We start from the raw sequence: 53,812 nt of genomic DNA, 5'->3' as shown, positions 1-53,812 counted from the left end.
ACATCGGCAGGCCGCTGACGATGACGTCCGGGATGGCACTCGGCATCAGCTCGGAGAGGAGCTGGGCGTTGCTGGCACCGTCGCCGGCGAAGTTGTCGTCGCCGGTCTTGTAGGCGACGTAGTTGAAGACGTACCCGAAGGAGAGCGACAGCGCCAGCCAGGCGCCGACGATCACCCAGATCGCCGACCACTTGCGCAGTCGCAGCAGCTCTGCGCGGGTGCTGTTGATGAGAGCGTTCATGACACGACCTCCTTGCCGGTCATCTCGAAACTGGTCATTTCGAAGAAGGCTTCCTCCAGGGAACGCTCCGCGACAGTGACCTCGTGGACATCGATGGAGTGGGCGACCAGATGACGTACGACATCGGGGGCCGCGGTGACAGGAAGGTCGACCTCGAGCGTCTCGTTGCCGATGCGGTGTACGCCCTCGTCGCCGGCCATCCGCATCAGAGCCGCCAGGGCGGCGTCCTCGGGGGTGGCCCGAACCCGTAGGGTCGCGCCACCGCGCAGATCCGCGACGGTCGACTCGCGCAGCAGGCGACCGTTGTCGATCACACCGACGCGATCGCAGATCTCCTGCACCTCCGCGAGGATGTGGCTGGAGAGGATCACCGTCTGGCCGGCCTCGGCGAGCGAGACGACCAGGGCCCGCATGTCGGCCATGCCGGCCGGGTCGAGCCCGTTGGTGGGCTCGTCGAGCACGAGCAGGTCCGGCGAGCCGAGCATCGCGGCGGCGACACCGAGGCGCTGCTTCATCCCGAGGGAGTAGCCCTTGAAGGCGTCCTTCGCCCGGTCGGCGAGGTCGACCATCTCCAGCACCCGGTCGACCTCGGCGTTCGGCAGCCCCTGGTAGCGCGCCATCGTGCGCAGGTTGTCGCGGCCGTTCAGATAGGGGTAGAAGCCGGGGCCCTCGATCAGGGCGCCGATACGGGCAGTGACCTCGGGCCGTCCGGCGGGACGGCCCAGGACGCTGGCCGATCCGGCGGTGGGCCGGATCAGGCCGAGCATCATCCGCAAGGTGGTCGTCTTGCCGGCCCCGTTGGGGCCGAGGAAGCCGTACACCTCACCACGCATGACGGTCATGCTGACCCGGTCGACGGCGAGCCTGTCGCCGTACCGCTTGGTCAGCCCGTCGGTCTCAACCACTCGTTCGCAGGCCGCCATCTCCGTTGAGGAGAGCGGAGAATACGGAAATGGCGGCCTGTGGCCGATGGTCTCTCGCTTACGCTCGTTCATGCCTCTCACGCTCTCGTGACCGCCCCTGGGTCGCATCGGCGTCGGCGATGCTCCCGGTTACGCAGATCTGCGTAGGCGGCTGGCCGCATTTGTCGTACGCCTCGCGCGGCCGCGCGAACTAGGGTCAGGTCCATGTCCCGGATCCGTCGCCACTGGCTGCCGTGGCTGGTCGTCGTGGCGGAGCTGGTCGGCTCGCTGGGCAGCAACGCCCGCACCGACACCCGTGGGCCGGCCCTCCTCGCGGGGCTGCTCGCTCTCCTCGCCGTCCTCCCGGTGCTCCTGCAGCGGCCTCGCGGCTGGGTGCTCGCGCTCAGCGGGCTGTGTGCCGGGGCGTACTTCACGGCGGGCTATGCCGAGGGGCCGATCTTCCTGGCGGTGCCCGCGGTCACCTTCGCGGTGGCACTCTCGCTGCCGCCGCGACGCTGGATCTGGTGGGCGGTCGTGGCCGCGGCGCTGGTCGCCACCGGGATGGTGCTGAACCCCGAGAGCCCTCCGTTCGACGGCGCTCCCGGACGAGGGCCCTGGGGACAGGGTGGCGGCCCGGAGGGTGACCCCTCCCTGTGGCAGGCCTTCGGGCAGGTGGCGCTCATCGCCGCCTGCGGTGCGGTCGCGAGCGCGCTGCGCTCGCGCAACGAGGCCCGAGCCCAACGGCAGCGACGGGTGGTCAGCGACGAACGGGTGCGGATGGCCGCCGACCTGCACGACGGCGTCGGCCACGGGCTCGCGGTGATCGCGATGCAGGCCGGTGCCGCGCTGCACGTGCTCGACCGAGACCCCGAGGCGGCCCGCCGCAACCTGGAGGCGATCCGCGCCGAGAGCAAGGAGTCGCTCGACCTGCTGCGCCGGCAGCTGGCCCGGCTGACCGACACCGAGGCCGGCGCCGGTCCGGCGCCACGAGCACCGGAGCACGGGCTCGCCGACCTGCCTGCGCTCGTCGAACGGGTGCGCACCGGGGGACTGGAGGTCTCCCTCCGCCTCGAGGTGGACTCGGCGTCGGCGGAGGCCGAGCGGGCCGCGTACGCCGTGGTCCAGGAGGGGCTCACCAACGTGCTCCGACATGCCGGAGCGACGCGAGCCGAGGTCTCGATCGTCTCGACCTCCGCGGCCCAGATGGTCGTGACGGTCCACGACGACGGGCGGGGATCGGACATGTTGAGCGGGGAAAGGCGTCCCGGGATGGGAATTGTGGGAATGCGGTCGCGCGTGGAGGCACTTGGGGGCACCCTAGAGGCGGGGCCGGAGGTACGGGGCTTCCGGCTGCGGGCTTCCCTCCCGCTTTCTGGGTCCTCGGCGGGCGGCACGGAGGGGCTGGCATGAGCATGACTGGTCACACGCTGATCAGGGTTGCTCTGGTCGATGACCAGCCCCTCGTCCGCATGGGCCTGGCGACGATGATCGTCGCCGAACCCGATCTGGAGGTCGTCGGCGAAGCCTCCGACGGCAGTGCCGCGCTGCCGATGCTGCGCCGCACCCACCCCGACGTGGTCCTCTGCGACATCCGGATGCCGGTCCTCGACGGGCTCGGCATGCTGGAGCAGGTGACCCGTGACGCGTCGCTGAAGGACGTACGGGTGGTGATGCTGACGACCTTCGAGCTCGACGAGTACGTCTTCGAGGCCCTGCGGCTGGGAGCGAGCGGGTTCCTGCTCAAGGACGCCGAGCCGGTCGCGCTGCTCGACGCGATCCGGGTCGTCGCCGACGGTGGCTCGCTGCTCGCTCCGACGGTGACCAAGCGGGTCATCGAGGAGTTCGGCTCCTCACGCCGGGTGGCGAACCCGCACCCGCGGCTGGGTGATCTGACCGAGCGTGAGCGGGAGATGGTCGCCTGGGTGGCCACCGGCCGCTCCAACGCCGAGATCGCCGCCGAGCTCGTGGTCAGCCCCGACACGGTCCGCACGCACGTCTCGCGCGCGATGGTGAAGCTGCATGCCCGTGACCGCGCCCAGCTCGTCGTCTTCGCGATCGAGTCGGGCCTGAAGGTCTAGCCTGAAGTCGGATCCGGTCAGGCGGCCAGCGGGACGCTGCCGGGCATCACGACGGGGGCACAGCCGCAGGTGTCGCTGCAGGCGAGGTAGGTGTGCACCTCGTGGCCGCACCGCGGGCACGGCAGGAAGTGCGACATCGGGAAGCTGTGTACGTTGGTGCTCTCGGGGTTTTGAACTGTGTCCCACATGACTTTCTCCTATCCGCGTTTTGTGCCTTCACCTACTCCACGAGTGTGCGCGCCCGAATTCGACACTTTTACTTCGACACGCGGCAGATTCATCAAATGGGAGGATCGGAGGGTGACGACGAAACCCGATCAGGAGCAGCGACTACGCGACCTGAAGCTGCTTCGGAAGGTCAAGGACCGGATCGACCGGGAGTACGCGCAGCCGCTGGATGTAGAGGCTCTCGCTGCCGGCGTACACATGTCGGCCGGCCATCTGAGCAGGGAGTTCAAGAAGGCCTACGGCGAGCCGCCCTACTCCTATCTGATGACCCGCCGCGTCGAGCGAGCGATGACGCTGCTGCGGCGCGGTGACCTCAGCGTCACCGACATCTGCTTCGAGGTCGGGTTCTCCTCGCTGGGCACCTTCTCCACCCGGTTCAGCGAGCTCGTCGGAATGTCGCCGAGCGTCTACCGGGAGAGGGCCGTCGCCGGAGAGGCCGGGATCCCTCCGTGCGTGTCCAAGCAGGTCACCCGTCCGATCAGACGGAGTTCGATCAGGAATAGAGAAGCCCCCAGGCCCGATCCTTACCTAGCCTGAGCGCATGGACATCAACATCTGCCACAGCTACCTTCCGCACACCGACCCCGAGGCCTCGCTGAGGTTCTACCGCGATCTGCTGGGCTTCGAGGTGAGGAAGGACGTCGGGTACGAGGCGATGCGCTGGCTCACGATCGGACCGCCGGCGCAGCCCGCCGTGAGTGTCGTGCTCTACCCGCCGCTGGCCGACCCGAACATCAGCGAGGAGGAGGGCCGGGTGATCCAGGAGATGATGGCCAAGGGCACCTTCGCCAGCCTGATGCTCTCCTCCACCGACGTCGATGCCGCGTTCGAGAAGATCCAGGCCGGTATCGAGGCCGGCGGCGGCGAGATCATGTCGGAGCCGACCGACCAGGACTGGGGCATGCGGGACTGCTCATTCCGTGACCCGGCCGGCAACACCATCCGGCTGCAGCAGGTCAAGTGAGTCGGAAATGTGCAGGCCTGGATTCACGCCTCCGACTAGCCTGATCGCCATGACCGACCCCGGCTCGAACGAGCACAACAGCGAGCACAAGCCCGAGCACAGCGCAGACACTCACGACCTGATCCGAGTCCAAGGTGCCCGGCAGAACAACCTCAAGGACATCTCGGTCGAGATCCCCAAGCGCCGGCTCTCGGTGTTCACCGGGGTGTCGGGGTCAGGGAAGTCCTCGCTGGTCTTCGGCACCATCGCGGCGGAGTCGCGGCGGCTGATCGACGAGACGTACTCGACGTTCATCCAGGGGTTCATGCCCAGCCTGCCGCGACCCGAGGTCGACGCGATGGAGGGGCTGACCACCGCCATCCTGGTCGACCAGGAGCGGCTCGGCGCCAACCCGCGCTCGACGCTCGGCACGGTCACCGACGGCCACGCGATGCTTCGCCAGCTCTTCTCACGCCTCGGTGATCCCTACATCGGGGGAGCGACAGCATTCTCGTTCAACATCCCGACCACCAAGGTCGGTGGTGTCTCGGTCACGGAGTCGGGCAAGAAGAACGTGATCAAGCAGGAGATCTACCTCGGCGGCATGTGCCCGAAGTGTGAGGGCCGCGGAGTCGTCTCCGACCTGGATCTCGCTGCCATCGTCGACGAGTCCAAGTCGCTCAACGAGGGCGCGATCCTCGTGCCCGGCTACAAGGCCGACGGCTGGATGGTGAAGGGCTTCGCCGAGACAGGCCTGCTCGACGGGGACAAGCCGATCAAGGACTACACAGAGACCGAGCGCCACGACTTCCTCTACAAGGAGAAGGGCAAGATCAAGGCGCTCGGGATGAACATGACGTACCAGGGGCTCATCCCCAAGCTGCGCGAGTCTGTCTTCAGCAAGGACCCCGAGCAGCTGCAGCCGCACATCAAGGCGTTCGTGGAGCGTGCGGCCGTGTTCGCGTCGTGCCCCACCTGCGGAGGCACCCGTCTGAACGAGTCGGCCCGCTCCTCGAAGATCAGGGGGCTCGACATCGGCGAGGTCGCCGCCATGCAGATCACCGACCTCGCCGAATGGCTGCGTGGGATCGACGAGCCGGGCGTCGCACCGCTGATCCGGTCGCTGCTCCACCTGTGCGACTCGATGACCGAGATCGGGCTGGGCTATCTCTCCTTCGACCGGCCTTCAGGGACCCTGAGCGGCGGTGAGGCGCAGCGTACGAAGATGGTGCGGCACCTGGGGTCAGCCCTGACCGATGTGACCTACGTCTTCGACGAGCCCACCGTGGGCCTGCACCCGCACGACATCGAGCGGATGAACAAGCTGCTGCTGGACCTGCGCGACAAGGGCAACACCGTGCTCGTGGTCGAGCACAAGCCGGAGACGATCGCGATCGCCGACCGCGTGTTCGACCTCGGACCGGGGGCCGGCAGCGACGGCGGGACGATCTGCTTCGAGGGGACATTCGACGACCTGGCGAAGGCGGACACCCTCACCGGACGTCATCTGGGACATCGTGCCTCGCTGAAGGACAGCGTGCGCAAGCCGACCGGCCATCTGGAGATCCGTGGGGCGACCTCGCACAACCTGAAGAACGTAGACGTCGACATCCCGCTCGGAGTGTTGACCGTGGTCACCGGTGTCGCAGGCTCGGGCAAGTCCTCCCTCATCCACGACTCGATCCCGCGCGGAACCGATGTGGAGTTCGTCGACCAGAGTGCGATCAAGGGCTCACGACGGAGCAACCCGGCGACGTACACAGGTCTTCTGGAGCCCATCCGCAAGGCGTTCGCGAAGGCGAACGGTGTGAAGCCGGCGCTCTTCTCCGCCAACTCGGAGGGAGCGTGTCCGACCTGTAAGGGCAACGGGATGATCTTCACCGAGCTGGGGTTCATGGAGACCGTCTCGAGCCCGTGCGAGGACTGTGGCGGGAAGCGGTTCCAGCCGCTGGTGCTGGAGTATCGCCTCGGCGCGCTCAACATCGCCGAGGTGCTCGACCTCTCCGTCTCCAAGGCGCACGACTTCTTCTCCGAGGGCGAGTCGAAGGTGCCGCCGGCGGCGAACATCCTCGGACGGATGCAGGACGTCGGACTGGGCTACCTCAAGCTCGGCCAGCCACTCAACACCCTCTCCGGCGGCGAGCGGCAGCGGATCAAGCTGGCCATGCACCTGGGGGAGAAGGGCGGGACGTACGTCCTGGACGAGCCGACCACCGGCCTCCACCTCGCCGACGTCGACAACCTGCTGGCGCTGCTCGACAAGCTGGTCGACGCCGGCAAGTCGGTGATCGTGATCGAGCACCACCAAGCGGTCATGGCTCACGCCGACTGGATCATCGACCTCGGCCCGGGTGCCGGTCACGACGGCGGCCTGGTCGTCTTCGAAGGTACGCCCGCCGAGCTCGTCGCCAAGAAGTCGTCGCTCACCGGCGAGCACCTGGCGGCGTACGTCGGGGCCTGAGACCTAGTGACTGGAAGGGTTCGGGTGGCGGGAATCACGCCTGTTTGAGGGCATCTGGATGCGGTCGACCATGAGCAGCGCCCTTAGTGTGCGTTGGTTGCAGCATCGACGAAGGAGCAGCCGCGATGACCCTCTACGTTCCCGAGCACAGGCGTACGCCCGGGCAGTCCGAGCACACCGCTTGGACCCGTCCGGCCCAGCCGGCGGTGGAGATCACTCCGGTGCGGCAGCGCCCGGCGCCGGTGTGGCCGCGCGGTCTGGTGGCCACCGCCATCGCCGCGGTCGCCACCAGCCTGATGGCCGTGGCCGCCAAGGCGGCCGGCGTCGACTTCGGCAGCAGCGTGGGCGACGTACCGCTCGCGGCGTTCCCGATGCTCACCGTCTACTGCTCGCTGATCGGCATCATCCTCGCCGAGGTGATGATCCGGGTGGCCACGATGCCCCGCTCGACCTTCCAGATCACCATGATCGTGCTCACCGGGCTCTCGCTGGTCCCCGACGTGCTGCCGTTCTTCGAGTTCGACCTGGCCTTCGTCGGCGTCCTGTGCCTCACTCACCTCGTCGCCGCCGCGATCGTGGTCCCCATGATCGCCGGGCGGATGGAGGAGCGCCGCGGCCTCGGGCTGCCCGCTCCCGCTCATCGCCGATAGCGGACGCCGACCGTCCTGATTCGGTGTCATGGTGGAGCCATGGCACTCGAGACCCGCACCTTCCAGGTCACCTTCGACGCACACGACCCCCGCGCGCTCTCCACGTTCTGGCGGGACGTCCTCGGCTACGTCCATCCGGGTCCACCTGGGGTCGAGGTCGCCGAGGGCAGCGAGCCGCTGGATGCGTGGGACGAGTTCCTCGCTCGTGTCGGGGTGCCGGAGGACCAGCGCAACAACGCCTCCGCGATCGAGGACCCCGCCGGCACCGGTCCGCGCGTCTTCTTTCAGCACGTGCCGGAGTCGAAGACCGCCAAGAACCGCGTCCACCTGGACGTCCGGGCCGCTCCCGGACTGCAGGGTGAGGAGCGGATGGCCGCACTCGAGGCGGAGTGCGAGCGCGTCGTCGCGCTGGGAGCCACCCGCGTACGCCGCTTCGAGCCCGACCCACCGATGAGCCTCGGCTTCATCGTCATGCAGGACCCCGAGGGAAACGAGTGGTGCCTGGACTAACCTGCGCGGCGGGCGAGCAGGGTCGAATCGTCGATCTGGACCGGGACGCCGTCGCGGATGGTCAGGCGGGGGCGCTGCTCGACGACGAGCGGCTCGAACCCGGCGGGCAGGCCGGGGATCAGGTCTGAGGCGAGGAACATCGCGTTGTGGTGGCCGTGGCGCGCGAAGACCTCGGAGGGCGCGTGGCCGACGACGAGGAGGTGGCCACCGGGCGCGACCGCGGTGGCCAGGCGGCCGGCGACGTCGACCATGCTCCCATCGGGGGTGTGCAGGAAGTGGCAGGTGACCAGGTCGAACTGCCGGCCTTCGGCGTCGAAGGTGCGGGCGTCGACCTGCCACCAGGACGTACGGTCCGAAACCCCGACGTCCTCGGCATGCCGCCTCGCCCTGGCCAGCCCGTTGGCCGAGAAGTCGGCGCCGGTGACGGTCCAGCCCTGCTGCGCGAGCCAGATCACGTCGCCGCCCTCGCCGCAGCCGACATCGAGCGCCGTGCCGGGCGTCAGCTCGGAGACCTCGGCGACGAGCTGCGCGTTCGGGTTGCCGCTCCAGACCTTCTCCTCACCGGCGTAGCGCTCCTCCCACGACTCCGGCTCGAACATCTCGCGTCCTTCGTGCTCACTCATGGGACCAAACTACGCACATACTTCGCACCGAAGTGCGCAACTGAGAGGTAACCTCGGAGCGTGACCTTCGAGCGAATTACGGTGCATCCCGATCGGATGGGTGGAGTCCCGACGATCCGGGGCTTGCGCATTCCTGTGGCCACAGTCGTCGCGATGGTCGCGGACGGAATGACCGCCGATGAGATCATCGATGACCTCCCGGATCTCGTTGCCGAAGATGTGGCTGAGGCCTTCTAACTGGCGAAGTCGTTGTCTTCGGCGACGAGACCATGCGGATCAGGCGATTGCCCATCGGGTGAGCCCGCAGGGCTCCTCCAAAACCTGGTGCGTTCTGGGCACGCCGTGTGGTTGCCTGGCTGGCGATGATCACCCTGAGCGAACCGCCTCGCCTGGTCCGTCCGACGACGGCCGTACGCACCTCCTATCTCACCGGCGAACAGGCCGACTGTCTCCTGCGCGGCACCGATACCGACTGGCTAGGGCCGGCCAGCGAGGACTTCGACGCGTTCGTCGCTGCCCGGGACCACGACAAGGAGCGCTGGGACGTGATGTCGACGGTCTACTGGTACGTCTCCGAGGAGCACTATCTCGGCACCCTCGTCGTGCGGCACACGCTGACACCGGAGCTCGCAGTCGACGGCGGTCACATCGGCTACCACGTCGTCGCGCCATGGCGGCGCCAGGGCCACGCGACCCGGATGCTCGAGCTCGGCCTCGAGAGGGCTCGTGAGCACGGCGTCTCGCGTGCCCTGCTCACCTGTGTCCCCTCCAACGAGCCGTCCCGGCGGGTGATCGAGAAGAACGGTGGCGCGCTCGACGAACAGCTCGGCAACGAGCTCCGGTTCTGGATCGGGTAGGGATACTTCACCCATGCACGCTCTCGTACGCCGCCCCTCGCCCCGCCTCGCCGACGGGCTCGTCACCCACATCGAGCGGAGCCCGGTCGACGTAGATCTCGCCCGCGAGCAGTGGGAGGCGTACGTCGCCGCGATGCGTTCCGCCGGCTGGACCACCCACGAAGTCGATCCCGCCGACGAATGCCCGGACTCGGTCTTCGTCGAGGACACGATGGTCGTCTTCGCGGACCTGGCTGTGATCAGCCGGCCCGGCGCGCTGGAACGGCGCCCGGAGATCGACGCGGCCGAGGAAGCGGTCCGCGCGCGGGGCTACCGGATCGCCCACATCGAGGCGCCCGGAACTCTCGACGGCGGCGACGTTCTCAAGCACGGCGACACCGTGTGGGTGGGGGAGGGCGGGCGTACGAACGCCGAGGGGATCGCCCAGCTCCGGGCACTGCTCGGGCCGCTGGGCGCCGAGGTCGTCGCTGTCCCCCTCACGAAGGTGCTCCATCTGAAGTCGGCCGTCACCGCGCTGCCCGACGGCACCGTCATCGGCCATGAGCCGCTGGTCGACGACCCGAGCGTGTGGGGAGCCCGGTTCCTGCCGGTCCCCGAGGAACCGGGCTCCCACGTGGTCGTCCTCGACGACCGCACGCTGCTGATGGCTGCCTCGGCACCGCTGAGCAGAGCGATGTTCGAGGAGCGCGGCTACACGGTCGTGCCGGTCGACATCTCCGAGTTCGAGAAGCTCGAAGGCTGCGTCACCTGCCTGTCCGTGCGGCTACGCACAGCTCAGGGCTGAACAGGCATCGTCGCGCAGTTGGATCCGGCGGCGACGCCCTTGACCCGGTCGGTGACCCAGTTGATCGCGGCGGTCTGGTCGACGAGCAGCGGGGTGACATGGTTGGTGACCAGCCCGTCGCCGAGGTTGGGCAGGATGACCGCCTGGTAGGTCACCTTCGCTCCCCGACCACACCAGTCGACGGCCAGCTGCCGGGACTGCTCGTGCGGGACGATGTCGTCCTGGGTCCCGGTGGCCAGGCGTACCGGGATCCGCGGGGCCACGTGCCCGAGCTTCTGCTCGGAGATGATCGACCGCACCGCCGGCTCGCGCTCGATGATGTCGTCGAGGCTCTCGCCGGTCTTGGTCCAGCTGGTGCTCCGCTGGAACGGGTAGCCGAAGATGCCGTCCGCGACGCACGCCGTCGAGAGATCCTCCAGCGCCGCGAGACCGGCCGCGTTGAGGTTCTCGTCCAGGATCGGCCGCAGCTCCGGGTTGGACTGGGCGAGACCGTTGATCGTCCAGGCCAGCGCCGCCACCAGCGCCGATCCGTCGATGCCGACCGCGGTCGCCCGCAGGTCGGCGGGCGGAGCACCGACGTAGGCACCGACGAGGTTGATCTCGGGGGCGTACGTCGAGGCGAGCTCGGAGGCCGACCCGGTCGCGCCGCCACCCTGGCTGTAGCCATAGAGCGCGACCCGCGACCCGGCGCTCACCGATGCGTCCGGGACCTCGCGCGCTGCCCGCGCGGCGTCGAGAACGGCGTGACCGCCGTCGACGCGGTCGACATAGGTGTGGAGCCGGTCGGTGGCGCCCAGGCCGACGTAGTCGGTGACCATCACGGCCACGCCGCGCGCCAGGAGGCGGTAGATCCCGATGTCCTCGTAGCCCACCGAGACGGTCTTGCCGTTGAAGAGGATGGGGCGCTCCAGCCCGAGCGAGGCCGAGCACTGGTCGCCCTGGCCCATGGTGCCGGGCGCGACGACCACGAGCGGCCGGTCGCCGGCACCGGTCCAGGCTGCGAACGGCTCGATGTAGGCGCCGGTCACCGCGGCCGGGGCGCCGTTGTTGTCGGTCGTCTTGTACATGACCCGGGTCGCGGTGCCGGGCAGCGAGCCGATGCCCGGGATCGAGAGGCCGACGCCGAGGGGGAGTGGCTCGGTGCGTACGAGCTCACCGTCGCCGTCAGGAAGCGTTGCCGGTGGGTTGTAGAACTCCGGGATCTCGACGCCACGGGAGACGACCGCGGTGCTCTGGTCCGCGGCCCCGGCCGGGGCGGCCAGGGCGGCGGGCATGACGGCGGCGAAGGCCAGAGCCGTCACCAGGGTGCGTACGCCGTGCTTGCCGGGACGCTTCACGAACAGCCTCGATGCGTGCTGAGCCATGGGGGACTCTCCTCACGTAAGCGGGACCGCAGCGTCCCGAGTTACCGAAGAGTAATGTGAGCGCGGTCACGCTGGCAAGCGTTTCAGTCCACACTTGTACACCGAGATTCGCGGCCTAGGAGACGACCGGCTGGCGCAGGATCGTCCGAAGCTTCGCGGACTCCACCCGCCGCGGATCGCCGAGATAGATCTCATGGTGCTTCCCGGCCATCCGCAGCCCGTTCTCGGGGATGAACCGCTCGTGCAGCTCCTCGAGCACCGGGCCCTCGTCGTCGTAGGGACCGATGTGCAGCGTCTGCACGCAGGTGCCTTCCGCGAGCGTCTCCAGCCGCACCTTGTCCAGGCTCGCCGGGCGATCCTTGGCGCCGACCCTCGCGACCGCCTCGTCGAACATCTGTTCGGTGACCCAGTCGGGTGTCATGATCATCGCGGTCCAGTCCCACTGCGCCTTGTCCCGTGCCCGGGTGAACGCGTCCATGTCCTCGGCCCACCACAGCGCCTCCAACGGCGGCACCACATAGTCACGACCCGCTTTCTTACTGGCGAACTTCAGCCTGTACGCCACCGGATAGAGCGTCGCGAGCGCATCGGCGTACTCCTGGGCGGTGTTGGGGTCACCGTGTCCGTCGACCATCAGGTAGGGGAGTGGCGGCACCTCGAGCACCCGGAACTCACCCTGACGTGCCCGATAGCTGTCGAGCGCCTTCTTCAGATCCAACTTCGCCGCCATGGGGCCATGATGTCGCGCCACAGACTCCGACGGACCCGAATTCCCGGTGCCGTAGTCGACATCTGCGCCTACGCTCCGGATATGGCAACCGTGGCGGACGTCCGCTGGCTCGGCTCGAGCCTGGAGCGGTCCTACGAGGTCTTCGTACGCGGCCGACTGAAGTTCAGGGTCGGCGCGATCGTCTTTGTCGCTTTCTCCCTGGACGAGACCGAGATGGGGTTCGGCTTCCCGAAGGAGGAGCGTGCAGCGCTGGTCGCCAGCTCACCCGACAAGTTCCACCTGCCCCGCGAGTCGGAGATGCGGTTCAACTGGGTGGAGTCGTCCCTGGCCGCGCTCGACCCGGTCGAGGCGTGCGAGTTCGTCGTCGACGCCTGGCGCCTGTGCGTCCCGAAGAAGGTCTCCGCCGCCTACGACCTCACCCATCCCGACGGCCCCGGACCGGACCGTCCAGAGGCCGGGCCCGAGACCAGGGGAGAGCGATGATCCTGGCCAAGGAGCGTGACCCGCGCCTGATAACGGTCCGCCGCGGTGGCACCCTCACCGACGCCGACCACCAGCTGCTCGCGCTGTGGGCGGCGACCTGCGCAGAGCACGTCCTCCCGCTCTTCGAGGCGGAGTGCCCCGACGACCCGCGGCCACGGGAGGCCATCGAGGCCGCGCGGGCCTGGACCCGCGGTGAGCTGAAGATGATGGAGGCGCGTGCTCTCGGCGGTCACGCCATGGGTGCGGCCCGGCCGTTGCGCGGAGCCGCCCGCAACGCCGCCTACGCGGCCGGCCAGGCCGGCGTGGTCGCCCATGTCGCGGCCCACGACCTGGGCGCGGCTGCGTACGCCATCAAGGCCGTACGCGACGCCGCCCCTGCTGGCGACGCCGTCGAGGCCGGGCGCCGGGAGTGCCACTGGCAGCGCGAGCAGCTCCCGGACCCCGTCCGCGACCTCGTCCTCGACGACCAGCGGATCCGCAACGAGATCTGCTGGTCGGTCTTCGACTGCTGAGGGCCCGGTCATGCAGACAGAGGACCCTGGAGCAGCAGGCTCCAGGCGAGCTACCGTCGACCACATGGATCAGGCGCGCGAACGGCTCGAGGCGGAGCGCCGGCAGACGCTCGCGCGCCTGGCGGACCTCAGCGCCGACTTCGACTCTGTCGTCGCGGCCTCGCGCGACACCAACGCCGATGACGAGCACGATCCCGAGGGCGCGACGATCGCCTTCGAGCGGTCCCAGGTCCAAGCGCTCGTACGTCAGGCGCGCGAGCATCTCGCCGAGATCGATGCTGCCACGGAGCGCGTGGGCGCGGGGACGTACGGGACCTGTGAGGACTGTGGCCGGCCGATCGCCGAAGGCCGCCTCGAGGCGCGCCCGGTGGCGCGCACGTGCATCAGCTGTGCCGGGAAGCCGAGGGCACGGCTGCGCTAGCGGCGATGCCGCCCGGGCTGGTCACGCATCTCGACGAGATCGTCATGGATCCGGCGTGCGCGCCGTCTCTCCAGCCTCGCCAGCAGGAAGCCGGTCGCGGCCGCGAGCACCATCAGGACGACGAGCACCACAACCGTGGTGCCCACCATGTCCAGGACGTTGCTCCCCATTGCGAGCAGGTACCCGATCGCGGCAGCGCCCATGCGCGAGGATCGGTTACTGTCAGCCTCAGCCGGTGCTCGAGCACCCAACCCGGAAGAGGTCTGTGATGGTCGTTGCTGGATTGGTGCTCGCCGCGCTGGCCGCCCTGGTGCACGTCTACATCTTCGTCATGGAGTCGTTGACCTGGACGAGCCCGAAGACGCGTGCCGTGTTCGGGATCGGCGCCGAGGAGGCCGAGGCGACCAAGGAGCTGGCCTTCAACCAGGGCTTCTACAACCTGTTCCTCGCCATCGTCACGGCGGTCGGCATCGTCCTGTACCCGGTGTGCTCCGCAGCGGTCGGCGCCGCCCTGGTGTTCGCCGGAGCCGGCTCGATGGCAGCCGCCGCGGCGGTGCTGTTCATCTTCTCGCCCGACAAGCGCAGCGCGGCTCTCAAGCAGGGCGTGATCCCGCTGCTCGCCGTCGTGGCCCTGGCGATCAGCGTGGCGCTGAGCTAGCCAGGAACTCCAGCAGGAGCTGGTTGGTCTCCTCGGGGCGCTCCTGCTGGACCCAGTGTCCACACCGGGGGAGTACCACTGAGCGAGTGAGGCCCGGCAGGGTCTGGTCGAAGCGTTCGATCTGGCGGCGACCGGTGATCGCGGGCCCGTCGTACTCGCCGGCGACGAAGAGCGACGGCACCCTGATCGGCACGTCGCTGAAGGCCGCCAGATCCTCCCAGTCGCGGTCGATGTTGCGGTAGCGCGCGAGCGGTCCGAGGAAGTCGGAGTCGGCGAACTCGCGGGCGTAGAAGTCGACATCGGCCTCGGTCAGCCACTCGGGCATCTCGGTGGGGTAGACGAACTGGTCCGAGAGCCGGTCGCCGCGTGGCACCAGTCCGAGCGCCCCGCGCGGATCCCCACCGGCGGCGAGCACGCCGTCGCCCGAGATCGAGTAGTAGATGCCGAGCAGCCAGCGGCGTACGTCGAGCAGGATCTCGGCCTCGACGACACCCGGGGTCTGGAAGTAGGAGATGTAGAAGTCTTCGTCGTCACCACCGGCCTGCGCCATCGCCTCCGTGGGCCGACGGCGTCCGGAGGGGCTGAACGGCACCGACAGACCGGCTACGGCGGTGAAGACGTCCGGCCTCAGCTGAGCCGTTGTCCAAGCGATGGGAGCGCCCCAGTCGTGCCCGACGATGGTGGCCGTCTCCGCGCCCAGAGCGTGCACCAGGCCGAGGTTGTCGCCGACATGGCGCAGCATCCGGTAGTCCTCGATGGAACTCGGTTTCGAGGAGCCGCCATATCCGCGGACGTCGATCGCGACCGCCCGGTAGCCCGCGTCGGCGAGCGCGGCGATCTGGTGGCGCCATGAGTACCAGGACTCCGGGAACCCGTGCACCAGGATCACGAGCCTGCCGTCCGCCGGCCCTGACTCCACCCAGTGGAGGTCGATTCCGTTGACGTGTTCGGTGCGGTGAGTCACAGCGGTGTCGGCCACGGCTGGAGTCTGCCACCTCACCGGATTTCTGCGATAGTGCCCCCTATCGCAGAAATGTTCGAAAAGGCTGTAATATCGGGGGATGTGAGCGTACCTGACGATGGTGTGATGTTCGGCGATGTCGTCGAGGACTTCCTGACCGACCGGGCCACACTCACGCGCCGCGGGCTCAACGACAAGTCTCGCAACGCGTACCGGCAAGACATCGCCGCCTGGGCGCGGCAGCTGCATGTCGATGCGGGCGGCGAGCCTGATGCCGAGGTGCTGGCGCTGGTCCCGATCTCGGCGCTGACCGACCAGAACGTACGCATCGCCTACAGGTCGCTGCGCGAGAGCTCGGCCGCGGCCACCTGTCAGCGCCGCGTCGGCACGCTGCGGCTCTTCACCCACTGGCTGCAGCTCGAGGGACACCTGCTGGTCGACCCGACGCTGCGGATCGAGGCACCTGAACGGCCCAGTCGGCTGCCGGCCGGCTGGAGCGTCGACGAGCTCCGCCGCCTGGCGCGGGTCGCTTCGACCCCACGCGAAGGCACCGACCGGCGCCGCTGGCCGGCTCGCGACCGGGCGATCTTCGCGGTGCTGGTCACCACCGGCGTACGTGCCGCGGAGCTGTGCGGCCTCACCATCGGCTCCATCCGGCGCGAGCCCGACGGCGAGACCCTGGTGCGGGTCATCGGCAAGGGCGACAAGCAGCGCAACCTGCCACTGCCGCCCGAGGCCGTCGATGCGGTCGACCTCTACCTGGTCGAGCTGGAGGCCCGTTTCGGCGCTCGCGACGCGGCCGACAGCCTGTTCGTGCTGACATCGGGCAAACAGCTGCGTCCCGGCGCTCTGAACCACCTGGTCGAGACCTGGATCCGTCTGGCCGGCGTCCCGAAGCAGCCTGGCGAAGCCGCGCATGCGTTTCGGCACAGCGCCGCCAAGGGACTGATCCGTTCCGGCGTACCGGTGCCTGCCGTACAAGGACTGCTCGGTCACGAAGATCTCAAGACCACCGGGATCTACGTCAAGGCGACCGCCGCCGACACACGCGACGCCGTGCTGCTGTCGCCGGCGCGCGAAGTGCTGCGAGAGACGGCTGCGCCACCACCCGACTGAACGCGGAGGTTCACCTCTCTGGCTTGACCGCGCGGGTTGCGATGTAGGCGGACAGGTGCTGGGCCGTGACGTCTGCGTGGTGCGGCGCTTCGCTGAGGTGGGTCAGGACGAACCCGGCTGCCAGCTGTCCGCCGATCTGTTCGGTCAGCGAGTGGCTGTACTCGATCGGGCCGCTTCCGTAGGCGTGCATCCGGTCGGCCTCGGAGAGGTCGAGCGAGCTGAACGGGAGGCAGTGACGTACCACCAGCTCCTGCCGGTCGAGCGCCACCTCGTCGAAGATGTAGACGTCCGGGTTCATGAAACCGACCATGAGCGTCCCGCCGGGGCGCAGCACCCGAAACGCTTCCTGCCAGACCTGCGTCAGGTCGGGACAGAACACGTTCGACACCGGGTTGACGATGACGTCGAAGCTGGCGTCGTCGAAGACACCCAGGTCGCGCATGTCGCCGAGCACGGTGCGAAGCTCCAGCCCGTCACGAGCGGCGACCTCGTCATCGCGAGCCAGCTGCTTGGGCGAGTTGTCGAACACGGTCACCGAGGCGCCCGCCGCCGCGAGGACCGGACCTTGCTGGCCACCGCCGGAGGCAAGGCAGAGCACCCGGGCACCGGCCAGCTCGGACGGGAACCAATCACGCGGGATCGGCTCGTGGCCGATCAGAACCACCGACCAGTCGCCCTGACGTGCCTTCGCGATGATCTCGGGACCAACCGGCCGGGACCATTCGTTGTCGTTGTCGACCAGTTCGTCCCACGCCACGCGGTTGTGTGCGGTCGGGTCGAAGTCTTCAGTCACAGCAGCGAACCCTAGCCGCTCGACCCCCTGTTTCAGCCGTTGGATTAGTCGCCGATAATGCACATTATGTCAAGTAGCGTCACGTGAGTCCCCTCCTACGGCGGTCCCCCGCTGTACCGGAACTCGATGACGTGGCGTCGTAGGAATGGTTGCCGCGACCGCGCCGGATGACGCTGGCGTCATGACATCCATCAACGAACTCCGCAAACAAGTGACGCGGGTCGTCGCACCCGACGATCCCGACTACGAAACGGCTCGAGCCGTCTGGAACGGAATGATCGACCGTCGCCCGGCCGCTGTCGTCCCTGCCGCGAACGTCAACGACGTCATCGCCGCAGTGAACTTCGCACGCGACGCCGGCCTGCCGCTGGCCGTACGCGGCGGCGGGCACAGCTCGCCCGGTTACGGGACGATCGATGACGGCTTGGTCATCGACCTGTCCCCCATGCGTTCCGTCGAGGTCGATGCCACGGCGCGAACCGCTCGCGTGGGCGGCGGCGCGACACTGGCCGACCTCAACGAAGCCACCCATGCCCACGGCCTCGCCGTGCCCGGCGGGATCGTGTCCACGACCGGCGTCGGCGGTCTCACGCTCGGCGGCGGCATCGGCTACCTCACCCGTGGTTTCGGTCTCTCGATCGACAGCCTTCGCTCAGCCGACGTCGTCACCGCGGACGGACAGCTCCGTCGCGCCAGCGAGTCCGAGAACGCCGACCTGTTCTGGGCGCTTCGCGGAGGCAGCGGCAACTTCGGGGTCGTCACGAGCTTCGAGTTCGACCTGCATCCTGTGGACCAGGTCGTCGTCGGACTCTTCTTCTACGAGCTGGAGCACGCCGGCGACCTGCTGCGGTTCTTCCGCACCTGGATCCCCGAAGCCGACGAACGCTACGGGGCCTTTCCGGCGTTCCAGGTGGCCCCTCCCCTCCCCTTCCTCCCGGAAGAGCGCCACGGCGACACGCTCTGCGCCGCCGTCGTCCACTGGAGTGGGCCGGTCGAGGAGGGCGAGGCGGCGATGCAGCCGTTCCGTGACCTCGCGCCGCGCGTCGGCGAGATGGTCGGGCCGATGCCGTACCCCTGGCTCAACAGCGCCTTCGACGACCTGTTCCCCCATGGCGTACGCAGCTACTGGAAGGGCAACTACGTCACCGAGCTGACCGACGAGGCGATCGAGGTGCACCTGGCCCACGGCCCGAAGGCGCCGAACGCGAGCTCGACGATGCACCTGTACTCGATCAACGGGGCGGCCTCCCGTGTCGGCCCGACGGACACCGCGTTCTCCTACCGCCATGCGACGTTCTCGACGGTCATCGTCTCCGCCTGGCCGGACGCCTCCGACGACGACGCCCACATCGCGTGGGTCCGCGACTACGCCACCGCGCTCACGCCGCACTCCGAGGCCGGCGGCTACGTGAACTTCATGTCCGACGACGACCAGGGCCGCGTCACCGAAACCTATGGCAGCAACTACGCGCGACTCAGGAAGGTCAAGCAGGCCTACGACCCGGAGAACCTGTTCAGTCACAACCAGAACATCGCGCCTTGACGACGCCGGTTCGCCGGCGCCAGGGCGTGGCGCGGGACCACACGAGGCGGTCCCGCGCCACGGAGTCGCTACTCGGTCACTTCTTGATGAAGTCGAGGATGTCCTGGATCAGCTCCTGCTGGTACGCACCGAAGATCCCGTGCGGAGCGCCCGGGTAGACCTTGAGCGTGCCGTCCTGGACCAGCCCGATGGACTTCAGCGCCGCGTTCCCGATCGGCACGATCTGGTCGTCGTCGCCGTGCGCGATGAAGATCGGTACATCGAGCGCCTTCAGGTCCTCGGTGAAGTCGGTCGCCGAGAAGGCCGCGACACACTCGTACGCCGCCTGGATCCCGGCGAGCATCCCCTGGCGCCAGAAGTCGTCGATCGCGCCCTGCGACGTCTCGACGCCGTCACGGTTGAAGCCAAAGAACGACGGCGCGAGCTCGCGGTAGAAGTTCGATCGGTCGGCGAGCACGCCGGCCCGGATCCCGTCGAAGACGTCGATCGGGAGGCCCTCGGGGTACGCCTCGGTCTGGAGCATGATCGGCGGGACCGCACCGATCGTGACGACCTTGGCGACGCGTCCGTCGCCGTGCTGGGCCGCGCACCGGACGACCTCTCCCCCGCCGGTCGAGTGGCCGACGAAGACCGCGTCACGCAGGTCGAGATGCTCGACGAGCTCGGCTAGGTCGCGCGCGTAGGTGTCCATGTCGTTGCCCTGCCAGGGCTGGGCGGACTTACCGTGGCCACGGCGGTCGTGGGCGATCACCCGGTAGCCGGCGTCGGCGAGCGTCTTGCGCTCGAGCGACCAGGCGTCCGAGCTGAGCGGCCAGCCGTGGCTGAACACGATCGGCTGACCGCTCCCCCAGTCTGAGTAGTGGATGTCGGTGCCGTCGGACGTGGTGAAGAAGGGCATGGTGCTCCTGTTGGATCGGTGAGCGAGGACGCCACAATCGTCGCCCCATACACCGCCCCGAGTCGCCTGCCCGAACGGCCGCGAATCCCTCGGAAACGGACGCGTCAGGCCAGGACGAGCCGGTCGACGTAGGCGTTTGCCGACTCGCGCAGCTCTCGCCGCGACGTCGCCGTGGCCCCGGCCTGGATCAGAGCCTGCGAGAAGAGCAGGATCTCGCGCGCCAGCGTGCCTGCTCCGGTGCCGGTTCCGATGCGGGCCGCGATCCGCTCCTCCATCACCTCGAGGGTCCGCCTGCAGATGTCGACCACCTCGGGGTCGCGGTCGGCGAGCTCTGCCAGCGACCGCACCATGAGGCAGCCGAGGCGCCGCGGATCTCCGGTGCAGTCGTCGGCGATGCGCAGCAGGTAGCGGCGTACGGCTTCACGGGCTCCGCCCTCCCCCGCCAAGGCGTCGGTCGTCAGGGTGATCCTGCCGCCGCAGTAGGCCTCGAGGGCGGCGAGGAAGAGGCCGCGCTTGCTCCCGAACGCCGCGTAGATGCTGCCGTTGCCCGCGCCGGTGTGCTCGGCGAGGTCATGCATGGAGGTTCGCTCGTAGCCATGCTCACGGAACACGTCGAGCGCTGCGTCACGTACCGCCGTGACTGAGATCTCCCGAGGTCTGGCCATTCCCCGAATGTACCGGTCTTCATGACCACCGTTATGGAATACTCAATCCATAACCTGGAGAGGATGTCGATGGCTGGTACGAGGCGACGGATCGGGTTCCTCCTTTTCGACGGCGTGAAGGCGCTGGACTACGTCGGTCCCGCAGAGGTATTCGTGGAGGCGAACCAGGCGACAGAGGCGTACGAGGTGGTCCTGCTCTCGCCTTCGGGCGCCGCGGTGACCTCGTCGATCGGCGGCGGTGTCGCTGTGAGTGCCGCCGCAGCCGACGCCCCATCGCTCGACACGCTCATCGTGCCGGGCAGCGAGCGTGCGCCGTCGGCCTTCGTGACCGACGAGCTGCTCACCGCCGCGCAGACCCTGGCCGGCCGGGCCAGACGCGTCGTGTCGATCTGCAGCGGGGCGTTCGTGCTCGCGGAGCTCGGCCTGCTGGACGGGCGCAGCGCGACCACCCATTGGAAGTTCACCGACGACCTGGCACTTCGGTTCCCTCTCATCGACGTGCAGCCGGACCGGATCTTCGTACGTGATCGCCACGTCGCGACATCCGCCGGCGTCGCCGCCGGCATCGACCTTGCGCTGGCCCTGGTCGAGGACGACCTCGGCGCGGCAACCGCCCAGCGGGTCGCCCAGGGGCTCCTCGTCTACCTGCGACGCTCGGGCGGACAGACCCAGTTCTCCGCTCCCCTGCGCGCTGTGGCGGTGCCCGAAAGCCCGGTGCGTGTCATCACCGAGCTCATCGCCCAGGACCCGTCGTACCGGCACAGCGTCATCTCACTGGCGCGTCACGTCAGCATCAGCCCGCGCCACCTCACGCGCCTCTTCCATGACGAGGTCGGGATGAGCCCAGCCGAGTACGCTGCCAGCGTACGTTTCGATCTGGCGCGGAGCTGGCTGGAGGCCGGCCGCTCGGTGGCGCAGGCGGCCTCCGATGCCGGTTTCTCGAGCGCCGAGGCCCTCCGCCGCACCTTCGTCGCACGCCTGGGCGTCTCACCTTCGGCCTACCGCCGCGGCATCCGCACCCAGATCGGAGTCACAAGGTCAGGACCGGCGACTCTCACCTTCGCGCAGGGCAAGGATCGTGCGGGCGTCGGCAGCCGTAGCGACCGCCAGCGCTGACGCGGCGATCTTCGGCCCGATGTTGCCCTCGCTGCGCGCGAGGCTCACGCAGTACGCCGCGATCGCAACATTGAGGCCGGCGCGAGCCGCCATCCAGGGCAGCCGGCGGCGACCCGCCAGCAACCCGGGCACCAGCGCCAGGTCCGCGACACCGATCGCTCGCAGCGCCGTGGGGTGATCACCGAGCTTCAGCGCCCGGCCCACCTGCTTCGGCGCGAGGAGGATGGCTGCCCCGATCGGCAGCGTGGCCAGTCCTACGAATGCGGCCGAGCGCCGCGCACTCTCGTGGTCCATGAGAACCATCTTGTCCGACGGCTGGTGATCTCCCGCGGGATGTAGAGACGATGGGAACGTCTCCGTTCATGGAGTGAATGCGACCAGCCGAGGTCGCCACATCCGAGGAGACGCAGATGTCGAACACCATGCAGCCCGGCGAGATCGACGAGGTCCTCAGCCGTCCGCTGAGTCAGGAGCTCCTGGCGCGTGACCTGACCCGCCTGGCGTACGTCGCCAAGGACGGGACTCCGAGGAACGTCCCGATCGGGTTCGCCTGGAACGGCTCAGAGGTCGTCATGTGCACCACGCCCAACTCCCCCAAGCTCATCTCGCTGCGCCACAACCCGGTCGTCGCGCTGACCATCGACACCGAGGTGCACCCTCCCAAGATCCTGTTCATCCGCGGCACGGTCGAGCTCGACCTCGTCGAGGGAATCCCCTGGGAGTACCTCCAGATGAACGGCTCCTACGAGATGACGCCGGAGCAGCGGGTCGCCTGGGAGGCCGAGGTCCGCTCGCTGTACGACCGCATGGTCCGGATCGTCGTCACCCCGACCTGGGCGAAGCTGATCGACTTCGAGACCACGCTTCCGACCCAGGTCGAGGAGCTGGTCCATCAGCGTGCGGAGCGCGACGCCGCCCGTACTCACTAGGACTTTCCGCGAGCCGTTGCACTCCCCTGGCCTGGGCGCTGATGGGCGCCACTGTCGTCTGACGCCGAGGGACCGGGACGACCCGTGTCACGACACGTCTCAGTCCTTGTCGGGACCGTTGGCGCGCACTCGCTCGACGTTGACCAGTGACTGCTGGAGCTCCTCGAGCCACTCGCTCGAGTGCTGCTGGACGAGCTTGACGCACCAGCCGAGCGCGTCGCTCCGGCTCCGGGCGACGCCGCCGGAGACCAGCAGGTCGAGGACGGCGCGCTCGGGCTGACGCAGTCGGGTCATGACCGGCGCCGAGACATTGGTGAAGAGGTGCCGCTCTCCCCCGATCTCGACTGCCCACGACACCTTCCGGTCGAACTTGCGTTCGGCCTGCCGCGCGACGGCCATCCGGTCCTCGCGGGTGCGCTCGCGAAACTCGCTCGCCCGCCCCTCGTTCGCAGCTGCCCGCTCTTCGTCCGAAGCGCCCTCGGCCGTCTTCGGCTCCTTGATCCGCCCGACAACGGTGATCTCCTCGCGGTCGACCACCACATCGACGATCTCGTCGTACACGCCATCGGGCAGTCGTCCGCTGAACCACCCGCGCACCTCGGTTGTAAGCATGTAATTATGCTTACTCGGTAACTCGACGATTTCAAGGGGAGCTACCGCAGCCCAGCGGTCCCGGCCACCTCGACGACAGCGATCGCGGCAGCGACCGCCGCGGTGACGTGGACGCGGCGGCGCCCCAGGAGCAGGTATGCCGCCAGCGCGGCCACCACCAGCGCCGCGCCGAGACGCCACCACAGGTGGCCCTCGGCCAGCGGGTGGCGGACCACCACGAGGGCGGCGACCACGAGCGACAGATGCGTACGCCGCCAGGCGAGCTCGGTCCGCTCGGGCTGCAGCCCCGGGTCTCCGCCCATGCCGGCCCCGTTCACACCAGCAGGGCCATCGAGACGAGCGCGACCGAGCCGAGCACACCGAAGACCAGGGCAAGCGGTGCTCGGCGGGTCGGCAGGGCGTCACGCATGCGGATCGCCCGCTCGCTGCGTACCCAGCTCCACCAGGACCACGCGGCGCACCCGGCCGCGAGGATCGCGAGACTGAGCGGAGCGAGCACGGCCAGGGCGGTGCCGCCGCCCACCTCGAGAGTGTCGACGGCGACCGCGACGGCGAGGAACGCCAGCGAGGTGCGGATCCAGGCCAGGAACGTACGCTCGTTGGCCAGCGTGAACCTGACGTCGGGCTCGTCGCTCGAGCTGTAGAGCCAGCTGTCCAGCCGGCCCCGGCGTACGCGGGTCACGAGGCAGGCTGCGTGAGGGCCCCGGCGTCTGTGTCGGTCCGGGAGTGGCGGCCGGTCACGCCGGGAACGAGTGCCGCGGTGATGGTGAACAGGACCGTCGCCACCCAGGCGATCGTCATCCAGCGCTCCCAGCCGCCTGTCGCCTCGACCACTCGCGGTGCGAAGAGGACCGTTGCCAGGATGAAGGTGCGGTTGAGCAGGTGGTTGAGACCGAAGGCTCGGCCCTGGATGTCAGGGTGGACCTCCTCGACGTGCTCGGAGAAGCTCGCCATCCACGGGCCGAAGATCGCTGCGAGGGCCACTCCGACGCCGATGAACAGGACGAGCACCAGGCTCGAGGACGCCTCGCTCCCCCGGCCCATGAGCGCCAGGAAGGCGCCGAGGAAGATCACGGCGGCGACACCGCCGCCGACCATGAGAGTCTTGCGGCGCTGCGTACGGTCCGAGAGGCGGGCGAAGACCAGGCTCATCGCCAGGTTGCTCAGCCAGAAGACCATCGTCATCGCCGAGGCGGCACGGACCGAGACGCCGAACTGCTGGACGAGCATCGTCTGGGCGTAGGCGTTCATGGTCGCCAGCAGGACGTAGAGGAACGACATCGCCAGCACGTGGGTCCAGAAGGCGCGGCGTGCGAGGAGGAGGCTCAGACCCTTCCCGCCCTGGGGAACCTCGACCGTGTGGGCCTCGCGCTCGGTGAGGCGCACGGCGCGGCGGACCTCCGGGGCGAGGTCACGCAGGGTGAGGGCGACCACGACGGCACCGACCAGAGCGGCGCCGGCCATGATGAACAGCTGCGAGCGCCACTGGTTGCCGAAGACACCCAGGGTCGCCGAGGCCACGGCGGCGGCGAAGAAGTTGGCGCCGACCGAGCCCCAGCTCCAGAAGGCGAACGCCTGCGCGCGGCCCATCCGCGGGGTGAAGTCGCGGATCAGTGGCTGGGTGCCGGCGACAGCGACGCCCTCGACGAACGCGAGCACGATCCTGGCGAGCGCGAAGTGGCCCACCGAGTCCGCGGTCGCCATGAACAGGCAGGCGGCGGCGGAGAGGAACATGAACGGCACCAGGATCCTCACCCGGCCGACGCGGTCGGCGAGCTCCCCGCCGAGGTAGCCGGCGAGGGCACCGAAGATCAGCGACGCGGCCGTGATGAGGCCATACGTCTTGAGCGACATCCCGAGGTCGTCGAGCAGCAACGGCAGGACGGGGGCCAGCTGACCCTCGAACGCCGAGATGAACAGGGCGAGCACGACGACAGCCAGCAGCACGCGACGGCGCGCTCCGACTGGGTACTCGGTGAGCAGGGTGCGGTAGGACACGGAGATCCGCCCTTCAAGATATTAGACAGAGCGTCTAGTAACGGTCATCACGTCCGACTGTAGGGTCAGTGACCCGCACCACACAAGACACCGTGTCCACATCAGTGCCGCAGTCAGCGCGCGTCCGGATCGAATCCCGTCGCCCAGAAGCGTCCGCGGCGGGACAGCTCGACGAGCGTCTCGACGACCTGGTCGGTGGCCGGCCGCGGCTCCGGGGCGTCCAGCCACCACAGCAGCACGGCCATCTGCTCACCGACCCACGCCCGCGCCAGCACCTGAAGATCCACCCGCGGGCGCACGGCATGTGCCTTCACTCGCGCCGTGAACGTCTCGTGGGCAGTGGTGCTCCAGGCGTCCTCGAACGCGCGCCGGCCGCGCCCGTCCCCCTCGCCCCGCAGGATCATCCGGTACGCATCAGGCTGCTCGATCGCATGCCGGAACACCTCGGCCACCGGCTCTCCCGTGAATCCGGCGTCCTCAGGGGCCAGCACCTCGGCCAGTCGCTCCTTCAGGTCCAGGAGGACCGATGACACCACGTGGTCATAGAGCGCCTCCTTGTCCTTGAAGTGCGTGTAGAAGGTCGCCCTGCCGACGTCGGCCGCAGCGACGATGTCCTCCACCGTCACCGCGGCGTAGCCACGCTCGAGCACCAAGGAGACGAGCGCATCACGAAGCGCTCCTCGCGTTCGCCGGCTGCGCCGGTCCTCAACCACGGTCATGGGCACTGTTCTAGCACTTTGCCGAACAGCTGGACTGGTTCTGGACACTGTGTCTATTATCTCGGTGACCGCGCTCACAGCAGCGAACCCGACAACCAGGAGGGCATCCGTGAATCTCGGCAGCTATCTCACCCGCACCGCGACCTTCACCCCCGACGCCACCGCCCTGGTCTCCGGCGCCGACCGATGGACCTACCGCCAGCTCGAGGACGACACCAACCGGCTCGCCGCCGCCCTCATCGCCCGCGGCTGCACGCCGGGCACTCCCGTCGCCACCCTCGCCACCAACAGGGGCGAGCTGGTCGTCGCAGAGATGGCGATCTGCAAGGTCGGCGCGCTCCGAGTCCCGATCAGCGCCCGACTCGCCGCCGCCGAGGTCGAGCACGTACTTCTCGACGCGGCCGTGAGGGTCGTCTTCACCGGCGGCACCCACCTCGAGCTGGTCCGCAAGATCATCGACGCCCACAGCCTGGACGCTCTCGTCGTCGACCTCGACAACGGCATCGTCCCGGACCCCGGCACGACGGCGTACGAGGCCCTGCTCGCCGACGGCTCCACAGACCCGGTCGCCGTCGACGTCGACGAGGACGCTGCGGCGGTCCTCAACTTCACCTCCGGCTCCACCGGCACCCTGAAGGCGGCGGTCCAGACCGTCGGAAACCGGCTGGCCAACATGCGCAAGCTGGCGATGAACCCCTACGGCTCGCTCTCCGCCGAGGCCGTCTATCTCGCCCCCGGACCGATCACCCACGCCAGCGGCATGGTGATCCTCGGCTGCTTCTTCCGCGGCGCGGCCGTGGTCGTGCTGCCGGCCTTCGAGGTCGAGGCCTACCTCGACACCCTCGAGCGCGAGCGGGTCACCCACACATTCGTCGTGCCGGTCATGCTCAACCTGGTCCTCGCCTCCCCCACTCTGCGCGAGCGCGACCTCTCCGCGCTGCAGAGCATCACCGTCGGCGGCGCCCCGGTCAGCCCGGCGCGGCTGCGCGAGGCCGTCGAGGCATTCGGCCCGGTGGTCAACCAGGGCTACGGGCAGGGTGAGACGACCAGCGCGATCACCTTCCTCAGCTCCGAGGACGTCGTCCGCGGCATCGAAGAGGACCCGGAGCTGCTGCTCTCCTGCGGCCGCCCGGTCTACGACACCGAGGTGATCGTGGTCGACGACGACCACAACCCGCTGCCCGCCGGCGAGATCGGCGAGATCGTGGCGCGCGGTCCGGACTGCGTCCGGGAGTACTTCCACGCACCCGAGGCGACCGCCGAGACCTTCCGGGACGGCTGGGTGCACACCGGCGACCTGGGCCGGATCCGCGAGGACGGGTTCGTCTTCATCGTGGACCGGAAGAAAGACATGATCATCTCGGGCGGCTACAACGTCTACTGCTCCGAGGTCGAGGCAGCGCTCTACGAGCACCCGGCCGTCAGCGAGGCCTGCGTCGTCGGCGTGCCCAGCGAGAAGTGGGGCGAGACCGTGAAGGCGTACGTCTCCCTCGCCGCCGGCATCACCGCGACCGAGGAGGAGCTGCGCGACTTCTGCCGCACGCGTCTCTCGGGGGTGAAGGTGCCCCGGATCATCGAGTTCGCCGACGCGCTCCCCCTCAACCGCAACGGCAAGGTCGACCGGCGGGCGCTACGGGAGCGCGACTGGGCCGGCACCGAGCGGAAGGTCGGCTGAGATGACTTTCTCCCTCACCCCGTCCTACCCCGACAACCCGCGCCTCGACGAGCTGGTGACCCGGCTGCGCGAATACCTCGAGGGCGAGCTCGCCGACTATGAGCGCGGGCTCGGCCTGGGCCCGGAGACGCCGCTGGACCGCTCGATGCTGGAACCGGTCTGGCAGCGCAGCCGTGAGCTCGGCTTCTACGGCATCCACCTGCCCGAGTCGCTCGGTGGACAGGGACTGAGCTTCACCGAGCTCGCTGCCCTCAAGGAGGAGATCGGTGCGTCCGGTCGCCAGCTCGCCACCAGTGTGCTCGGTGACATGGGCGGCCCGCTGCGGGTCGGCGCCATCTTCGAGCACGCGAGCGAGCACCAGGTCGAGAAGTACCTGATGCCGGTCGTCCGCGGCGAGCGTGCGTGCTGCTTCTCGATGACCGAGGACGACGCGGGGTCCGACGTACGCCGGATGCGGACCACGGCCACGCCCACCTCCGGCGGCTTCCTGGTCAGCGGTCGGAAGGTGTTCAGCACCGGCGGCACCTTCGCCGACTTCGCGATCCTGGTGGCCCGGATGGCCGGCGAGGAGGAGTCGTACGCCGCGTTCTTCGTCGACCTCGACTCCCCCGGCTGCCGGGTGCTGCCCGGCGACCTGCCGCTGTCGGGGCAGAACATCGAGAGCGACGTCGTGCTCGAGGACTGCTTCGTGCCGCAGGAGAACCTGCTCGGCGAGATCGGCCAGGGGCTGCGGATCGCGCTCGGGCGGGTCACCGCCAACCGCCTGCTGCACTGCCCGACCGCGCTCGGTGCCGCCCGCCGCGCGCTCGCGCTGGCACTCGACTTCGCCGCGCACCGCACCGTCTTCGACGGGCTGCTGCTGGAGAAGCAGGCGATCCAGCATCGGCTCGCCGACATGGCCACCGACTACTACGCCGCTCGGTCGATGACCTATGACGCCCTGGCAGACCTGGACGCGGGCAAGCGTCCGCGCATCGAATCGTTCATGTGCAAGCTGTTCGTGGCGGAGCGGTCCTTCGAGATCGCGGACGCGGCGCTGCAGCTGCACGGCAAGGCCGGCATGATCCGTGGCGCGGAGATCGAGGTGATCTGGCGGCGGCTGCGGATGTTCCGGGTGCTGACCGGCTCCTCGGAGATCCAGCGCAACGGCGTCATCCGCGATCTCGTGAAGTCGCTGGGGGCATCATGACCGACCTCCACCAGGAGGAGGCCGACGCCCACCGCGGGTTCATCGCCGCGCTGAAGCCCGGCGTCGTGACCAGGGCCGACGGCACCGTCGCGTTCGACGCCGACGCCGACGCCTTCCTCGACTCCCCCGCGCCCGCCACCGCACACGCCGGGCTGTGGCAGCACAGCCGGCTCACCTCGCTGCAGGGCCTGTTCGAGGTGACTGGCGGCATCTACCAGGTCCGCGGCCTCGACCTCGCCAACCTCACGATCGTCGAGGGCGAGCGCGGGATCATCGTCATCGACACCCTCACCACGGCCGAGACCGCGGCCGCCGCGCTGCGGCTCTACCGCGAGCACCGCGGGGACCGGCCGGTCACCGGGGTGGTGCTGACCCATCCCCATGCCGATCACTTCGGCGGCATTGCAGCCGTGCTCGCGGCGGCGGATGATGACGTACCGGTCATGGCGCCGGAGGGATTCCTGGAGCACGCGGTCTCGGAGAACGTCTACGTCGGGCCGGCGATGGGCAGGCGGTCGGGCTTCATGTACGGCAGCCGGCTGCCGGTCGCGCCGGACGGACACGTGGGCTGCGGTCTCGGTCCCCGGCTCGCCTCCGGGACCATCGGGCTGGCAGAGCCGACCGACTCGATCACCCGCACCGGGGAGAGGCGCGTCATCGACGGCGTGGAGCTGGAGTTCCAGCTCACTCCGGGAAGCGAGGCGCCGGCGGAGATGAACATCTACCTCCCCGGTCAGCGGGCGCTGCTTCTGGCCGAGAACGCCGTGCACTCCCTGCACAACATCATCGCCCTGCGCGGGGCCGAGGTGCGCGACGCCCGGCTGTGGGCGCGCTATCTCACCGAGGCGATCGATCTGTTCGCCTCGCGCTCCGATGTCGCGTTCGCGACCCATCACTGGCCGACCTGGGGAGCGGAGCGGATCGAGGCGTTCCTCGCCGGGCAGCGTGACGTCTATGCCTACCTGCACGACCAGACCGTACGTCTCATCAACCGCGGCCTGACGCCGAAGGAGATCGCCGAGGAGCTGGTCCTGCCGCCGGCCCTCGACGCGCAGCCGTCGACGCGCGGCTACTACGGCTCGCTGAGCCACAACGTGAAGGGCATCTACCAGCGCTATCTGGGCTGGTACGACGCCAACCCGGCCCACCTGTGGGAGCTGCCTCCCCGAGAGGAGGCGACCCGCTGGGTGCGGCTGCTCGGTGGCGCCGGTGCCGCGGCGGCCCGGGCCCGCGAGATCCTCGCCACCGGGGAGACCGATGACCTGCGGTTCGCGGTCACGCTGCTCAACCACGTCGTCTTCGCCTTTCCGGGAGAGCAGTCGGCCCGTGAGCTCCTGGCCGCGGCGTACACACGGCTCGGTCACGGGGCGGAGAACGCCACCTGGCGCAACATCTACCTCACCGGCGCCCGGGAGCTCGTCGACGGACCGATGGCGGCGCCCCGCGGTGGTGGACGCGGCCTGCTCGCCGCCCTCACCGTCTCGCAGTTGCTCGACTCCTTGGCGATCCGCGTCGACGGCCCCCGTGCGTGGGACCTCGATCTGCGCATCGACTGGCACCTCACCGATCACGACGACACCCCCGAGGGCGGCTGGTGGCACACCCGACTGCACAACGGAGTGCTCGTACAGCGGCGCGACAGCCTCCCGGACCCGGCCGCGGGCCTCACCCTGACACTCGCCCGACGGCAGCTCGCCGGGCTGCTGGGCACGCGGAGTCTCGACGGGATCGAGCACTCCGGTGACCTCGGCGTGCTCCAGCGGCTGCTGGGGGTGCTCGAGGCACCCGAACCGGCATTCCCTATCGTGACCGCGTGACCGACGACACGCCTGCCACGGGTCTGACCGAGCTCCACGCCCGCCGCTTCCTGACGACCGACGCGGCGCGAGCCGACAAGGTCGCCCGGTGGCACGCCAAGGGACGGCGTACGGCTCGGGAGAACATCGCCGATCTCGTCGATCCGGGCTCGTTCGTCGAGTACGGGAGGTTCATCACCGCCGCCCAGGAACGCCGCCGTGACCTGGCCGATCTTGTCGTCGAGACGCCCGCCGACGGGATCGTCGGCGGGACTGCCACCGTCGCCGGGAAGCCGTGCGCGGTGCTGTCCTACGACTACCTGGTGATGGCCGGCACCCAAGGCATGCGCGGGCATCGCAAGTCGGACCGGCTGATCGAGGTCGTCGGGCGGATGCGGCTGCCGTCGGTCTTCTTCACCGAGGGCGGCGGCGGTCGTCCCGGCGACACGGACATCCCGCTGGTCTCCGCGCTCGACGTCGGCTCGTTCGCGCTCTGGGGCGAGCTCGAGGGCGTCGTACCGCGGATCGCCGTCGTCTCCGGACGCTGCTTCGCAGGCAACGCGGTCCTGGCCGGCTGTGCCGACCTCCGCATCGCCACCCCGGACGCCAACCTCGGCATGGCCGGGCCGGCGATGATCGCCGGTGGCGGGCTCGGCAGCTTCGCACCCGAGGAGATCGGGCCGGTCAAGGACCAGACCGCCAACGGCGTCATCGACCTGCTCGTCGAGGACGAGGCGGCAGCCGTCGAGGCCGTACGCAGCATCCTCTCCTACCTCGAACCCAGCGCCGACGGCGGCGAGGCCGGCGACCAGACCGATCTGCGGACGCTCCTCCCCCACAACGACCGCGAGGCCTTCGACGTACGTCCGGTCGCTGAAGCCCTCGCCGACATCGACTCGGTGACCTGGCTCCGTGAGGCGTACGCACCCGAGCTGGTGACAGCGCTGGCGAGGATCGACGGGATCGCTGTCGGCGTGATCGCCAACCAGTCGACCCACCTTGCCGGCGCCCTCACCAGCGACGCGTCGGTCAAGGCCGCAGACTTCCTCGCGCTCTGCCAGCGCTGGGGCCTCCCGGTTGTCTCGCTGGTCGACACGCCGGGTTTCATGGTCGGCCCGGAGGCCGAACGTGGCGGCCTCGTCCGTCACGCGTCCCGGCTGGTCGTCGCCGGTGCGCAGCTGTCGACCCCGCTGGTCGGGGTGATCCTGCGCCGCGGCTACGGGCTCGGCGCGCAGGCGATGCTCGGCGGCAGCACCCACCGTCCGCTGCTCACCGTCGCGTGGCCCGACGCCCACCTCGGTCCGATGGGCCTGGAAGGAGCGGTACGCCTCGCCATGGCCGCCGAGCTCGCCGAGATGCCCGAGACCGAGCGTGAGGAGCGGGTCGCCGCGCTCACCGAGGAGTACCGCAAGCAGGCCAGCGCCCTCAACGCCGCACGGATGTTCGAGATCGACGACGTCATCGACCCCGCCGAGACCCGCACGGTCATCGCCGCCACGCTGCGCCGCGCGCGGTAGCCCGACGTCAGATCGACTTCAGCCGCGGCACCAGGTCAACAGCCGCGGTGGCCCAGGGAACCGGGTCGACGTACGGCGTGGGCATGAGGCCGACGAGCGTGATGCCCAGGGCGGCGTACTCCTCCATCGACTTCAGGAAGGCGTCCGGGTCCTCGACCGAGGGTCCCTGGAAGAGCATGGTCTTCTCGATCGCGTCGTAGTCGGTGCCGAGGTCGTCGCAGTGTCCGCGCAGCACCTCGAGCTTGTGCCTGACGGTCTCGACCGCCTCGGGGCTCGCAGCGCCGAAGAGGTTGGTGCCCTGTCCGTACTTGGCGACCAGGCGGAGCGTCTTCTTCTCGCCTCCCCCGCCGATCAGGACCGGGACCGTCCCGTTGACCGGCTGCGGGAGCGAGATCGTCTCGGCGAGCTGGTAGTGCTTGCCCTCGTAGGCGCCGTCGTTCTCCGACCACATCTGGCGGCAGATCTCCAGGGTCTCCTCCAGGCGCTCGAACCGCTCGGCGGTCGACGGGTAGGGCACGCCGAGCCCCTGGTGCTCGCGCTCGTACCACGCCGCCCCGATGCCCAGCAGCGCGCGGCCACCGGAGAGCCGGTCCAAGGTGGTGACGATCTTCGCGAGCAGTCCTGGGTGGCGGTAGGTCACTCCGGTGACGAGCAGGCTGAGACGCACGTTGTCGGTGATCCCGGCCAGGTAGCCCAGCGTGGTGTAGCCCTCGAGCATCGGCTCGAAGGGGCCGCCGGCCTGCTCCATCTGGAACCAGTGGTCCATGACGGTGAACAGGTCGATGCCGCCCTCGTCCGCGATGCGGGCCGTCTCGGTCAGCTTGTCGGCCAGCGTGGTCTCCCACTCGGGGTGGGTGAACGAGAAATAGTGGAGTCCAAGATCCATACCTCAGACGCTATGTCTTCGAGCGCGCTCGAAGACATAGCGCTCAGACAGAACGGGAATCGTGACGGGCCGTACGTAACGGCGAGCCGGCAACGACCACAACCGCGACGACGAAGAGCGCCACGGCCACCCACAGGGCCAGGCGGAGCCCCAGGAGCTGCGCCACCAGCCCACCGGCCAGCGCGCCCACCACCGCGCAGGTGCGGTTGGCGGACCGGATGGTCGCGTTCATCCGCCCCTGCAGGTCATCCGGGGTCACGGACTGCCGGTAACCCAGCGAGTTTGCGTTCCCGACGCCCATCCCGAACCCGGCCAGTACCTGAGCGGCACCGAGCAGCACGATGCCGGCGACGGTGGGTGGCGCCAGCGCTGAGCTCCCCCACGCCACCGGCGCGACCACGAAGCCGAGCAGTGTCGCACCGCCCGCACCGAGACGGCGCCCGGCCCGCACGGCGAGCAGCGATCCGAGCAGGCCGCCGACACCGGTGAACGCCAGGACGACGCCGTACGCCACCGCGCCGAGCCCCATCTCGCGAAGCGCGAACGGCGCGAACGCCGTCATCGCCATGGCATTGCCGACGAACCAGACGTGGGTGGAGATCGCGTGCGGGGCGATGGTGCGATGGTGGTAGACGAAACGCGCGCCGTCGGCGATGTCGCCCACCACCTCGGCGGGCGTGCTCGGCCGGCGTGGCAGTGCCGGCTCAGCGACGCGTACGCGCGCGTTCAGGACCGCGCCGAGAGCGCAGGTGAGCGCATCAGCAAGGACGGTGAACGGCGCCCCGATGACGGCGACCATCCCGCCACCCAGAGCCGGCCCGGAGGTCGCCGCGACGGTGTCGCCCTGGTCGATGCGAGCATTCGCCGAGAGCAGCGCGCTCCTCGGCACCAGTCGAGGCAGGAGCGCCTGGCGAGCCGCGATCTCGAGGACCGAGAGCGATCCGACCACGAAGAGCACCGCGGCCAGAAGCGGCAGCGAGAGCGCGTCAGCCAGCCAGAGCACCGGGATGGCGAGCAACGCGACCGCCTGCGCCGCATTCGACCAGACCAGCAGCGGCTTGCGCCGCACCCGGTCGATCAGGACGCCGGCGAAGACCCCCAAGAAGGCGTACGGCAGCACTCTGGCCGCATTGACGATGCCCACCTCCGCGGGCGTAGCGACGAGCACCTGGACGACGAGCACCTGAACCGCGACGGTCGAGACGGCGGAGCCGAACGAACCCGTCGTGGAGGCGGTCCAATACCGGACGAAGGCCGGCAGCCGCATCGCCTCGTCGCTCACGCAGCTTTACCCTAGTAGTCGCCACGGACGCCGCGACTGTCAGGCCCTGGCGTTCGTCTCCTGCTCGGACAGCTCCGCGATGTGCTTCTGACCCCACTCCCCCAGCGGCTGGAGGGCGGCGATGAGCTCGGCTCCGGCCGGGGTCGGCCGGTAGAGGACCTGCACTGGTGTCGACGGGATGACCTCACGCACGATGAAGCCGTCGCTCTCGAGCTCCTTGAGGCGCAGGGCGAGCATCCGGTCGGAGATGCCTTCGACCGCGCGACGGTACTCCCCGAAGCGTCGGGCGCCGCCCACGGCGGCGAAGAGGATCGCGCCGGACCAGCGCTGCCCGACGCGCTCGAGGGTGCGCTGGAAGATGGCGCAGGAGCTCTCGTCGACCTGCACGTCATGAATGGTCACTTACTCAGCGTAAGTTGCTAATGCCTCAGTTGCAAGGTGGCGTCACGGTCCCACAGACTCTGCGGTTGGCGGCTGATCGGCCTGCCTCGAGATCGCCCGCTGGAGCGGGCCACCCAAAGGAGTACACGCGTGTTCATCGCGTACATCGTCGTCTCGTCCCTGCTTGCTCTCGCCTGCCTGGTGTCCGGGACGATCAAGGTGACCAGGCAGCCAGCCATGGTCGAGCAGCTGGGCGGGCTCGGCGTCGCGGCCAGGTACGTGCCCGTTCTCGGTACGCTGCTCGTGCTCGGCGCCATCGGCCTGGTCGTGGGCAACTGGGTCGGCATCCTCGGTGTCGCAGCCGCGGGTGCGCTCGCGCTCTACTTCATCGGCGCCATCATCACCCACCTGCGTGCCGGCGACGCCAAGGGCTCGGTGCCCACGGTCGCACTCGCGGTCGTCTCCGCCGCTGCCCTCGTCTTGCGGGTGCTGTCGCTCTGACCCCAGGGACGCTGACGGCGCTATGCGCCTGAGGTTTCAGGGGCATAGCGCCGCCGGTCTTGATCACGATCAGCGCAGCGTCGGCTCGCGCCTGAGGTCACGCTTGTCGAGCTTCGCGTCGTAGGTGGCCAGCGGCTTCGCCTTCGACGCGTCGGCCTCGACCGTGGCGGTCGCGACGCCGGCCCACTCCAGGATCCGGGCGGTGGCGAGCTCACGCTCGTCGGCGACCAGGCCGGCTACGTTGGCGCCGTGGTTCATCCCCGGCGCGGTGAAGACGTAGGAGTCCGTGGCCCGTACACCCGGGCGGAAGCGCTCGGCACCCCACGGGTCGGCCTCGCCGTAGACGAAGAGCATCTGGTTGGCGTGCTTGCGCACCCAGGAGTCGACGTCACGCATCGCGGACGGGTCGAACCGCATGTCGATCTCGCGCGGCACGAAGCTGCGCGGCGGCGCGTAGCCGTATCGGATCAGCTCGTCCTCGATGTGCGGGAAGCCGATCGTCGGGGCACCGAGCTCGGTGCCCGCCTGGTAGTAGTAAGGCGTGTAGGGGCTCAGGCCCTGGTCGGTGTAGAAGCTGAAGCCCGAGTAGTAGTTGATCGAGTCCCAGATCGCCTGGTCGCCGGCGGTTGCCGCATCGGCGGGGATGTTCGAGCACTCGGCGGTGCCGGCGTACTGCCAGAAGGCCCAGACGTAGTCGAGCACCACCATCTCGTACGCAGCGTCCAGGCTGCCCACGGTGTCGAAGGTGTAGCCCTCGGTCTCGGCGAGGTCGGCGTAGGTCGCCTTCAGCGCCTCGCGGCGGACGAGCGCCTCGCGCTGGACGCCGTTGAGCCGGTCGCGGCAGTCCTCGGTGCCGACGGTGGCGAAGAACTCGTCGTAGGCGGAGTCCTCGCGGTTGACCACGTCGTTCGGCGCGACGTAGGCGACGATGCCGTCCATGTCTCGGGGGTAGAACCGCTCGAAGTAGGTGGCGGTCATGCCGCCCTTGGAGCCACCGGTGGCGAGCCAGTTGGCGGAGTAGATCGGCTTGAGCGCCTTGAAGATGGCGTGCTGGTCGCTGGCGGCCTGCCAGATGTCGAGGTCGTCCCAGTCGGCCGGGTCGGGCCGCGACGGGGTGAAGAACCGGTATTCCATCGAGACCTGGTTGCCGTCGATGATGCGGGTCGGCTCGCTGCGGCCTGGGTTGGTCGAGACGTTGTAGCCGCTGGTCTGGAACACGGTGGGGCGGGCAGTGTCCTTGTGCAGCACGGTGAACCGCTGCTGGAAGGTCTCACCATGGGGCCGCCGGTGGTCGACCGGCTGGGTGAAGTTCAGGACGAAGTAGCGGTAGCCCTGGACGGGCTTCTCCTGGATCAGGCTGACGCCCTCGATGGCGAGCAGGCGGTCGAGGATGTCGTCCTCGGCGGCTGTCGCGGGGCTGGCGGGTGTGACGAGGAGCAGGGATACCAGCCCCATCGCCACCAGAATCCGGCCGATCAATGCACGCATGTGGGGTCTCCTTCGGTGCGGGTCCTCGGCAACCTAGCCGACCGGCGCGTGGCGCACCTCTGAATTAGGAACCGGGAAGGAAGTCGTGTCCGGTGGCCTTCTAGAAGGCAACGACCACACGGGCGACGCCCGCCGAGGAGGCGCTTCACCATGACGTTCGACGCACACGAGCTGCTGGCCACCACCCGCCACGGGATCCTGGCCACGATCAAGGCCAACGGCCTGCCACAGCTCTCACCCGTGTGGCAGTTCTACGACCGCGAGCGCAGCGAGATCCTGATCTCCACCCGCGAGGGGCTGGTGAAGACCAAGAACCTCCGCCGCGACCCGCGCGCGGCGATCGAGGTCGACGGTCCGGGAGGGCGGTCCTGGGCGACGGCCGAGGGCACGGTCACCCTGACCGGGCCCGGCGCCTCCCTCGACAGCCCAGAGGTCGACGCGCTCGTCGACTACTACCGGCGCGGCGCCGGCGAGCACCCCGACTGGGACGAGTACCGCGACGTGATGGTCACGGACCGCCGCGTACTGATCACCATCGCGGTCACGAAGGTCTACGGCGCGGACATCGGCTGATCCGGCGGCCGGAGGGCCGGCCGAGCGCTCCTCGCTCGGCCGGTCGGTGACGGTTTCCGCGGGGCTCACCTACGCGGATTGAACAACGTGCCGAACCCGGACGCACCGAGTCCGCACAGCATGATGACGGCTCCGACGATGACGTTGGAGGCGATCATTCCAGTTGTGGTGTCGACGCCGTTCATGAGCCACGGCGAGACGATCGCCCATGCACCCATGAGCGGGACGGTCCAGGCCAGACCGTGTGTGCGGCCGAACGCCGAAGCGAAACCGAGCGCCAGCAGAGCGACAGCGAGACCGATGATCAGGTTGCTGACCATCAGTGGTGATGCCGTGGTGTTGAAGCCCACGACCCACGGCGATATGGCCAGATAGAGACCGGCCATCATCGTGACACCGTCGACCACCTGAGCGGTGGCGGACGAGCCGGTCAGATCGAACCGGTCCCGGAGTGCCGCGATGTCGGGATGTTCCTGGATAGACAGGTTTTCAGACGACATTTTTTGTTCACCTCCTTAGCCCAAATGCCAGAGGCAACGACTGTCTCTGGCACTCATTCTAGGCCCGCTTGGACGCAATGAACCCTCCTCGAGCGGTGGCAATATGGTCGCCATGGACGTCACGTCGCTGCAGGGCTACTGCCTCACCAAACCGGGAGCCTGGCCGGACAACCCGTGGGACCACGAGCACCCCGTGATCAAGGTCGGGCCCGGCGAGCGCGGCAAGATCTTCGCGTTCCTCGGGGCCGCGAAAGTGGGGCTGAAGTGCGGGCCGTCCCGGGAGATCGCCGACGAGTGGCTGCTGCGCTATCCCGACGACGTGACCGTCACCGGCTACATCGGCCGCTCGGGCTGGAACGACGTCGCCTGGGGCGGATCGATCCCGGACGAGGAGATCCTGGAGGCGGTCGACGAGTCGTACGCCACGGTCGTCTCGAAGCTCCCGAAGAAGCTCCGCCCGGAGGGCTGGGACGCCTGAGCCCGGCATGCCGGGCTTGAATGAGGCCGATCTGTGAGGAATGGTGGAGCGGGTACTCCGTACCCAACCATGGAAGATCTCGACATGCTTCAGCTGACCGAGAACGCCACCACCATCGTCCGCTCGATCTCCGAGCAGTCCCAGGGCGCCGGCCTCCGGCTCGCCTCCAACGCAGAACCGGACGGCGCATTGAGCGCCGCTCTCGTCCCGACCGCCGAGGCGGAGGACCAGGTCATCGAGCAGGAGGGTGCGCGGGTCTTCCTCGACCAGGGCGCTGCCGCCGAGCTCGACGACAAGGTCCTCGACGCCGGGATGGACGACTCCGGCAACGTGCAGTTCGGGATCTCTCTGCAGGGTTGATCCCGTGCTACGCCGGGGTGTGCCGCAGTCGCGGTGCACCCCGGCGTACGTCATTTTCGACCACATCCGCCTAGCCGCGCGCGTAGGGTCGCGGACATGAGCACCACCGGCGCGCCCGCCTGGTTCCACCTCTTCCTCGACGTCCCTCGGGAACGATGGGAGGAGGCGGTCGGATTCTGGTCGGCAGCGACAGGATGGGCCCTATCACCGCCGAGGGGCGAGGACGGCCAGTTCGTCACGCTCGTGCCGCAGACGGGCGACTCCTGGCTGAAGATGCAGGCTCTCGACGACGGCGAGCCACGGATCCACGTCGATCTCGATGCCGCCGATCGTAAGGCAGCGGTGGAGCAGTCGGTGTCGCAGGGAGCGAGCCCGGCATGGACGTACGACGGGGTTCCGGTGATGCGCTCACCCGGCGGCATGCTCTTCTGCCACACGCTCGGCGAGGGAACTCAGCCGCGCTTCGCGCGCTCGGAGCCGGAACGGGTGCTCGACCAGGTGTGCATCGACATCCCTCGCTCCCGCTGGGAGGAAGAGGTCGCCTTCTGGGCCGCGGTCACCGGGCGCACTCCCGAGCCGGCCAAGACCCCCGAGTTCGTACGCCTCGCCGACCCCGATCCGCACGGCGGCCTCCGGATCCTCCTGCAGCGGCTCGAGGACGAGGACGGTGAGGTCGGGGCGCATCCCGACCTCGCGGTCGCCAACCGAGCCTCGGAGACCTGCCGCCACGAGGCGCTCGGCGCCGACACGGTCGGCGTCTTCGAGTGGTGGACGGTGATGCGTGCTCCATACGGTCAGATCTACTGCCTGACCGATCGCGACCCGGTGACCGGTCGGGTGGCCTAGCCTGGGGATATGCGCCTCGCATCGTTCAATGTCGAGAACCTCTTCGCGCGGCCGAAGGCGATGGACCCCGAAGAGGCCGATGCCACGACGCGGCGAGCGGTCCTGACCGCTCACTCCCGCGCCTCCACCCTTCTCGCCCAGCCCAGCTATCAGGGTGATGAGCAGGAGATCCTGGACAACCTCGAGAAGCTGGGGCTTCTGAAGAGCGACGAGGGCGAGTTCGCGCGGCTGCGGAAGATGCGCGGCAAGCTGCTCAAACGCCCGCGCTCGGGGCCGGTGCAGCTGGTCGCGCAGGGGCGCAACGACTGGGTCGGGTTCGTCGAGCTCAAGACCACCGCCGTCGACGAGGTCGCCACCGAGAACACCGCGCGCGTCTTCGCCGAGCTGCGGGCCGAGGTCGCGGTGGTAGTCGAGGCCGATGACCGGCCGGGGCTGCACATGTTCTCCCAGACGCTGCTGCCGGAGGTCGGTGCCGAGGCGTACGAGCAGGTGATGGTCGTGGAGGGCAACGACGAGCGCGGGATCGACGTCGGCGTGATGGTCGGCGACGGCTACCGCCTGGTGCAGCTGCGCACCCACATCTTCGACCGCGACGAGGAGGGCGTGGTCTTCTCCCGCGACTGCTGCGAGTATCACCTCGACGCTCCCAGCGGCGCGCGGATCGTGGTCCTCGCCAACCACTTCAAGTCCAAGGGCTATTCCGAGAAGGGCGACCCGCTGGGCGCCAAGCGCCGCGGCCGGCAGGCGAAGCGGGTCGCGGAGATCTACCGGGGACTGCTCGAGGAGGGGATCGAGCACGTCTGCGTCGCCGGCGACCTCAACGACTCCCCCGCCAGCGAGTCGCTTGCGCCCCTGCTCTCGGTCGACGGGCTCGCTGACGCGAGCGAACACGCGAACTGGGACTGGAACCACCGACGCGGAACGTACGGTTCCGGCAACGAGGACGCCAAGATCGACTATCTGCTCCTCTCCCCCGCACTGCGCGCGAAGCAGACCGGTGGCGGCGTCTTCCGCAAGGGCGTGTGGCACGGGCCGCGGACCAAGGATCCGTGGGACCTGTTCCCGACGCTGACCGCGGAGCAGCACGCGGCCTCCGACCACGCCTGTCTCTACGCCGACTTCACCGACCTGTGATCTGAAAGCTTCCCGTACGCCGTTGGGATCTGCGTGAAATAGGCGCCATGTGCCTCGGACACGGACAGCAGCACGGGACTCTTCGGTCGATGAGCAGGCACCTGCAGGTGCTGCGCCCGGGTCCTGAGGGCCATCCCTGCAACGATCTGGGCATCGCCTACACCAGCCCGTGGTGGCTGCAACCCTGACGTGTTTCCTGAGAAGGCGGCCCGCAGCCTGAAGATGCGCTGAAGGCGGGCGTCCGGGCGGTGGTTGCGGGCCTCGGCTGTGGCACGCTGGCGATGTGAACGAGGTGTGGTACGTCGTCGGGCTGGTCGCGGTCTCCGTGGCCGTGCTGGCGCTCGGGGTGTGGTTCGTGCGGCGTGAGATCAGGGATGAGGTCTCGCCGGCGCCGGTGCTGTGGGCCGGCTACGCGGTCGTGGCGGCGTTCGTCGTCTTCGGCGTGCTCCGCACGTCGTGGGTGGTGCTCTCATGAGGACCCGCGCTGACCTGTTGGGTTGGATCGGCCTCGCCGGCCGCCTCTACCTCGGCTTCGTGTTCCTCGCCGCCGGGCTCGCCAAGCTGCCCGAGCCGGCGGTCACCGAGCAGGCGGTGCGCGGCTACCAGCTGCTGCCGTGGCAGCTGGCCCCTGCGTACGCGATCGCCATGCCGATCGCCGAGATCGTCCTCGGCGCGCTGCTGATCCTCGGATTGTTCACCCGGACGGCGGCCGTGGCGACGGCGCTCGGCCTGTGCTCGTTCCTCGTCGGGATCACCTCGGCTTGGGCGCGCGGGCTCAACATCGACTGCGGCTGCTTCGGGGGCGGCGGCGCCTCGGCCGATCCCGCCTATCTCGCCGACACCCTCCGCGACCTGGGCTGGCTCGCGATCGCGGTCTACCTGATCGTCGTACGCCGCACCAAGCTCGCCCTCGACGGCCTGCTCTTCCGGCGGGGCGCCCCGCCGGTCGACGACTACAGCGACAGCTCGAAGAAGACCGAGTTGGGGTCGAGCACGTAGCTGCCGAAGGGCGGGCGCTCGGTGAAGCCGTTGCCCGCGTAGAGGCGCCGGGCAGGCTCGTAGAAGTCTTCGGTCCCGGTCTCCAAGAGCACCCGGCGGCCGCCACGTGACGTGGCCTCGGCCAGCAGGTGGCGCAGCATCGCCGTCCCGATGCCGCGGCCACGGGCGGCAGCAGTGGTACGCATCGACTTGAGCTCGTAGTCACCTTCGCCGAGCGTCTTCAGCGCACCGCAGCCGACGAGCTCGGCGCCCTCCCAGGCCGACCAGAACGCGATCTCGGGCACCTTCAGCGCCTCGAGGTCGAGCGCGTGCACCGACTCGGCCGGCGTCACCGCGTACATGTCCTCGAGGTGGTCCTCCAGCAGCCGGATCACCTCGGGCCGGGTCAGGTCGTCGAGCTCGAAACGCAGCGAAAGCACAGGCACGACCGGAGGCTATCCGAGCCCTTCCTCGTCGTGGCTGTTGGGTGCAACGGGGCTGGTGCAGTATCGCGGCCGACGACCAAGGTGTGCGATAGTGCGCGGCCCCAACGCTGGCGGAAGAAGCTGGCGGCCTCGCCATGCGGGGTCCGTCGAGGGAACCTTCACGCTGCTCCCTTAGCATCTGGGCATGCCTTCTCGTGCGCTTCCGGCCGTTGCCGCCACTGCCTTGCTCCTGACGCTCTCCGCCTGTGGTTCCGACGACGGGTCCGCTTCCGACCCCGCCGCGGAGAGCAAGGGCCCGAAGTCGAGCGAGTCCAGCGACTGGAAGTCGATCGTGAAGCCCGGCTCGACGGACTGCGACTACGTCGAGGACCCGATGGGCGCTTCCAAGGAGGTGGACCAGCCGGAGAAGACCGCGCAGTACACCGGCAAGGTCGCCGCCACCATCAACACCTCCGTCGGCCCGCTCGCGATCACCCTCGACGCCGACAAGGCGCCCTGCACGGTGAACTCGTTCCTCTCGCTGGCCTCGCAGGACTACTACGACGGCACCAGCTGCCACCGCCTCGGCGCCAACCCCGGCTTCGAGCTGCTGCAGTGCGGCGACCCGACCGGCGAGGGCACGGGTGGCCCCGGCTACACGATCCCCGACGAGTTCGAGGAGAGCGACACCTTCCCCGCCGGCACCCTCGCGATGGCCAACACCGGTCAGCCCAACTCCGGCGGCAGCCAGTTCTTCATGGTCTTCGGCGACACCCAGCTCCCGCCCGCCTACACCGTCTTCGGCACCCTGGACGAGGCCGCCATCAAGACCCTCCAGAAGGTCGGCGAGGCGGGCGTCGGCGAGGCCGGCCCTGACGGCACCGGCGCTCCCAAGACCCCGGTCGAGTTCGAGACCATCACCGTCGGCTGACCCAACCCTTTGCCGAGGCGTCACGCGCGTCGGCCGAGATGGCACCTGCATGCCATCTCGGCCGACCTAGGTGACGCCTCGGCCGACGTGGTTGACGCCTCGGCTGGGTTCAGGCCCGACGGCGGGGTGGGTCGCGGCGCAGGACCTTGGGGAGGTATGCGGCGCCGGGGCTCTGCGCGGCCGCGGCGTCGTCGGGGTTGGAGATGCTGCAGCGCTGCAGGGAGAGGCAGCCGCAGCCGATGCAGGAGTCGAGGTTGTCGCGGAGGCGCTCGAGGGCGTGGATCTGCTCCTCGAGACGGCGGCGCCAGTGCCTGGACATACGCGCCCAGTCGGCCTTCGTGGGGGTGCGATCCCCCGGCAGGCAGTCGAGCTCGGCCTTGATCTCGTCCAGGGAGAGGCCGACGTTGGCGGCGGCCCTGATGAAGGCGAGCCGGCGCAGGACGCTGCGCTCGAACGTACGCTGTCCCCCGGCCGATCGTTCGGCCCGGATCAGGCCCTGGCTCTCGTAGTAGCGCACCGCGGAGGCCGCGTAGCCGCTGCGGCGGGTCACCTCGCCCATCGTGAGCAGGTCGTGGGTGTTCATCTCACTCTTTTCTGTCACAGCCCTTGATCTCAAGTTCACTTTAGGTTGAATCCTAGGGGCATGAACAGATCAGACAACGAAGTAGCCGTCATCACCGGCGGCTCCGCAGGCCTGGGGCTCGCCCTCGCGACCTCCCTCATCGACAAGGGCTGGAGCGTCGTCACCGACGCCCGGAACGCCGACCGTCTCCATACCGCCCTGCCGGACAGCCCACGGGTGACGACGCTGAGCGGCGACGTACGAGATCTCGACCATCAGGACGCGATCGCGGCCGCCGTCGCCCGCCACGGGCGCCTCGACCTGCTCGTGCACAATGCCAGCGAGCTCGGCCCGATGCTGCCACTGGCCGAGGTCCCCGAGAGCCTCTTCTCGAGCGTGCTCGAGACGAACCTGCTCGCACCGCTCTCGCTCACCCAGCGACTCCTCCCCTACCTGATCGCCTCGGGCGGCACCCTCGTGGGCGTCTCCAGCGACGCGGCGGTCGAGCACTACCCGACCTGGGGAACGTACGCAGCGAGCAAGGCCGCGCTCGACCACCTGGTCCTCACCCTCGGCGAGGAGAACGGCATCCGTGCGTACGCCGTCGACCCCGGTGACATGCGCACCGACATGCACCAGGACGCCTTCCCTGGTGAGGACATCTCCGATCGACCGCTGCCGGAATCGGTCGTTCCGCGCCTGCTCGCGCTGCTCTCCGGCGACGAGCCCTCAGGGCGCTACCGCGCCGCCGATCTCGCACCCGCTGGAGCAACCCGATGACGATTCTCGCCGAACGACCGACCACGACGTTCCCCTTCCCGGACGACACGACCGCCCCCGCGCCCGCGGAGTGGCGCGGCATGGAACGCGACGGGGTGCGGCTGCTCGTGGCCTCGCCGGGCGGCGTACGACATGCCCGGTTCCGAAACCTTGCCGACCACCTCTCCCCCGGCGACCTGGTCGTGGTCAACGACTCGGTGACCGAGGCGCGCCAGCTCGACGCCGACCTGATCGGGCGCGGTCGGGTGGTGCTCCACCTCGCCCAGCGCCTCGACACCGGCTGGGCCGTGGAGCTCCGCTCCGCCCCGGACGCCTCCCGGTCCGTGCTCGACGCCGCCGAGGGCGACGTGGTGGTGACCGCGGGTCTCCGGGTGACCCTCCTCGAGCCGTACCCGGACGGTCGCGCCTCCTCCCCCACCGGCGAGGGCAACCGGCTGTGGCGCGCCCGCGTCACCGGCGACGTCACCGCCGAGCTCGAGCGGGCCGGCCGCCCGATCGCGTACGGCTATCTCGATCGCCGCTACCCGCTCTCCGCCTACCAGACCGTCTTCGGGCACCGCCCCGGGAGCGCGGAGATGCCCTCGGCGGCGCGTCCCTTCACCCACCCGCTGGTCACCGAGCTGGTCACCCGCGGCATCCAGGTCGCGCCGATCACCCTGCACACCGGCGTCTCCTCCCAGGAGGCCGGCGAGGCCCCCGGCGCGGAGTGGTTCGAGGTCTCCGAGACCACGGCGAGGCTGGTGGAGCAGACGAGGTACGCCGGGGGCCGCGTCGTCGCGGCCGGCACCACCGTCACCCGCGCTCTCGAGTCGGCGGTCATCCCCGCGACGGGCGCGGTCAGGGCGGCGAGCGGCTGGACCGACCGAGTCATCACGCCGGCGAACCCGCCGTACATCGTCAACGGGCTCATCACCGGCTGGCACGACCCTCAGGCCAGTCACCTGCTGCTGGTCGAGGCCGTCGCCGGCCCCGAGCTCACCCAGGCCGCCTACGACGCCGCGGTTGCCGACGGCTACCTGTGGCACGAGTTCGGGGACTCCGCCCTCCTGCTCCCCTGAACGCCGAGGCGTCACGTACGTCGGCCGAAGCGTCAACCCCGTCGGCCGAGAAGTCACTCCGGTGCCAACTCGGCCGACGCGAGTGACGCCTCGGCCGACGCGGGCGACGCCTCGGCTGGTTAGGACAGGGCGCCCTCGCCGTAGGTGACGGGGGTGCCGACGGCGACGGTGCGGCCGACGGTGCACAGGCGGGTCTCGGACTTCTTGATCGCGTCCGGGAGGACCTTGCGTGCGGCATCGCCGGCCTCGCCCTCGGGGAAGGTGATGTCGAAGGTGACCGAGAGGTCGACGAGGCGGTTGCCCTGCTCGTCGCGGATCTTCGTGCCTGCGGCGAGGGCCTCGAAGGTCTCCATCGGGGACCGCTTGCCGGTGATGAAATCGACGTCGAGGGCGCTGCAGCCGGCCAGGGCGGCGAGGAGCAGCTCGACGGGGGTGAAGTCGGGGTCGTCGCCGTGGCCGATCACCACGGTGCCTCCGCGCTCGTTGGTCGCACGGAAGCGGTGCTCGCCGATCTTCTCCAGAGAAACCGAGCGCTGGTCAGCCGCATCAGAAGTCATGGGGTAAGAGTGCCATCCGCCCGTTAGCCTGTGCGACGTGAGCACCCAGAGCCTGCCCCTGCGCCGTGACGAGGCCACCGCCCGTGCCGGTCTGCTGAAGATCGAGGACTACGACGTACGTCTCGACCTGGCCTCCAGCGAGGAGACCTTCCACTCGGTGACGACGATCCGGTTCACATCGAAGGGCGGGCCGACGTTCGTCGACCTCAAGCCGGTCTCCGTGGCGCGGATCAGCCTCAACGGCAGCCCGGTCGACCCGGCCACGCTCACCAAGGGACGCCTCCCCATCACCACCCAGGAGGGCACCAACGAGCTCGTCGTCGAGGCCACCATGCCGTTCCGTAACGACGGGGAGGGGCTGCACCGCAGCGTCGACCCGGCCGACGGGAAGGCGTACGTCTACGGGATGTGCTTCATGGACGCCGCCCCGACGATCTTCGCCTGCTTCGACCAGCCCGACCTGAAGGCGCCATACACCTTCCACGTGACCGCGCCGCGCGACTGGACGGTGATCGGCAACGCGCCGGGCACCCAGACCGAGCCCGGTGTGTGGGAGTTCGAGCGGAGCCAGCCGCTGTCGACGTACTTCGTCACGCTCGTCGCCGGCCCGTGGCACATGATCCATGACGAGCACGACGGGATCCCGCTGTCGTTGAGCTCGCGGCAGAGCATCGCCGCCGACCTCGACAAGGACGCCGAGGAGCTCTTCACGATCACCAAGCAGTGCTTCGACGAGTTCCACCGGCTCTTCGGCATCCGCTACCCGTTCGGCAACTACCACCAGGCGTTCGTGCCGGAGTTCAACGCGGGCGCGATGGAGAACCCGGGCTGCGTGACCTTCCGGGACCCGCTCGTCTTCACCTCGCGGGTGACCCGCGGCATGCGGATCCAGCGCGCCACCACGGTCGCCCACGAGATGGCCCACCAGTGGTTCGGCGACCTGGTCACGCCGCAGTGGTGGGACGACCTGTGGCTCAACGAGTCGTTCGCCGAATACATGGGCAACCGGGTCACCGCCGAGGTGACAGAGTACGCCGACGCCTGGGCCGACATGTCCTACGCCCGCCGTCAGTGGGGCCTGACCGCCGACCAGCGCGGCTCGACGCACTCGGTCGCCGGCAACGGCGCCGAGGACGCCGTCTCGGCGCTGCAGAACTTCGACGGGATCTCCTACTCCAAGGGCTCCGCGATCCTGCGCCAGCTCGCCGCCTCCCTCGGCGACGACGTCTTCTTCGCCGGCGCGATCGACCACTTCACCCGGCACAGGTTCGGCAATGCGACGATGCACGACCTGTTCGGCTCCTGGGATGCCGCCGCGGCCGAAGCGGGGGTCGAGTTCGACCTCGACACCTTCACCTCCCAGTGGCTGCTCAAAGCCGGCCCGGACACGCTCTCGTGGGACCCGGCCAAGATGGTCGTCAACCGCACCGCTCCGTCGCTGCACCCGGCCGAGCGCTCCCACACCTTCCGCGCGGCGATCCTCAACGGCACGCAGTGGACCACCGAGGACATCACGGTGAGCGGCGACAAGACGCCGCTCCAGGTCGCCGCCAACGCCGTCGTGCTCGACCCCTACGACGACACCTGGGCCTCGGTCATCCCCGACTGGGAGACGGTGCAGGCGCTCAAGGCCGCCCTCCCGGAGGTGACCGACGACGGCCTGCGCGCGGGCGTGTGGAACAACCTGCGCAGCGCTTGGTTCAACGCCGCGGTCGACCCGGCCGACGTCATCGACATCGCCGAGGCGTCGCTCCCCGTCGAAGACGTCGAGGACACCCCGCGGCGCACGATGCCGTGGCTCTTCGGCTCGGTGGTGCCCCTGGCGCCGGCCGGGGCTCGCGAGCGGCTGCACGAGGCGGCTCTGCGCAAGCTCGACGAGGTCGCTCCCGGCTCCGAGCTGCAGCTGTCGTCCTACCGCGCGGCCATCCGCTCGGCGTCGTCCGAGTCGCTGCTGCGGGAATGGCTGGCCGGTCCCCCGGACGGGATCGAGACCGACCTCGACCTGCGCTGGCGCATCCTCGCCAAGCTCGCCGAGAACGGGTTCGCGACCCGCGCGGAGCTGCAGGATGCCTATGACGCCGAGCCCGCCAACGAGGCCCGCATCCACCTCAACGGCGCCCTGGTCAGCATCCCCGACGTGGAGGCGAAGGCGTACGGCTGGTCCGTGTTCACCGGCGAGACCGACCTGCCCAACTACGACATCCTGGCCGCCGGGCGGGCGTTCTGGACCGGTCCCGCCGAGCTCACCGCGGGCTACGTCGAGCGCTACTTCGCCGAGCTTCCCGCCACCGCTGAGAAGCGCTCGGGCTGGAGCCTCGCCGAGGCCGCCGAGGCGTTCTTCCCGAGCGGCTCGGTGACCGAGGAGACTCTCGCTGCCGCGCGGGCGGTCATCGAGCTGGATCTCGACCCGGGCGTACGCCGCCGGGTGTCCGACGCGGCCGACAACCTGCAGCGGCAGCTGGCGATCAAGGTGACGTATCCCGCGTAGCCGACGCTCCGGCGGTGAGTCGGGGGCAAGACTGTCCGTGCTCACCGATAGTTTTCGTTTCATGCGGATCCTGCACACCTCCGACTGGCACCTGGGCCGGTCCTTCCACAGGGAGGGCATGCTCGGGCACCAGGCGGCGTACGTCGACCATCTCCTCTCCGTGGTGGAGCAGGGATCCGTCGACGTGGTGTGCGTATCCGGGGATGTATATGACCGGGCGCTTCCGCAGGTCGACGCGGTGCGGCTGGCCTCGGAGGCGCTCTCTCGGCTGGCCGCCTCGCGGGCGAAGGTCGTCATCACCAGCGGCAACCACGACTCGGCCCAGCGACTGGGGTTCGGCTCCGAGCTGATCGACGCTGCCGGCATCTTCATCCGCACCGACCTGGCCGGCGTCGGCCGCCCGGTGATGCTCCCCGACGAGCACGGCGAGGTGGCCTTCTACGGTCTCCCCTACCTCGATCCCGACGCCGCCAGGGCGTCGTGGGGGCTGGAGTCGCGCTCCCACCAGGCAGCGCTCAGCGAGGCGATGCGGCGGGTCCGTGCCGACCTCGATGGCCGGGGTGGCCGCAGCGTGGTGATGGCCCACGCCTTCGTCACCGGTGCGGAGCCCTCCGACTCCGAGCGCGACATCTCCGTCGGCGGGGTGTCGATGGTGCCCGCCAGCCTCTTCGAGGACATCTCCTACGCCGCCCTCGGCCACCTGCACGGCCGCCACACGATCACCGACACGGTGCGCTACAGCGGCTCGCCGCTGGCGTACTCCTTCTCCGAGGCCAACCATCTCAAGGGGTCCTGGCTCATCGATCTCGACGAGTCCGGCTTCGTCGCCAGCGAGTTCGTGGAGGCGCCGGTCCCGCGCAACCTCGCCCGGTTGCGGGGCACCCTCGACGACCTCCTGAGCGACCCCCGTCACGAGGTCCACGAGCAGTCGTGGCTGCAGGTCACCCTGACCGACCGGATCCGCCCGGCCCAGGCCATGGAGCGGCTGCGGCGGCGGTTCCCGCACACGCTCGTGCTGGGGTTCGAGTCGACCGCGCCGGTCCTGGGTGCGCTGTCGCAGCCTGACCCGTCCCGGCCGCGGCGCGACATCGACCTGGTCACCGAGTTCGTGGCCGAACTCCGCGGCGAGCCGGCGGCCAAGGCCGAGCTGGCGCTCCTGCAGACCGCTGTGGACGCCTGCTGCGAGGACCCCGAGGTCGACTCGCTCGACTCGCGCTCCGGCGTCGCCGAGGAAGAGGAGTGGCTCGAGGTGCTCTTCTGATGCGCCTTCACCACCTGGAGGTCGCCGCGTTCGGCCCGTTCACGGGCACGGTGAGCGTCGACTTCGACCAGCTCTCCGAGGCGGGGCTCTTCCTGCTCTCCGGCGCCACCGGAGCCGGGAAGACGAGCGTCCTGGACGCGGTCTGCTTCGCACTCTATGGCGACGTCCCCGGTGACCGTTCGGTCGCGAAGCGGCTGCGCAGCGACCGGGCCGCGGCCGAGGTCGCGACGCGGGTCGTCCTGGAGGCGACGCTCGCCCAGCGACGCTTCCGGATCACCCGCTCACCGTCGTGGGAGCGGCCCAAGCGTCGTGGCGCCGGCACCACGACCCAGCAGGCCTCCGTCGTGCTCATGGAGCAGGTCGGCGAGGAGTGGCGCACCCTCACCACCCGCCTCGACGAGGCCGGCCACCTGGTCTCGGACCTCCTCGGCATGACGCTGACCCAGTTCGTGCAGGTCGCGATGCTCCCCCAGGGGCGCTTCCAGGCGTTCCTCCGCTCCAGCGCCGAGGAGCGCAAACGGCTGCTCGAGCGGCTCTTCCGCACCGAGCGCTTCGCCGATGTCGAGCGCTGGCTGCGTGAGCGCCGCGTCGAGCTCCGGCGGCGCTCCGAGGAGCTCAACGCCGGCGTCGCCGAGGCGGTCAGCCGGATCAGCGAGACCGCGGCCGTCACGCTCCCAGAAGACTGGGACGTCCATGACCTCGGGCTTCCCTCCGGCGACGGCGCGATCGCCACCTGGGCCCGCGCACTGGCCGAGGAGGCCACCGAGTCGCAGGCCGTCACCTCCGGCGCCGCGATGGAGGCCCTGGCCGCCGAGTCGGAGACCCTCGCCGCTCTCGACGTCGCCCGTGCGATGGCCGAGAAGCAGCGCGGCCTCCGTGCCGCCGCTGCCGCCGAGAGCCGTCTCGTCGCCGCGGCCGAGGAACAGTCGGAGCGCGTACGTCGCGTCGAGGCCGCCCAGCGTGCCGAGGCCGTGGCGGGGGTCAGCGAGCTCGCCGACCAGGCACGGCGCGCCCACGCCAAGGCGACCTCGCTCGCCCCGAGCGACCTGACCCTGACCGATGCAAAGGCAGCCGTCGACCGGATCTCCGCCCGGCTTGCGCAAGCCCGCGCCCTGGTGCCGGTCCAGCGACGACTGAGCGAGGTCACCCGCGAGCTCGCGACCACCGGCACCCAGCGGGATCGGATCCTCACCCAGACCCGCGAGCAGGCTCGACTCGCCGAGGAGCTGCCGCAGCAGGCCGAGGCGCTCACCGCGGACCTGGCGGCGGCCACCGAGGCGGCCGCGGCGATCCCGGTGCTCCGCGCTCGGGTCGCCGCCGTCACCGAGGTCGGACGGCTGACCCGGGAGCTCGTCGACGCCCGGGCCAGGCACGAGTCGGCCAGGACAGCCGCCATGGAGGCGCGCACCCACTATCTCGACGTACGCCAGGCCCGGCTGGACGGCATCGCGGCCGAGCTCGCCGGCGCGCTCGCGGTCGGTGCGGACTGCCCGGTGTGCGGGTCCCACGAGCACCCCCACAAGGCCTCCCCCGCCGACGGCGCCCCTGACGCGGCTGCCGAGAAGGCAGCCCAGGCGACCTACGACAACGCCAGCGCCGAGGAGCACGCCCGCGACCAGCACGTGCGCGACCTCACCACCCGTCTCCAGCTCGCCCAGGAGGCTGCTGGGGAGACCGACGAGGCGGCCGCGTCGATGGGCGAGCGTCTGGCCGGTCTGGAGCGTACCGCTGCCCGCGAACCGAGCCTGCGCGCCCAGCTCACCGCCGCCGAGGAGACCCGGGCCCGCTCGGCGACCCTCCGTGCCGGGCTGGAGACCCGAGCCGCCGAGCTCGAGACCACTTTGCGTCACCTCACCGACGAACGCGAGCGTCTGGAGGAGCAGCTGACCGACGTCCGTGGCGACCACCCGGATCTCGACTCCGTGCTCACCGCGTTCGAGCGCGATCACCGCGCGGCGACCACGAGCCTCGAGCGCCTCGAGGCCGCCACCCGCGCCGCCGAGGCGCTCGCCGCCGCCGAGCGCACCCTCACCGCCACCGCGGTCAGGGCCGGCTTCGACACCCCCGAGAGTGCCCTCGCAGCCGCGCTCCCGCCGGAGCGGGTCGCGGCACTGAACAGCCAGATCAAGACGTACGCCGACAGCCTGGCTGCCGCCCGAGCGACCCTCGACTCCCCCGGCGCCGCCGAGACCCTGGCCACCGAGGAGCCGGACCTGCCCGCGCTCACCACCGCCCACCGCAAGGCCGCCGACGCCGCCGACGCCGCCCGCTCGGCGGCCGACACCGCCGCCACCCGTGCCGCCCGCCTCGACTCCCTGCAGCGCGACCTGACCCGCGCGCTCTCGGCCTGGGCCCCCGTACGCGACGACCTCGAGGTCGCCGCGCGGATCGCCTCCTTCGCCGAGGGGAAGAGCAGCGACAACCAGCTCCAGATGAGTCTGTCGGCCTATGTCGTCGCCTACCGCCTCACCCAGGTCGTCGCGGCCGCCAACGAGCGGTTGGCGAAGATGAGCGACCAGCGCTACGCCCTGGAGCACTCCGCGGCCAAGGGCGCCGGCGACCGCCGCGGGGGCCTCGCGCTGATGGTCCGCGACGACTGGTCCGGCGAGTCGAGGGACCCGGCGACTCTGTCGGGTGGCGAGACCTTCGTGGTCTCGCTCGCTCTGGCGCTCGGCCTGGCCGACGTGATCATGAACGAGGCCGGCGGCCAGATGCTCGACACCCTCTTCGTCGACGAGGGCTTCGGCTCCCTCGATGCCGACACCCTCGATGACGTGCTCGACGTCCTCGACACCCTCCGCGAGGGCGGGCGCATCATCGGCGTGGTCAGCCACGTCACCGAGATGCGCGAGCGCATCCCCACCCAGCTGGCAGTGGCCAAGGGCCGCGAGGGATCCACCCTTCAGGTCCTCGGCACCTGACACCGGAAGAACTCAGGTCGCTCGAGGGCATCACCGAAGAATTAACCTTCGGGCCGACAGGTATTACTTCCCAGCCATTCCCCGGGGTGACGTACGTCACTAGCCTGAGGCGGCTCCGCACCGCGGAAGCCCGTCCCAGACCAACCGGAGGTTTCCGTGCCGCGTCTCACCACCCGTGTCGCCAAGGTCGCCGCGACCCTTCTCCTACCCGCGTCCCTGCTCTCGGCAACATCGTTGATGGCCTCTCCCGCACAGGCCGACGGCCCCGGCAGCGGCACACCATGGATGGTCACCGTGGGTGACAGCTACGTCTCCGGTGAGGCCGGCCGTTGGGCCGGAAACAGCAACTCCGGCGAGTCGCTGATCGACGCGGGCGGCAGCGCGACCTACTTCGACAACGCCACTCACACGGCCGAGACGATCAACCGGTGCCACCGCAGCACGGCCGCTGAGGCGTACATCGGCGGTGGCGTGAGCGGGCTCAACCTGGCCTGCTCGGGCGCGAAGGTCGCCACGACGACCACCAGCGAGGGCTACTTCAAGCCCGGCGTCGACTTCTACTCCACCGGCGGCAAGCAGGGCCAAGCCCTCATGCTGCAGAGCTTCGCAGCGAGCCACAACGTGAAAGCAGTGACGATCGGCATCGGCGGCAACGACTTCAACTTCGCCGCCATCGTCACCCAGTGCGTCCAGAACTTTCTGACCTCGCCCTCATGGCTCAAGGACTACTGCAAGGACGACTCGGTCGTGACCAACGCGATGGCGGCAGGCAATGTCGCGGCGGTTCGCGCGAGGATCGCCACCGCCTTCCAGAACGTACGCACCGCCATGCGCGACGCGGGCTATGCGGACAACGCGTGGACCCTGATCGTCCAGAACGTGCCCTCGCCGCTGGCGACCTCATCGGTCTACCGCTACAGCGAGTCCGGCTACTCCCGCCAGAACACCGGCGGCTGCGGCTTCTGGAACGCGGACGCCGACTACGCGTACAACACGATCCTGCCGACGATCAACAACGCGATCTCGGGTGCGGCGACCGACTCCGGGCTGACCAACATCAAGACGATCGACGTCTCTGGTGCGTTCGCCGGCCGCCGTCTGTGCGAGAACACCGTGGGTCTCCTCGAGGAGAAGGGGGTCTCCAGCTGGCGGGCCTCCGGTGCCGTCGACAAGACCGAGTGGGTCAACCAGATCCGCACCGTCTCCACCACGAGCGGCAACTACTACATCCAGGAGAGTCTGCACCCGAACTACTGGGGCCAGCTCGCCCTGCGCAACTGCCTGCGCCAGGCCTACAACGGCGGCGCGCCGAGGTCCGGCACATGCACCCACGGCACCGGGCTCAACGCCAACGGAGAGCCCACCATGACCCTCAGCTGACCAAAACCTCGCCGAGGGGGGGCGGGAAGGAGCGCCCGCCAGGGGGGGGGGGCCACCGCGGAGGACACCA

The 53,812-nt window shown here is 69.5% G+C and carries 62 protein-coding genes (1 of these 62 cut by a window edge); 37 read left to right on the top strand and 25 right to left on the bottom strand.

Annotated features, from left to right (window positions below):
• Nucleotides 1-241, bottom strand: the 5' portion of a protein-coding gene (locus ACFWQC_RS20625) for an ABC transporter permease (protein WP_378682145.1). Its footprint begins 605 nt before the window's first position; only the first 241 of its 846 coding nucleotides appear in the window; the start codon lies at nt 239-241; its stop codon lies off the left edge, out of view.
• Entirely contained in the window at nt 238-1,146 is a 909-nt protein-coding gene (locus ACFWQC_RS20620; RefSeq protein WP_378682142.1) for an ABC transporter ATP-binding protein, read from the bottom strand. The genes ACFWQC_RS20625 and ACFWQC_RS20620 overlap by 4 nt, the downstream gene beginning before the upstream one ends.
• Before the next feature lie 222 nt (nt 1,147-1,368).
• Between ACFWQC_RS20620 and ACFWQC_RS20615 the strand changes: the two genes are divergently transcribed.
• Entirely contained in the window at nt 1,369-2,553 is a 1,185-nt protein-coding gene (locus ACFWQC_RS20615) for a sensor histidine kinase (RefSeq protein ID WP_378682139.1), read from the top strand.
• On the top strand, nt 2,550-3,221 hold the full coding sequence (locus tag ACFWQC_RS20610) for a response regulator (protein WP_378682136.1): 672 nt from the start codon (nt 2,550-2,552) through the stop codon (nt 3,219-3,221). Before ACFWQC_RS20615 ends, ACFWQC_RS20610 begins: the two co-directional genes overlap by 4 nt.
• 17 nt (nt 3,222-3,238) lie before the next feature.
• Here ACFWQC_RS20610 and ACFWQC_RS20605 read toward each other — a convergent pair whose 3' ends face one another.
• Nucleotides 3,239-3,409, bottom strand: a complete 171-nt coding sequence (locus ACFWQC_RS20605; protein ID WP_378682133.1) for a hypothetical protein — start codon at nt 3,407-3,409, stop codon at nt 3,239-3,241.
• Nucleotides 3,410-3,521: 112 nt separating this feature from the next.
• On the opposite strand from ACFWQC_RS20605, the gene ACFWQC_RS20600 reads away from it, so the two are divergent.
• From ACFWQC_RS20600 to ACFWQC_RS20580, 5 genes are all read left to right on the top strand, one after another.
• Nucleotides 3,522-3,986, top strand: a complete 465-nt coding sequence (locus ACFWQC_RS20600) for a helix-turn-helix transcriptional regulator (RefSeq protein ID WP_378682131.1) — start codon at nt 3,522-3,524, stop codon at nt 3,984-3,986.
• A gap of 4 nt (nt 3,987-3,990) precedes the next feature.
• Nucleotides 3,991-4,413 (top strand): VOC family protein, encoded by a 423-nt coding sequence (locus ACFWQC_RS20595; protein WP_378682128.1) that lies wholly within the window; start codon nt 3,991-3,993, stop codon nt 4,411-4,413.
• A 49-nt stretch (nt 4,414-4,462) separates the two neighbouring features.
• Nucleotides 4,463-6,853 carry an excinuclease ABC subunit UvrA gene (locus ACFWQC_RS20590; protein ID WP_378682125.1) on the top strand — a complete coding sequence of 797 codons (2,391 nt, stop codon included), beginning with the start codon at nt 4,463-4,465 and terminating at the stop codon, nt 6,851-6,853.
• 125 nt (nt 6,854-6,978) lie between these two features.
• Nucleotides 6,979-7,503, top strand: coding sequence for a DUF6069 family protein (locus ACFWQC_RS20585; protein WP_378682122.1), 525 nt, complete (start codon nt 6,979-6,981; stop codon nt 7,501-7,503).
• A 39-nt stretch (nt 7,504-7,542) separates the two neighbouring features.
• Complete coding sequence (locus tag ACFWQC_RS20580) at nt 7,543-8,013, top strand: VOC family protein (protein WP_378682119.1); 471 nt, start codon at nt 7,543-7,545, stop codon at nt 8,011-8,013.
• Here ACFWQC_RS20580 and ACFWQC_RS20575 read toward each other — a convergent pair.
• Nucleotides 8,010-8,636 (bottom strand): class I SAM-dependent methyltransferase, encoded by a 627-nt coding sequence (locus ACFWQC_RS20575; RefSeq protein WP_378682117.1) that lies wholly within the window; start codon nt 8,634-8,636, stop codon nt 8,010-8,012. The genes ACFWQC_RS20580 and ACFWQC_RS20575 overlap by 4 nt on opposite strands.
• Nucleotides 8,637-8,696: 60 nt before the next feature.
• Here ACFWQC_RS20575 and ACFWQC_RS20570 point away from each other — a divergent pair, with 60 nt between their 5' ends.
• The 3 genes from ACFWQC_RS20570 (at nt 8,697) to ddaH (ending at nt 10,277) form a co-directional block, all read left to right on the top strand.
• The gene (locus tag ACFWQC_RS20570) at nt 8,697-8,873 is read left to right on the top strand and encodes a DUF433 domain-containing protein (protein ID WP_378682114.1); all 177 of its coding nucleotides are present in this window, start codon (nt 8,697-8,699) and stop codon (nt 8,871-8,873) included.
• A 125-nt stretch (nt 8,874-8,998) separates the two neighbouring features.
• Complete coding sequence (locus ACFWQC_RS20565; RefSeq protein WP_378682111.1) at nt 8,999-9,493, top strand: GNAT family N-acetyltransferase; 495 nt, start codon at nt 8,999-9,001, stop codon at nt 9,491-9,493.
• Nucleotides 9,494-9,506: 13 nt separating this feature from the next.
• Nucleotides 9,507-10,277 (top strand): dimethylargininase, encoded by a 771-nt coding sequence (gene ddaH, locus ACFWQC_RS20560; protein WP_378682108.1) that lies wholly within the window; start codon nt 9,507-9,509, stop codon nt 10,275-10,277.
• Here the strand turns inward: ddaH and ACFWQC_RS20555 are convergent.
• Both ACFWQC_RS20555 and ACFWQC_RS20550 read right to left on the bottom strand, forming a co-directional pair.
• Nucleotides 10,268-11,641 (bottom strand): lipase family protein, encoded by a 1,374-nt coding sequence (locus ACFWQC_RS20555; protein ID WP_378682105.1) that lies wholly within the window; start codon nt 11,639-11,641, stop codon nt 10,268-10,270. The genes ddaH and ACFWQC_RS20555 overlap by 10 nt on opposite strands.
• Nucleotides 11,642-11,756: 115 nt before the next feature.
• The gene (locus ACFWQC_RS20550) at nt 11,757-12,371 is read right to left on the bottom strand and encodes a GyrI-like domain-containing protein (RefSeq protein WP_378682102.1); all 615 of its coding nucleotides are present in this window, start codon (nt 12,369-12,371) and stop codon (nt 11,757-11,759) included.
• A gap of 81 nt (nt 12,372-12,452) precedes the next feature.
• On the opposite strand from ACFWQC_RS20550, the gene ACFWQC_RS20545 reads away from it, so the two are divergent.
• From ACFWQC_RS20545 to ACFWQC_RS20535, 3 genes are all read left to right on the top strand, one after another.
• Nucleotides 12,453-12,854 carry an MmcQ/YjbR family DNA-binding protein gene (locus ACFWQC_RS20545; RefSeq protein WP_378682099.1) on the top strand — a complete coding sequence of 134 codons (402 nt, stop codon included), beginning with the start codon at nt 12,453-12,455 and terminating at the stop codon, nt 12,852-12,854.
• Nucleotides 12,851-13,366, top strand: coding sequence for a putative immunity protein (locus ACFWQC_RS20540; protein WP_378682096.1), 516 nt, complete (start codon nt 12,851-12,853; stop codon nt 13,364-13,366). Before ACFWQC_RS20545 ends, ACFWQC_RS20540 begins: the two co-directional genes overlap by 4 nt.
• 64 nt (nt 13,367-13,430) lie before the next feature.
• Entirely contained in the window at nt 13,431-13,787 is a 357-nt protein-coding gene (locus tag ACFWQC_RS20535; RefSeq protein ID WP_378682094.1) for a TraR/DksA family transcriptional regulator, read from the top strand.
• Here the strand turns inward: ACFWQC_RS20535 and ACFWQC_RS20530 are convergent.
• On the bottom strand, nt 13,784-13,990 hold the full coding sequence (locus ACFWQC_RS20530; RefSeq protein ID WP_378682091.1) for a hypothetical protein: 207 nt from the start codon (nt 13,988-13,990) through the stop codon (nt 13,784-13,786). The genes ACFWQC_RS20535 and ACFWQC_RS20530 overlap by 4 nt on opposite strands.
• Nucleotides 13,991-14,055: 65 nt before the next feature.
• On the opposite strand from ACFWQC_RS20530, the gene ACFWQC_RS20525 reads away from it, so the two are divergent.
• Nucleotides 14,056-14,445: a DUF1304 domain-containing protein gene (locus ACFWQC_RS20525; RefSeq protein ID WP_378682088.1), complete on the top strand. Its 390-nt coding sequence runs from the start codon at nt 14,056-14,058 to the stop codon at nt 14,443-14,445.
• Here the strand turns inward: ACFWQC_RS20525 and ACFWQC_RS20520 are convergent.
• On the bottom strand, nt 14,426-15,424 hold the full coding sequence (locus ACFWQC_RS20520; RefSeq protein ID WP_378682085.1) for an alpha/beta fold hydrolase: 999 nt from the start codon (nt 15,422-15,424) through the stop codon (nt 14,426-14,428). The genes ACFWQC_RS20525 and ACFWQC_RS20520 overlap by 20 nt on opposite strands.
• Before the next feature lie 84 nt (nt 15,425-15,508).
• On the opposite strand from ACFWQC_RS20520, the gene ACFWQC_RS20515 reads away from it, so the two are divergent.
• Nucleotides 15,509-16,522, top strand: coding sequence for a tyrosine-type recombinase/integrase (locus tag ACFWQC_RS20515; protein ID WP_378682082.1), 1,014 nt, complete (start codon nt 15,509-15,511; stop codon nt 16,520-16,522).
• Nucleotides 16,523-16,532: 10 nt separating this feature from the next.
• Here the strand turns inward: ACFWQC_RS20515 and ACFWQC_RS20510 are convergent, their stop codons facing one another.
• Nucleotides 16,533-17,315 carry a class I SAM-dependent methyltransferase gene (locus tag ACFWQC_RS20510; protein ID WP_378682079.1) on the bottom strand — a complete coding sequence of 261 codons (783 nt, stop codon included), beginning with the start codon at nt 17,313-17,315 and terminating at the stop codon, nt 16,533-16,535.
• 181 nt (nt 17,316-17,496) lie between these two features.
• Between ACFWQC_RS20510 and ACFWQC_RS20505 the strand changes: the two genes are divergently transcribed.
• Nucleotides 17,497-18,858: an FAD-binding oxidoreductase gene (locus tag ACFWQC_RS20505; protein WP_378682076.1), complete on the top strand. Its 1,362-nt coding sequence runs from the start codon at nt 17,497-17,499 to the stop codon at nt 18,856-18,858.
• Between the two features lie 76 nt (nt 18,859-18,934).
• Here ACFWQC_RS20505 and ACFWQC_RS20500 read toward each other — a convergent pair whose 3' ends face one another.
• Together ACFWQC_RS20500 and ACFWQC_RS20495 are read right to left on the bottom strand one after the other, a co-directional pair.
• Complete coding sequence (locus tag ACFWQC_RS20500; protein WP_378682073.1) at nt 18,935-19,756, bottom strand: alpha/beta fold hydrolase; 822 nt, start codon at nt 19,754-19,756, stop codon at nt 18,935-18,937.
• Nucleotides 19,757-19,860: 104 nt separating this feature from the next.
• Nucleotides 19,861-20,421: a TetR/AcrR family transcriptional regulator gene (locus tag ACFWQC_RS20495; protein WP_378682070.1), complete on the bottom strand. Its 561-nt coding sequence runs from the start codon at nt 20,419-20,421 to the stop codon at nt 19,861-19,863.
• 69 nt (nt 20,422-20,490) lie between these two features.
• Between ACFWQC_RS20495 and ACFWQC_RS20490 the strand changes: the two genes are divergently transcribed.
• Nucleotides 20,491-21,537, top strand: a complete 1,047-nt coding sequence (locus tag ACFWQC_RS20490; protein WP_378682067.1) for a GlxA family transcriptional regulator — start codon at nt 20,491-20,493, stop codon at nt 21,535-21,537.
• Here ACFWQC_RS20490 and ACFWQC_RS20485 read toward each other — a convergent pair.
• Nucleotides 21,460-21,831, bottom strand: a complete 372-nt coding sequence (locus ACFWQC_RS20485) for a hypothetical protein (protein WP_378682064.1) — start codon at nt 21,829-21,831, stop codon at nt 21,460-21,462. The two genes, ACFWQC_RS20490 and ACFWQC_RS20485, sit on opposite strands and share 78 nt — an antisense overlap.
• A gap of 116 nt (nt 21,832-21,947) precedes the next feature.
• Here ACFWQC_RS20485 and ACFWQC_RS20480 point away from each other — a divergent pair, with 116 nt between their 5' ends.
• The gene (locus ACFWQC_RS20480; RefSeq protein ID WP_378682061.1) at nt 21,948-22,466 is read left to right on the top strand and encodes a pyridoxamine 5'-phosphate oxidase family protein; all 519 of its coding nucleotides are present in this window, start codon (nt 21,948-21,950) and stop codon (nt 22,464-22,466) included.
• Nucleotides 22,467-22,565: 99 nt separating this feature from the next.
• Here ACFWQC_RS20480 and ACFWQC_RS20475 read toward each other — a convergent pair whose 3' ends face one another.
• The 5 genes from ACFWQC_RS20475 to ACFWQC_RS20455 all read right to left on the bottom strand — a co-directional run bounded on the left by ACFWQC_RS20475 (nt 22,566) and on the right by ACFWQC_RS20455 (nt 25,795).
• The gene (locus ACFWQC_RS20475; protein WP_378682058.1) at nt 22,566-23,078 is read right to left on the bottom strand and encodes a hypothetical protein; all 513 of its coding nucleotides are present in this window, start codon (nt 23,076-23,078) and stop codon (nt 22,566-22,568) included.
• A gap of 41 nt (nt 23,079-23,119) precedes the next feature.
• Entirely contained in the window at nt 23,120-23,380 is a 261-nt protein-coding gene (locus ACFWQC_RS20470; RefSeq protein WP_378682055.1) for a DUF202 domain-containing protein, read from the bottom strand.
• Nucleotides 23,381-23,391: 11 nt separating this feature from the next.
• The gene (locus tag ACFWQC_RS20465; RefSeq protein ID WP_378682052.1) at nt 23,392-23,760 is read right to left on the bottom strand and encodes a YidH family protein; all 369 of its coding nucleotides are present in this window, start codon (nt 23,758-23,760) and stop codon (nt 23,392-23,394) included.
• Nucleotides 23,757-25,076: an MFS transporter gene (locus ACFWQC_RS20460; protein ID WP_378682049.1), complete on the bottom strand. Its 1,320-nt coding sequence runs from the start codon at nt 25,074-25,076 to the stop codon at nt 23,757-23,759. Before ACFWQC_RS20460 ends, ACFWQC_RS20465 begins: the two co-directional genes overlap by 4 nt.
• A 113-nt stretch (nt 25,077-25,189) precedes the next feature.
• Nucleotides 25,190-25,795 carry a TetR/AcrR family transcriptional regulator gene (locus ACFWQC_RS20455; protein WP_378682046.1) on the bottom strand — a complete coding sequence of 202 codons (606 nt, stop codon included), beginning with the start codon at nt 25,793-25,795 and terminating at the stop codon, nt 25,190-25,192.
• 109 nt (nt 25,796-25,904) lie between these two features.
• Between ACFWQC_RS20455 and ACFWQC_RS20450 the strand changes: the two genes are divergently transcribed.
• Genes ACFWQC_RS20450 through ACFWQC_RS20435 form a run of 4 tightly spaced genes read left to right on the top strand, consistent with a single transcriptional unit; the run spans nt 25,905 to nt 31,972 of the window.
• Nucleotides 25,905-27,470, top strand: a complete 1,566-nt coding sequence (locus ACFWQC_RS20450; RefSeq protein WP_378682043.1) for a class I adenylate-forming enzyme family protein — start codon at nt 25,905-25,907, stop codon at nt 27,468-27,470.
• 1 nt (nt 27,471) lies between these two features.
• Nucleotides 27,472-28,659, top strand: coding sequence for an acyl-CoA dehydrogenase family protein (locus tag ACFWQC_RS20445; RefSeq protein ID WP_378682040.1), 1,188 nt, complete (start codon nt 27,472-27,474; stop codon nt 28,657-28,659).
• Nucleotides 28,656-30,476 carry an alkyl/aryl-sulfatase gene (locus ACFWQC_RS20440; RefSeq protein ID WP_378682037.1) on the top strand — a complete coding sequence of 607 codons (1,821 nt, stop codon included), beginning with the start codon at nt 28,656-28,658 and terminating at the stop codon, nt 30,474-30,476. The genes ACFWQC_RS20445 and ACFWQC_RS20440 overlap by 4 nt, the downstream gene beginning before the upstream one ends.
• Nucleotides 30,473-31,972, top strand: a complete 1,500-nt coding sequence (locus ACFWQC_RS20435) for an acyl-CoA carboxylase subunit beta (protein ID WP_378682034.1) — start codon at nt 30,473-30,475, stop codon at nt 31,970-31,972. Before ACFWQC_RS20440 ends, ACFWQC_RS20435 begins: the two co-directional genes overlap by 4 nt.
• 7 nt (nt 31,973-31,979) lie before the next feature.
• Here the strand turns inward: ACFWQC_RS20435 and ACFWQC_RS20430 are convergent, their stop codons facing one another.
• The 3 genes from ACFWQC_RS20430 to ACFWQC_RS20420 are packed head-to-tail and all read right to left on the bottom strand — an operon-like array spanning nt 31,980 to nt 34,542.
• Nucleotides 31,980-32,858 carry an LLM class F420-dependent oxidoreductase gene (locus ACFWQC_RS20430; RefSeq protein ID WP_378682031.1) on the bottom strand — a complete coding sequence of 293 codons (879 nt, stop codon included), beginning with the start codon at nt 32,856-32,858 and terminating at the stop codon, nt 31,980-31,982.
• A 43-nt stretch (nt 32,859-32,901) separates the two neighbouring features.
• Nucleotides 32,902-34,140, bottom strand: a complete 1,239-nt coding sequence (locus tag ACFWQC_RS20425; RefSeq protein WP_378682028.1) for an MFS transporter — start codon at nt 34,138-34,140, stop codon at nt 32,902-32,904.
• Between the two features lie 39 nt (nt 34,141-34,179).
• On the bottom strand, nt 34,180-34,542 hold the full coding sequence (locus ACFWQC_RS20420; protein WP_378682025.1) for a winged helix-turn-helix transcriptional regulator: 363 nt from the start codon (nt 34,540-34,542) through the stop codon (nt 34,180-34,182).
• Between the two features lie 129 nt (nt 34,543-34,671).
• Between ACFWQC_RS20420 and ACFWQC_RS20415 the strand changes: the two genes are divergently transcribed.
• Nucleotides 34,672-35,022, top strand: a complete 351-nt coding sequence (locus ACFWQC_RS20415; RefSeq protein WP_378682022.1) for a DoxX family protein — start codon at nt 34,672-34,674, stop codon at nt 35,020-35,022.
• A gap of 69 nt (nt 35,023-35,091) precedes the next feature.
• Here ACFWQC_RS20415 and ACFWQC_RS20410 read toward each other — a convergent pair whose 3' ends face one another.
• Nucleotides 35,092-36,510 carry an aminopeptidase gene (locus ACFWQC_RS20410; protein ID WP_378682019.1) on the bottom strand — a complete coding sequence of 473 codons (1,419 nt, stop codon included), beginning with the start codon at nt 36,508-36,510 and terminating at the stop codon, nt 35,092-35,094.
• A gap of 150 nt (nt 36,511-36,660) precedes the next feature.
• Between ACFWQC_RS20410 and ACFWQC_RS20405 the strand changes: the two genes are divergently transcribed.
• The gene (locus ACFWQC_RS20405) at nt 36,661-37,083 is read left to right on the top strand and encodes a PPOX class F420-dependent oxidoreductase (RefSeq protein WP_378682016.1); all 423 of its coding nucleotides are present in this window, start codon (nt 36,661-36,663) and stop codon (nt 37,081-37,083) included.
• 65 nt (nt 37,084-37,148) lie between these two features.
• Here the strand turns inward: ACFWQC_RS20405 and ACFWQC_RS20400 are convergent, their stop codons facing one another.
• Nucleotides 37,149-37,583: an SPW repeat protein gene (locus ACFWQC_RS20400; RefSeq protein WP_355021404.1), complete on the bottom strand. Its 435-nt coding sequence runs from the start codon at nt 37,581-37,583 to the stop codon at nt 37,149-37,151.
• A 112-nt stretch (nt 37,584-37,695) separates the two neighbouring features.
• On the opposite strand from ACFWQC_RS20400, the gene ACFWQC_RS20395 reads away from it, so the two are divergent.
• The 6 genes from ACFWQC_RS20395 (at nt 37,696) to ACFWQC_RS20370 (ending at nt 41,400) form a co-directional block, all read left to right on the top strand.
• The gene (locus tag ACFWQC_RS20395; protein ID WP_378682013.1) at nt 37,696-38,061 is read left to right on the top strand and encodes an MmcQ/YjbR family DNA-binding protein; all 366 of its coding nucleotides are present in this window, start codon (nt 37,696-37,698) and stop codon (nt 38,059-38,061) included.
• An 84-nt stretch (nt 38,062-38,145) separates the two neighbouring features.
• Complete coding sequence (locus ACFWQC_RS20390; RefSeq protein WP_355021400.1) at nt 38,146-38,421, top strand: Fe-S cluster assembly protein HesB; 276 nt, start codon at nt 38,146-38,148, stop codon at nt 38,419-38,421.
• Nucleotides 38,422-38,517: 96 nt separating this feature from the next.
• On the top strand, nt 38,518-39,267 hold the full coding sequence (locus ACFWQC_RS20385; protein WP_378682010.1) for a VOC family protein: 750 nt from the start codon (nt 38,518-38,520) through the stop codon (nt 39,265-39,267).
• 9 nt (nt 39,268-39,276) lie between these two features.
• Nucleotides 39,277-40,401 (top strand): endonuclease/exonuclease/phosphatase family protein, encoded by a 1,125-nt coding sequence (locus ACFWQC_RS20380; protein ID WP_378682007.1) that lies wholly within the window; start codon nt 39,277-39,279, stop codon nt 40,399-40,401.
• Nucleotides 40,402-40,684: 283 nt separating this feature from the next.
• On the top strand, nt 40,685-40,876 hold the full coding sequence (locus ACFWQC_RS20375) for a hypothetical protein (protein ID WP_355021396.1): 192 nt from the start codon (nt 40,685-40,687) through the stop codon (nt 40,874-40,876).
• Entirely contained in the window at nt 40,873-41,400 is a 528-nt protein-coding gene (locus ACFWQC_RS20370) for a DoxX family protein (RefSeq protein ID WP_378682004.1), read from the top strand. The genes ACFWQC_RS20375 and ACFWQC_RS20370 overlap by 4 nt, the downstream gene beginning before the upstream one ends.
• On the opposite strand, the gene ACFWQC_RS20365 is transcribed toward ACFWQC_RS20370, so the two are convergent.
• Nucleotides 41,355-41,825, bottom strand: coding sequence for a GNAT family N-acetyltransferase (locus tag ACFWQC_RS20365; RefSeq protein WP_378682001.1), 471 nt, complete (start codon nt 41,823-41,825; stop codon nt 41,355-41,357). The genes ACFWQC_RS20370 and ACFWQC_RS20365 overlap by 46 nt on opposite strands.
• Before the next feature lie 184 nt (nt 41,826-42,009).
• Between ACFWQC_RS20365 and ACFWQC_RS20360 the strand changes: the two genes are divergently transcribed.
• Entirely contained in the window at nt 42,010-42,735 is a 726-nt protein-coding gene (locus ACFWQC_RS20360) for a peptidylprolyl isomerase (RefSeq protein ID WP_378681998.1), read from the top strand.
• Between the two features lie 109 nt (nt 42,736-42,844).
• On the opposite strand, the gene soxR is transcribed toward ACFWQC_RS20360, so the two are convergent.
• Nucleotides 42,845-43,318, bottom strand: coding sequence for a redox-sensitive transcriptional activator SoxR (gene soxR / locus ACFWQC_RS20355; RefSeq protein WP_378681995.1), 474 nt, complete (start codon nt 43,316-43,318; stop codon nt 42,845-42,847).
• 60 nt (nt 43,319-43,378) lie between these two features.
• Between soxR and ACFWQC_RS20350 the strand changes: the two genes are divergently transcribed.
• Nucleotides 43,379-44,077 (top strand): SDR family NAD(P)-dependent oxidoreductase, encoded by a 699-nt coding sequence (locus ACFWQC_RS20350; protein WP_378681992.1) that lies wholly within the window; start codon nt 43,379-43,381, stop codon nt 44,075-44,077.
• Entirely contained in the window at nt 44,074-45,135 is a 1,062-nt protein-coding gene (locus ACFWQC_RS20345; RefSeq protein WP_378681989.1) for an S-adenosylmethionine:tRNA ribosyltransferase-isomerase, read from the top strand. Before ACFWQC_RS20350 ends, ACFWQC_RS20345 begins: the two co-directional genes overlap by 4 nt.
• Nucleotides 45,136-45,254: 119 nt before the next feature.
• Here the strand turns inward: ACFWQC_RS20345 and ACFWQC_RS20340 are convergent, their stop codons facing one another.
• Nucleotides 45,255-45,692 (bottom strand): OsmC family protein, encoded by a 438-nt coding sequence (locus ACFWQC_RS20340; RefSeq protein ID WP_378681986.1) that lies wholly within the window; start codon nt 45,690-45,692, stop codon nt 45,255-45,257.
• Nucleotides 45,693-45,729: 37 nt separating this feature from the next.
• Between ACFWQC_RS20340 and pepN the strand changes: the two genes are divergently transcribed.
• From pepN to ACFWQC_RS20320, 4 genes are all read left to right on the top strand, one after another.
• A complete protein-coding gene (gene pepN / locus ACFWQC_RS20335) occupies nt 45,730-48,180 on the top strand; it encodes an aminopeptidase N (RefSeq protein ID WP_378681983.1) in 2,451 nt (816 codons plus the stop codon).
• Nucleotides 48,181-48,241: 61 nt separating this feature from the next.
• The gene (locus ACFWQC_RS20330; protein ID WP_378681980.1) at nt 48,242-49,441 is read left to right on the top strand and encodes an exonuclease SbcCD subunit D; all 1,200 of its coding nucleotides are present in this window, start codon (nt 48,242-48,244) and stop codon (nt 49,439-49,441) included.
• Nucleotides 49,441-52,362: an AAA family ATPase gene (locus tag ACFWQC_RS20325; RefSeq protein ID WP_378681977.1), complete on the top strand. Its 2,922-nt coding sequence runs from the start codon at nt 49,441-49,443 to the stop codon at nt 52,360-52,362. Before ACFWQC_RS20330 ends, ACFWQC_RS20325 begins: the two co-directional genes overlap by 1 nt.
• 156 nt (nt 52,363-52,518) lie before the next feature.
• Entirely contained in the window at nt 52,519-53,742 is a 1,224-nt protein-coding gene (locus ACFWQC_RS20320) for a hypothetical protein (protein ID WP_378681975.1), read from the top strand.
• Nucleotides 53,743-53,812: the final 70 nt, after the last annotated feature.

It is taken from the genome of Nocardioides sp. NPDC058538 (assembly GCF_042719275.1).
Classification (GTDB): Bacteria; Actinomycetota; Actinomycetes; order Propionibacteriales; family Nocardioidaceae; genus Nocardioides.
This window is presented reverse-complemented; position numbering and strand designations above follow the sequence as displayed.

Bases quoted from the DNA above. Each gene is read 5' to 3' on its own strand.
- ACFWQC_RS20615 (WP_378682139.1), top strand. From the start codon at position 1,369: ATGTCCCGGATCCGTCGCCACTGGCTGCCGTGGCTGGTCGTCGTGGCG.
- ACFWQC_RS20610 (WP_378682136.1), top strand. From the start codon at position 2,550: ATGAGCATGACTGGTCACACGCTGATCAGGGTTGCTCTGGTCGATGAC.
- ACFWQC_RS20605 (WP_378682133.1), bottom strand. From the start codon at position 3,409: ATGTGGGACACAGTTCAAAACCCCGAGAGCACCAACGTACACAGCTTC.
- ACFWQC_RS20595 (WP_378682128.1), top strand. From the start codon at position 3,991: ATGGACATCAACATCTGCCACAGCTACCTTCCGCACACCGACCCCGAG.
- ACFWQC_RS20590 (WP_378682125.1), top strand. From the start codon at position 4,463: ATGACCGACCCCGGCTCGAACGAGCACAACAGCGAGCACAAGCCCGAG.
- ACFWQC_RS20585 (WP_378682122.1), top strand. From the start codon at position 6,979: ATGACCCTCTACGTTCCCGAGCACAGGCGTACGCCCGGGCAGTCCGAG.
- ACFWQC_RS20580 (WP_378682119.1), top strand. From the start codon at position 7,543: ATGGCACTCGAGACCCGCACCTTCCAGGTCACCTTCGACGCACACGAC.
- ACFWQC_RS20575 (WP_378682117.1), bottom strand. From the start codon at position 8,636: ATGAGTGAGCACGAAGGACGCGAGATGTTCGAGCCGGAGTCGTGGGAG.
- ACFWQC_RS20565 (WP_378682111.1), top strand. From the start codon at position 8,999: ATGATCACCCTGAGCGAACCGCCTCGCCTGGTCCGTCCGACGACGGCC.
- ddaH (WP_378682108.1), top strand. From the start codon at position 9,507: ATGCACGCTCTCGTACGCCGCCCCTCGCCCCGCCTCGCCGACGGGCTC.
- ACFWQC_RS20555 (WP_378682105.1), bottom strand. From the start codon at position 11,641: ATGGCTCAGCACGCATCGAGGCTGTTCGTGAAGCGTCCCGGCAAGCAC.
- ACFWQC_RS20550 (WP_378682102.1), bottom strand. From the start codon at position 12,371: ATGGCGGCGAAGTTGGATCTGAAGAAGGCGCTCGACAGCTATCGGGCA.
- ACFWQC_RS20545 (WP_378682099.1), top strand. From the start codon at position 12,453: ATGGCAACCGTGGCGGACGTCCGCTGGCTCGGCTCGAGCCTGGAGCGG.
- ACFWQC_RS20540 (WP_378682096.1), top strand. From the start codon at position 12,851: ATGATCCTGGCCAAGGAGCGTGACCCGCGCCTGATAACGGTCCGCCGC.
- ACFWQC_RS20535 (WP_378682094.1), top strand. From the start codon at position 13,431: ATGGATCAGGCGCGCGAACGGCTCGAGGCGGAGCGCCGGCAGACGCTC.
- ACFWQC_RS20530 (WP_378682091.1), bottom strand. From the start codon at position 13,990: ATGGGCGCTGCCGCGATCGGGTACCTGCTCGCAATGGGGAGCAACGTC.
- ACFWQC_RS20525 (WP_378682088.1), top strand. From the start codon at position 14,056: ATGGTCGTTGCTGGATTGGTGCTCGCCGCGCTGGCCGCCCTGGTGCAC.
- ACFWQC_RS20505 (WP_378682076.1), top strand. From the start codon at position 17,497: ATGACATCCATCAACGAACTCCGCAAACAAGTGACGCGGGTCGTCGCA.
- ACFWQC_RS20500 (WP_378682073.1), bottom strand. From the start codon at position 19,756: ATGCCCTTCTTCACCACGTCCGACGGCACCGACATCCACTACTCAGAC.
- ACFWQC_RS20495 (WP_378682070.1), bottom strand. From the start codon at position 20,421: ATGGCCAGACCTCGGGAGATCTCAGTCACGGCGGTACGTGACGCAGCG.
- ACFWQC_RS20490 (WP_378682067.1), top strand. From the start codon at position 20,491: ATGGCTGGTACGAGGCGACGGATCGGGTTCCTCCTTTTCGACGGCGTG.
- ACFWQC_RS20485 (WP_378682064.1), bottom strand. From the start codon at position 21,831: ATGGACCACGAGAGTGCGCGGCGCTCGGCCGCATTCGTAGGACTGGCC.
- ACFWQC_RS20480 (WP_378682061.1), top strand. From the start codon at position 21,948: ATGTCGAACACCATGCAGCCCGGCGAGATCGACGAGGTCCTCAGCCGT.
- ACFWQC_RS20475 (WP_378682058.1), bottom strand. From the start codon at position 23,078: ATGCTTACAACCGAGGTGCGCGGGTGGTTCAGCGGACGACTGCCCGAT.
- ACFWQC_RS20470 (WP_378682055.1), bottom strand. From the start codon at position 23,380: ATGGGCGGAGACCCGGGGCTGCAGCCCGAGCGGACCGAGCTCGCCTGG.
- ACFWQC_RS20455 (WP_378682046.1), bottom strand. From the start codon at position 25,795: ATGACCGTGGTTGAGGACCGGCGCAGCCGGCGAACGCGAGGAGCGCTT.
- ACFWQC_RS20445 (WP_378682040.1), top strand. From the start codon at position 27,472: ATGACTTTCTCCCTCACCCCGTCCTACCCCGACAACCCGCGCCTCGAC.
- ACFWQC_RS20440 (WP_378682037.1), top strand. From the start codon at position 28,656: ATGACCGACCTCCACCAGGAGGAGGCCGACGCCCACCGCGGGTTCATC.
- ACFWQC_RS20430 (WP_378682031.1), bottom strand. From the start codon at position 32,858: ATGGATCTTGGACTCCACTATTTCTCGTTCACCCACCCCGAGTGGGAG.
- ACFWQC_RS20410 (WP_378682019.1), bottom strand. From the start codon at position 36,510: ATGCGTGCATTGATCGGCCGGATTCTGGTGGCGATGGGGCTGGTATCC.
- ACFWQC_RS20405 (WP_378682016.1), top strand. From the start codon at position 36,661: ATGACGTTCGACGCACACGAGCTGCTGGCCACCACCCGCCACGGGATC.
- ACFWQC_RS20400 (WP_355021404.1), bottom strand. From the start codon at position 37,583: ATGTCGTCTGAAAACCTGTCTATCCAGGAACATCCCGACATCGCGGCA.
- ACFWQC_RS20395 (WP_378682013.1), top strand. From the start codon at position 37,696: ATGGACGTCACGTCGCTGCAGGGCTACTGCCTCACCAAACCGGGAGCC.
- ACFWQC_RS20390 (WP_355021400.1), top strand. From the start codon at position 38,146: ATGCTTCAGCTGACCGAGAACGCCACCACCATCGTCCGCTCGATCTCC.
- ACFWQC_RS20385 (WP_378682010.1), top strand. From the start codon at position 38,518: ATGAGCACCACCGGCGCGCCCGCCTGGTTCCACCTCTTCCTCGACGTC.
- ACFWQC_RS20380 (WP_378682007.1), top strand. From the start codon at position 39,277: ATGCGCCTCGCATCGTTCAATGTCGAGAACCTCTTCGCGCGGCCGAAG.
- ACFWQC_RS20370 (WP_378682004.1), top strand. From the start codon at position 40,873: ATGAGGACCCGCGCTGACCTGTTGGGTTGGATCGGCCTCGCCGGCCGC.
- ACFWQC_RS20360 (WP_378681998.1), top strand. From the start codon at position 42,010: ATGCCTTCTCGTGCGCTTCCGGCCGTTGCCGCCACTGCCTTGCTCCTG.
- soxR (WP_378681995.1), bottom strand. From the start codon at position 43,318: ATGAACACCCACGACCTGCTCACGATGGGCGAGGTGACCCGCCGCAGC.
- ACFWQC_RS20350 (WP_378681992.1), top strand. From the start codon at position 43,379: ATGAACAGATCAGACAACGAAGTAGCCGTCATCACCGGCGGCTCCGCA.
- ACFWQC_RS20345 (WP_378681989.1), top strand. From the start codon at position 44,074: ATGACGATTCTCGCCGAACGACCGACCACGACGTTCCCCTTCCCGGAC.
- ACFWQC_RS20340 (WP_378681986.1), bottom strand. From the start codon at position 45,692: ATGACTTCTGATGCGGCTGACCAGCGCTCGGTTTCTCTGGAGAAGATC.
- ACFWQC_RS20330 (WP_378681980.1), top strand. From the start codon at position 48,242: ATGCGGATCCTGCACACCTCCGACTGGCACCTGGGCCGGTCCTTCCAC.
- ACFWQC_RS20325 (WP_378681977.1), top strand. From the start codon at position 49,441: ATGCGCCTTCACCACCTGGAGGTCGCCGCGTTCGGCCCGTTCACGGGC.